50 protein-coding genes (1 of these 50 running past the window's edge) are annotated in these 57671 nt (G+C 70.9%); 35 read left to right on the top strand and 15 right to left on the bottom strand.

Annotated features, from left to right (window positions below):
* The 10 genes from AC5L3Z_RS04375 to AC5L3Z_RS04330 all read left to right on the top strand — a co-directional run.
* Window positions 1–1449, top strand: the 3' portion of a protein-coding gene (locus AC5L3Z_RS04375; RefSeq protein WP_494839697.1) for a CRTAC1 family protein. Its footprint begins 516 nt before the window's first position; only the last 1449 of its 1965 coding nucleotides appear in the window; its start codon lies beyond the left edge, outside the window; it ends in the stop codon at window positions 1447–1449.
* A 5-nt stretch (window positions 1450–1454) separates the two neighbouring features.
* Complete coding sequence (locus tag AC5L3Z_RS04370) at window positions 1455–2453, top strand: enediyne biosynthesis protein (protein ID WP_494839695.1); 999 nt, start codon at window positions 1455–1457, stop codon at window positions 2451–2453.
* Between the two features lie 78 nt (window positions 2454–2531).
* Entirely contained in the window at window positions 2532–3467 is a 936-nt protein-coding gene (locus tag AC5L3Z_RS04365; RefSeq protein ID WP_494839693.1) for a hypothetical protein, read from the top strand.
* 208 nt (window positions 3468–3675) lie between these two features.
* Complete coding sequence (locus AC5L3Z_RS04360) at window positions 3676–5034, top strand: cation:proton antiporter (RefSeq protein WP_494839691.1); 1359 nt, start codon at window positions 3676–3678, stop codon at window positions 5032–5034.
* A gap of 130 nt (window positions 5035–5164) precedes the next feature.
* On the top strand, window positions 5165–5980 hold the full coding sequence (locus AC5L3Z_RS04355) for a TIGR03084 family metal-binding protein (protein ID WP_494839689.1): 816 nt from the start codon (window positions 5165–5167) through the stop codon (window positions 5978–5980).
* 140 nt (window positions 5981–6120) lie between these two features.
* Window positions 6121–6768 carry a MerR family transcriptional regulator gene (locus AC5L3Z_RS04350; protein ID WP_494839688.1) on the top strand — a complete coding sequence of 216 codons (648 nt, stop codon included), beginning with the start codon at window positions 6121–6123 and terminating at the stop codon, window positions 6766–6768.
* Between the two features lie 346 nt (window positions 6769–7114).
* Window positions 7115–7915 carry a helix-turn-helix domain-containing protein gene (locus AC5L3Z_RS04345; RefSeq protein WP_494839686.1) on the top strand — a complete coding sequence of 267 codons (801 nt, stop codon included), beginning with the start codon at window positions 7115–7117 and terminating at the stop codon, window positions 7913–7915.
* Window positions 7916–8017: 102 nt separating this feature from the next.
* Complete coding sequence (locus AC5L3Z_RS04340) at window positions 8018–9385, top strand: aminotransferase family protein (RefSeq protein ID WP_494839684.1); 1368 nt, start codon at window positions 8018–8020, stop codon at window positions 9383–9385.
* Window positions 9382–10986, top strand: coding sequence for a GMC family oxidoreductase (locus AC5L3Z_RS04335; RefSeq protein ID WP_494839682.1), 1605 nt, complete (start codon window positions 9382–9384; stop codon window positions 10984–10986). The genes AC5L3Z_RS04340 and AC5L3Z_RS04335 overlap by 4 nt, the downstream gene beginning before the upstream one ends.
* Window positions 10987–11089: 103 nt before the next feature.
* Window positions 11090–12448, top strand: coding sequence for an FAD-dependent oxidoreductase (locus AC5L3Z_RS04330; RefSeq protein ID WP_494839680.1), 1359 nt, complete (start codon window positions 11090–11092; stop codon window positions 12446–12448).
* A 131-nt stretch (window positions 12449–12579) separates the two neighbouring features.
* Here the strand turns inward: AC5L3Z_RS04330 and AC5L3Z_RS04325 are convergent, their stop codons facing one another.
* Together AC5L3Z_RS04325 and AC5L3Z_RS04320 are read right to left on the bottom strand one after the other, a co-directional pair.
* Entirely contained in the window at window positions 12580–13809 is a 1230-nt protein-coding gene (locus AC5L3Z_RS04325) for a cytochrome P450 family protein (RefSeq protein WP_494839678.1), read from the bottom strand.
* A gap of 41 nt (window positions 13810–13850) precedes the next feature.
* On the bottom strand, window positions 13851–15005 hold the full coding sequence (locus AC5L3Z_RS04320; protein WP_494839676.1) for an epoxide hydrolase family protein: 1155 nt from the start codon (window positions 15003–15005) through the stop codon (window positions 13851–13853).
* Window positions 15006–15275: 270 nt separating this feature from the next.
* Here AC5L3Z_RS04320 and AC5L3Z_RS04315 point away from each other — a divergent pair, with 270 nt between their 5' ends.
* From AC5L3Z_RS04315 to AC5L3Z_RS04270, 10 genes are all read left to right on the top strand, one after another.
* Window positions 15276–15485 carry an MbtH family protein gene (locus tag AC5L3Z_RS04315; protein ID WP_494839674.1) on the top strand — a complete coding sequence of 70 codons (210 nt, stop codon included), beginning with the start codon at window positions 15276–15278 and terminating at the stop codon, window positions 15483–15485.
* 6 nt (window positions 15486–15491) lie between these two features.
* Window positions 15492–16544 carry an LLM class flavin-dependent oxidoreductase gene (locus tag AC5L3Z_RS04310; protein ID WP_494839673.1) on the top strand — a complete coding sequence of 351 codons (1053 nt, stop codon included), beginning with the start codon at window positions 15492–15494 and terminating at the stop codon, window positions 16542–16544.
* A gap of 47 nt (window positions 16545–16591) precedes the next feature.
* Window positions 16592–18025, top strand: a complete 1434-nt coding sequence (locus tag AC5L3Z_RS04305; protein ID WP_494839671.1) for a tryptophan 7-halogenase — start codon at window positions 16592–16594, stop codon at window positions 18023–18025.
* Window positions 18026–18039: 14 nt separating this feature from the next.
* A complete protein-coding gene (locus AC5L3Z_RS04300) occupies window positions 18040–18840 on the top strand; it encodes a hypothetical protein (protein WP_494839670.1) in 801 nt (266 codons plus the stop codon).
* A 66-nt stretch (window positions 18841–18906) separates the two neighbouring features.
* A complete protein-coding gene (locus tag AC5L3Z_RS04295; protein ID WP_494839668.1) occupies window positions 18907–19437 on the top strand; it encodes a phosphopantetheine-binding protein in 531 nt (176 codons plus the stop codon).
* Between the two features lie 2 nt (window positions 19438–19439).
* Entirely contained in the window at window positions 19440–20603 is a 1164-nt protein-coding gene (locus AC5L3Z_RS04290; RefSeq protein ID WP_494839666.1) for a pyridoxal phosphate-dependent aminotransferase, read from the top strand.
* Window positions 20596–21357 carry an SDR family NAD(P)-dependent oxidoreductase gene (locus tag AC5L3Z_RS04285; RefSeq protein ID WP_494839664.1) on the top strand — a complete coding sequence of 254 codons (762 nt, stop codon included), beginning with the start codon at window positions 20596–20598 and terminating at the stop codon, window positions 21355–21357. The genes AC5L3Z_RS04290 and AC5L3Z_RS04285 overlap by 8 nt, the downstream gene beginning before the upstream one ends.
* A gap of 53 nt (window positions 21358–21410) precedes the next feature.
* Window positions 21411–22466: a DUF2855 family protein gene (locus tag AC5L3Z_RS04280; protein WP_494839662.1), complete on the top strand. Its 1056-nt coding sequence runs from the start codon at window positions 21411–21413 to the stop codon at window positions 22464–22466.
* A 222-nt stretch (window positions 22467–22688) separates the two neighbouring features.
* On the top strand, window positions 22689–24668 hold the full coding sequence (locus AC5L3Z_RS04275; protein ID WP_494840601.1) for an MFS transporter: 1980 nt from the start codon (window positions 22689–22691) through the stop codon (window positions 24666–24668).
* A complete protein-coding gene (locus tag AC5L3Z_RS04270) occupies window positions 24658–26043 on the top strand; it encodes a condensation domain-containing protein (protein WP_494839660.1) in 1386 nt (461 codons plus the stop codon). Before AC5L3Z_RS04275 ends, AC5L3Z_RS04270 begins: the two co-directional genes overlap by 11 nt.
* Before the next feature lie 153 nt (window positions 26044–26196).
* On the opposite strand, the gene AC5L3Z_RS04265 is transcribed toward AC5L3Z_RS04270, so the two are convergent.
* Genes AC5L3Z_RS04265 through AC5L3Z_RS04250 form a run of 4 tightly spaced genes read right to left on the bottom strand, consistent with a single transcriptional unit; the run spans window position 26197 to window position 32310 of the window.
* The gene (locus AC5L3Z_RS04265) at window positions 26197–27561 is read right to left on the bottom strand and encodes an ABC transporter substrate-binding protein (RefSeq protein WP_494839658.1); all 1365 of its coding nucleotides are present in this window, start codon (window positions 27559–27561) and stop codon (window positions 26197–26199) included.
* 40 nt (window positions 27562–27601) lie between these two features.
* A complete protein-coding gene (locus AC5L3Z_RS04260; RefSeq protein WP_494839657.1) occupies window positions 27602–28954 on the bottom strand; it encodes a condensation domain-containing protein in 1353 nt (450 codons plus the stop codon).
* 57 nt (window positions 28955–29011) lie between these two features.
* Window positions 29012–30535: a 4-hydroxyphenylacetate 3-hydroxylase family protein gene (locus tag AC5L3Z_RS04255; protein WP_494839655.1), complete on the bottom strand. Its 1524-nt coding sequence runs from the start codon at window positions 30533–30535 to the stop codon at window positions 29012–29014.
* Entirely contained in the window at window positions 30532–32310 is a 1779-nt protein-coding gene (locus AC5L3Z_RS04250) for a non-ribosomal peptide synthetase (RefSeq protein WP_494839653.1), read from the bottom strand. Before AC5L3Z_RS04250 ends, AC5L3Z_RS04255 begins: the two co-directional genes overlap by 4 nt.
* A gap of 245 nt (window positions 32311–32555) precedes the next feature.
* Here AC5L3Z_RS04250 and AC5L3Z_RS04245 point away from each other — a divergent pair, with 245 nt between their 5' ends.
* The 7 genes from AC5L3Z_RS04245 (at window position 32556) to AC5L3Z_RS04215 (ending at window position 38202) form a co-directional block, all read left to right on the top strand.
* Complete coding sequence (locus tag AC5L3Z_RS04245; protein ID WP_494839651.1) at window positions 32556–33734, top strand: acyl-CoA dehydrogenase family protein; 1179 nt, start codon at window positions 32556–32558, stop codon at window positions 33732–33734.
* Between the two features lie 17 nt (window positions 33735–33751).
* A complete protein-coding gene (locus AC5L3Z_RS04240; protein WP_494839649.1) occupies window positions 33752–34171 on the top strand; it encodes an SgcJ/EcaC family oxidoreductase in 420 nt (139 codons plus the stop codon).
* 33 nt (window positions 34172–34204) lie between these two features.
* Window positions 34205–34897: an O-methyltransferase gene (locus AC5L3Z_RS04235; RefSeq protein ID WP_494839647.1), complete on the top strand. Its 693-nt coding sequence runs from the start codon at window positions 34205–34207 to the stop codon at window positions 34895–34897.
* A gap of 73 nt (window positions 34898–34970) precedes the next feature.
* A complete protein-coding gene (locus AC5L3Z_RS04230) occupies window positions 34971–35882 on the top strand; it encodes an acetylating acetaldehyde dehydrogenase (RefSeq protein ID WP_494839646.1) in 912 nt (303 codons plus the stop codon).
* Window positions 35879–36928 (top strand): 4-hydroxy-2-oxovalerate aldolase, encoded by a 1050-nt coding sequence (gene dmpG / locus AC5L3Z_RS04225; RefSeq protein WP_494839644.1) that lies wholly within the window; start codon window positions 35879–35881, stop codon window positions 36926–36928. The genes AC5L3Z_RS04230 and dmpG overlap by 4 nt, the downstream gene beginning before the upstream one ends.
* Entirely contained in the window at window positions 36925–37941 is a 1017-nt protein-coding gene (locus AC5L3Z_RS04220) for a beta-ketoacyl-ACP synthase III (RefSeq protein WP_494839642.1), read from the top strand. Before dmpG ends, AC5L3Z_RS04220 begins: the two co-directional genes overlap by 4 nt.
* A 30-nt stretch (window positions 37942–37971) precedes the next feature.
* Window positions 37972–38202 (top strand): acyl carrier protein, encoded by a 231-nt coding sequence (locus tag AC5L3Z_RS04215; protein WP_494839640.1) that lies wholly within the window; start codon window positions 37972–37974, stop codon window positions 38200–38202.
* A gap of 100 nt (window positions 38203–38302) precedes the next feature.
* Here the strand turns inward: AC5L3Z_RS04215 and hppD are convergent, their stop codons facing one another.
* Together hppD and AC5L3Z_RS04205 are read right to left on the bottom strand one after the other, a co-directional pair.
* Window positions 38303–39448, bottom strand: a complete 1146-nt coding sequence (gene hppD, locus AC5L3Z_RS04210; RefSeq protein WP_494839638.1) for a 4-hydroxyphenylpyruvate dioxygenase — start codon at window positions 39446–39448, stop codon at window positions 38303–38305.
* Window positions 39449–39472: 24 nt separating this feature from the next.
* Window positions 39473–40558 (bottom strand): beta-ketoacyl-ACP synthase 3, encoded by a 1086-nt coding sequence (locus tag AC5L3Z_RS04205; RefSeq protein ID WP_494839636.1) that lies wholly within the window; start codon window positions 40556–40558, stop codon window positions 39473–39475.
* 215 nt (window positions 40559–40773) lie between these two features.
* Between AC5L3Z_RS04205 and AC5L3Z_RS04200 the strand changes: the two genes are divergently transcribed.
* Together AC5L3Z_RS04200 and AC5L3Z_RS04195 are read left to right on the top strand one after the other, a co-directional pair.
* Window positions 40774–41997 carry a pyridoxal phosphate-dependent aminotransferase gene (locus AC5L3Z_RS04200; RefSeq protein ID WP_494839634.1) on the top strand — a complete coding sequence of 408 codons (1224 nt, stop codon included), beginning with the start codon at window positions 40774–40776 and terminating at the stop codon, window positions 41995–41997.
* A 39-nt stretch (window positions 41998–42036) separates the two neighbouring features.
* On the top strand, window positions 42037–42699 hold the full coding sequence (locus tag AC5L3Z_RS04195; RefSeq protein WP_494839632.1) for a glutamate racemase: 663 nt from the start codon (window positions 42037–42039) through the stop codon (window positions 42697–42699).
* 72 nt (window positions 42700–42771) lie between these two features.
* On the opposite strand, the gene AC5L3Z_RS04190 is transcribed toward AC5L3Z_RS04195, so the two are convergent.
* The gene (locus tag AC5L3Z_RS04190; protein WP_494839631.1) at window positions 42772–43662 is read right to left on the bottom strand and encodes an SRPBCC family protein; all 891 of its coding nucleotides are present in this window, start codon (window positions 43660–43662) and stop codon (window positions 42772–42774) included.
* Window positions 43663–44116: 454 nt separating this feature from the next.
* On the opposite strand from AC5L3Z_RS04190, the gene AC5L3Z_RS04185 reads away from it, so the two are divergent.
* Complete coding sequence (locus AC5L3Z_RS04185) at window positions 44117–44683, top strand: dihydrofolate reductase family protein (RefSeq protein WP_494839629.1); 567 nt, start codon at window positions 44117–44119, stop codon at window positions 44681–44683.
* Between the two features lie 75 nt (window positions 44684–44758).
* On the opposite strand, the gene AC5L3Z_RS04180 is transcribed toward AC5L3Z_RS04185, so the two are convergent.
* The gene (locus tag AC5L3Z_RS04180) at window positions 44759–45523 is read right to left on the bottom strand and encodes a thioesterase II family protein (RefSeq protein ID WP_494839628.1); all 765 of its coding nucleotides are present in this window, start codon (window positions 45521–45523) and stop codon (window positions 44759–44761) included.
* A 17-nt stretch (window positions 45524–45540) separates the two neighbouring features.
* Between AC5L3Z_RS04180 and AC5L3Z_RS04175 the strand changes: the two genes are divergently transcribed.
* The 3 genes from AC5L3Z_RS04175 (at window position 45541) to AC5L3Z_RS04165 (ending at window position 48568) form a co-directional block, all read left to right on the top strand.
* On the top strand, window positions 45541–46770 hold the full coding sequence (locus tag AC5L3Z_RS04175) for a ketoacyl-ACP synthase III family protein (protein WP_494839626.1): 1230 nt from the start codon (window positions 45541–45543) through the stop codon (window positions 46768–46770).
* A 43-nt stretch (window positions 46771–46813) separates the two neighbouring features.
* The gene (locus tag AC5L3Z_RS04170; protein WP_494839625.1) at window positions 46814–47854 is read left to right on the top strand and encodes a ketoacyl-ACP synthase III family protein; all 1041 of its coding nucleotides are present in this window, start codon (window positions 46814–46816) and stop codon (window positions 47852–47854) included.
* A 459-nt stretch (window positions 47855–48313) separates the two neighbouring features.
* Window positions 48314–48568 carry a DinB family protein gene (locus AC5L3Z_RS04165; protein ID WP_494839624.1) on the top strand — a complete coding sequence of 85 codons (255 nt, stop codon included), beginning with the start codon at window positions 48314–48316 and terminating at the stop codon, window positions 48566–48568.
* A gap of 82 nt (window positions 48569–48650) precedes the next feature.
* Here the strand turns inward: AC5L3Z_RS04165 and AC5L3Z_RS04160 are convergent, their stop codons facing one another.
* From AC5L3Z_RS04160 to AC5L3Z_RS04145, 4 genes are all read right to left on the bottom strand, one after another.
* Window positions 48651–50573, bottom strand: a complete 1923-nt coding sequence (locus AC5L3Z_RS04160) for a 3-oxoacyl-[acyl-carrier-protein] synthase III C-terminal domain-containing protein (protein ID WP_494839623.1) — start codon at window positions 50571–50573, stop codon at window positions 48651–48653.
* A 45-nt stretch (window positions 50574–50618) separates the two neighbouring features.
* Window positions 50619–51350: a 3-oxoacyl-ACP reductase FabG gene (gene fabG / locus AC5L3Z_RS04155; RefSeq protein ID WP_494839621.1), complete on the bottom strand. Its 732-nt coding sequence runs from the start codon at window positions 51348–51350 to the stop codon at window positions 50619–50621.
* A gap of 24 nt (window positions 51351–51374) precedes the next feature.
* Window positions 51375–52556 (bottom strand): acyl-CoA dehydrogenase family protein, encoded by a 1182-nt coding sequence (locus AC5L3Z_RS04150; RefSeq protein ID WP_494840599.1) that lies wholly within the window; start codon window positions 52554–52556, stop codon window positions 51375–51377.
* Between the two features lie 139 nt (window positions 52557–52695).
* Window positions 52696–53448: a TylF/MycF/NovP-related O-methyltransferase gene (locus AC5L3Z_RS04145; protein ID WP_494839619.1), complete on the bottom strand. Its 753-nt coding sequence runs from the start codon at window positions 53446–53448 to the stop codon at window positions 52696–52698.
* A 179-nt stretch (window positions 53449–53627) separates the two neighbouring features.
* On the opposite strand from AC5L3Z_RS04145, the gene AC5L3Z_RS04140 reads away from it, so the two are divergent.
* Window positions 53628–55448, top strand: a complete 1821-nt coding sequence (locus AC5L3Z_RS04140; protein ID WP_494839617.1) for an HAD-IIIC family phosphatase — start codon at window positions 53628–53630, stop codon at window positions 55446–55448.
* Entirely contained in the window at window positions 55445–55693 is a 249-nt protein-coding gene (locus AC5L3Z_RS04135; RefSeq protein ID WP_494839615.1) for an acyl carrier protein, read from the top strand. Before AC5L3Z_RS04140 ends, AC5L3Z_RS04135 begins: the two co-directional genes overlap by 4 nt.
* A 149-nt stretch (window positions 55694–55842) precedes the next feature.
* Here the strand turns inward: AC5L3Z_RS04135 and AC5L3Z_RS04130 are convergent.
* Window positions 55843–57671, bottom strand: a 1829-nt coding sequence (locus AC5L3Z_RS04130; RefSeq protein ID WP_494839614.1) for a non-ribosomal peptide synthetase, incomplete at its 5' end; no start/stop codon positions are given.

Below are 57671 nucleotides of genomic sequence, written 5' to 3'. Positions count from 1 at the left end.
GCTACCGCGCTGGACATGGCGGCGTTCCACCCGACGGAGCTCGTCGCCCAGTCGGCCACCCGGGCCGGTGGCTACGGCGGGGCGCTGTGGAACACCAACGCCGTGTCGATCGCCGACTTCGACGGCGACGGCCACGTGGACATCGGCGTGTTCAACTACTTCCCCGACACGCAGGTGCTCGACCCGCAGGGCGACCCGAACGTGCAGATGAACCACTCGATGTCGCGGGCCGAGAACGCCGGCGGTGCGCACATGCTGCACTGGGAGGCGGCCACCGGCGGCGCCGAGCCGTCCGTCACGTACGTGGAGCAGAAGGCGCTCCCGCCGTCGGCGGCGACCGGCTGGACGCTCGGCGCGGGCTCCGCCGACCTCGACGGCAACCTGCTGCCTGAGCTGTACCTGGCCAACGACTTCGGGCGGGACCGGTTCTTCCGCAACATTTCCACGCCGGGCCAGATCAAATTCACCCTCGTCGAGGGAGAGCGGGACGCGTTCACGCCGAAGTCGCTGGTCGTCGGGCACGACTCCTTCAAGGGCATGTCGATGGAGTTCAACGACCTGTCCGGTGACGGGCAACTCGACATGTTCATCAGCAACATCACGACCAGTTGGGGTCTGGAGGAGAGCAACCTCTACTACGAGAACACCGCGAAGAGCCCGGAGCGGGCTGCCGCGATGCTCAAGGACGGCCGCGCGCCGTTCGAGAACAAAGCCGCCTCGGCGAACATCGCCTGGGTCGGCTGGGGCTGGGACGCCAAGGCCGCCGACTTTGACAACAGCGGCCGGCTGTCGCTGGTGCAGGCCGCAGGCTTCGTGCGCGGCACCATCAACCGCTGGTCATGGCTGCAGGAGCTGGCGATGACCAACGACCTCATGCTGCGGGAGCCGACGATGTGGCCCAACGCGAAGGTCGGCGACGACATCGCCGGTTCTCAGCCGTTCGCGTTCTGGGTCAAGGAGTCCAACGGCCGTTACGTCAATGTCGCCCCTGAGCTGGGCATGACCTCGGACATCCCGAGCCGCGGCGTCGCGATCGCCGACGTTGACGGTGACGGAGCCGAGGACTTCGCCATCGCCCGGCAGTGGGGCGCCCCGTCGTTCTACCGCAACACCAAGAGCGGCCAGGGCGAGTACCTCACCCTCAACCTGTACCGGCCGACCGTCGCCGGCACCGCCGCCGGCGGCCTGCCCGGCGCGCCTGCCTACGGCGCTCAGGTGCGCGTCACCACCGCGGACGGCCACACCCAGGTGTCGCAGCTCGACGGCGGCGGCGGGCACTCCGGCAAGCGCGGTTTCGAGCAGCATTTCGGGCTCGGCGCCAACGGCGGCAAGCCGGTCTCGGCCGAGGTGTGCTGGCTCGACAACACCGGGGCCATGCACAAGCAGACGCTCCGTCTGAGCCCGGGCCGGCACGACCTTATGTTGACCACGCAAGCCCAGGAGGTGTAGCCGTCGTGACCGACGTGCAGCCCCGCATCACGACGCCGGCCGAGGCACCGGCCGCCGCGGTCGCGACCGCGGCGGCCCCGAAACCGGCCACCGCCACCGGCTTCGCGGCGCCACCGCGCGTCGACCGCCGGGACCCCCGCTACCTCGCCCTGCGCAACTTCGCGATCTCGATGAGCGTCTTCAACATCCTGGGCTACACCGTGCTCGGCTTCGAACAGCCCTGGACGTGGCCAATCTTCTCCCTCGCCATCGGCTACTCGACGGAACTCGTCGTGGAGTGGATCGCCGCGCGGGCCGAGCGGCGGGCGCCCGGCTACTCCGGGCACGGCGGCTGGGGTGTGTACACGTTCCTGCTCCCGGCGCACATCACCGCGCTGGCCGCGAACATGCTGCTGTACGCCAACGACATCTACTGGCCGATCGCCTTCGCGGTCGTTGTCGCCGTCGGGCAGAAGGTTCTGCTGCGGGCCCCGATCAAGGGCCGGCTGCGGCACTTCATGAACCCGTCGAACTTCGGCATCACGGTCACGCTGCTGTTGTTCGGCTGGGTCAACGTGGCGCCGCCCTACCAATTCACCGAGCATGTGCCGGACGTGATCCGGGTCGTGGTACCGACCGTCATCCTTACCGCCGGCACCATTCTCAACTCGCTTCTGACCAAGCGGGTCCCGCTGATCGTGGGCTGGGTCGGTGCCTTCGTCATCCAGGCCCTGATCCGGCACTTCGTGTGGGACGTCGCGCTGTGGGCGGCGCTCGGCCCGATGACCGGTGTCGCGTTCATCCTGTTCACCAACTACATGATCACCGACCCGGGGACCACCCCGACGTCGGGCAAGGCGCAGTTCATGTTCGGCTCCAGCGTCGCGTTCGTCTACGGCGCGCTGCTGCTGGCCAATGTGGTCTACACGCTGTTCTTCGCCGTCACCATCGTCTGCGCCGCGCGCGGGCTGTTCTGGTGGGCGAAGTGGTTGCGCGAGCGCCGGACGGCCGCGCTCGCCACGTGAGGCAGTGCTCGGCCGGCACCGGGACAACGGCGTCCCGGTGCCGGCCGCGGTTCCTTGTCCAACCATCCTGGAGGCGCCATGGCAACCACCCGGATGGGGCGCGGCGTGACGCCGGCCCCGCACCTGCACGGACGAGCCGGCCGCAACGGCCGGGTCGTGCTGTTGAGCGTCCTGGCGGGGATCGCCCTGTCGGTGCTCTGGTCGTTCGAGTTCGTCGACTCGGTCATCGGCGACAGCGTCGCCAACACCCTGCTGGGCCACGACGCGAAAGGCACCGCCATCGCCGGCTCCACCGCCGGGCTGGTGTTCGCCTTCGTGTCCGGTCTCGCGGGGACGTTCACCGCCTGTAACATCGCCATGGCAGCCTCCGTCGGCCCGCTGGCCCAGGCCGGCGCGGGTCATTATGGCGCTCTGCGCCAACTGCTGCGCCCGCTGGTCTGGCTCGCGCTTGGCATGGTCGTGGTGTCCGCGACCTACGGCTTCGTCGGCGTGCTGCTCGGCGAACGGCTGCCCCAGCTGTCCACAGACAAGGTCGGCGACGTGCCGGTCCGGCTCGTGCAGTCCTCCGTCGTCTTCGGCCTCATCGGCCTCGCCCTGGTCTACCTGGGCCTCGCCGCACTCGGCGTACTGCCAGACGTGTTTCGCGACCGGCCGGTCGCCCGGGTCGTCGTCCTCGGCGGCCTCGTCGGCGGCTTCCTGATCGGCCGGCCGTACCCGCTGTTCAACAAGCTCTTCCACTATGCGGCGGAGCAGGAGAATCCCCTGTTCGGCGCGCTCGCGTTCGTGCTGCAGTCCTTGGGCAACATCGTGTTCGTCGCGACGATCTTCGCGATCGTCGTGGTGATCACCCGGGGCAAGTTCCTGGCCTGGCTGACGGCCAGTCCCCGGCGAACGGCGGTGGTGACGGGCAGCCTGCTGCTCGCCCTCGGCGTGTTCAACATCGTCTACTGGGACGTGCGCCTGCCGGCGATGTTCGGCATCGGATGGTTCCCGACCATGTGGTACAACGCCTGACTCGACCCGCCCCGCGTGCCCCGGAGCCGTCGCGGCGCCGGGGCGCGCCGCGTTTCGGACGCCGCGGCGGCGAACCAGCAGCGCACAGCGGGAGATATCACCAAGCGGCCCGCGCCGAACAATTGGTGCAGATCCGCTCGTCGATCGAGGTACCGCCCACCTCCGCCGGCCGGTCCGTCGCTGTCGGCACCACCGGAAGGAGCATGTCATGACGATCCCCGCACCCCTCGCCCCGCAGCACCTGCTGTGGTTCCTCGTCGGCATCGGCCTGCTGCTGCTGACCGCTCGGCTGCTCGGCGCGCTCGCCGAGCGGCTGCGGATGCCGGCCGTGGTCGGTGAGCTCACCGCAGGCGTGCTCATCGGGCCGTCGGTGCTGGGGCACCTCGCGCCGGGGGTCACCGAACGGCTGTTCACCGGTGCTGCGGAGCAGTTGCACCTCGTTGACGCGGTGGGCCAGATCGGCGTCCTGCTGCTGGTCGGCGTCACCGGCACGCACCTGGACCTCGGCCTACTGCGGCGCCAGCGGGCCACGACCCTGACCGTGAGCCTGAGCGGCCTGCTGGTCCCGTTCGCGGCGGGCGTCGCCGTCGGGTTCGTGCTGCCGATGCCCGCCGTGCCGGGCGGCCCGGGCAACCGGGCGGTGTTCGCGCTCTTCCTCGGTGTCGCGATGTGCGTGTCGGCGATACCGGTCATCGCGAAGACGCTGACGGACATGCGCCTGCTGCACCGCAACATCGGGCAGCTCACGCTCGCCGCGGCGGTCGTCGACGACGCCCTCGGCTGGCTGATGCTGTCGGTGGTCGCGGCCGCGGCGACGATCGGGGTGAGTGCGGGCGTCGTGATGGTGTCGGTGCTGTACCTCGTCGGCTTCATCGCCGTCGCGGCCACGCTCGGCCGACTGCTGGTGCGCACGGTGATGCGGGTCGCAGCCGGGCGGCCCGGCGACTCATCCGCGGTCGCGTCGGCCGTCATCCTCATCCTGCTCGGGGCCGCGACCACGCAAGCGCTGGGCATGGAGCCGGTCTTCGGAGCGTTCATGGCCGGCATCCTGATCGCCGGCAGCCGCGCGGCGCAGCCGAAGCTGGCCGGGCTGCGCACGGTGGTCTTCGGGGTGCTCGCCCCGATCTTCATGGCGACGGCCGGGTTGCGCATGGACCTCACGGCGCTGGCCAGCCCGGCGGTGGCGCTGACCGCAGTGGTGGTGCTGGTAGTGGCGGTGGTAGGCAAGTTCTCCGGAGCGTACCTCGGTGCCCGGCTGCGCCGGCTGAGCCGCTGGGAGGCGTTGGCCCTCGGCGCCGGGCTGAACGCCCGCGGGGTCATCGAGGTGATCGTGGCGCTGACCGGCCTGCGCCTGAAGGTGCTCGACGTCGCCGGGTACACGGTGATCGTCCTGGTGGCCATCGCCACCTCAGTGCTCGCGCCGCCGCTGCTGCGCCTGTCCATGCGGCGGATTGCGGCCACCGACGACGAACGGCTGCGGGAGATCGACCACGACACGTGGCGCGGCCTGGCCCGGCCCGGGCTCGGCGCGGCCGCCGCGGACGAGCCTGGCCTGCGGCCGGGATAAATGCCCCGGGCGCGCCGCCGCTGTCGGCCGCGTCGCTCGGCACACGCGGAGACGACACGGGCGGCGAATCGCAGCAAGCTGAAGGCACACAACGGAACCGTTCCTCACCCCATCGACCGGAGGTTGCACCGTGACTGCACAGGACGTGATTGCCGACCTGGTCGCCGATGCAGCGGACATCGACCGGATGATCGCCGGGCTCGACGAGTCGCAGTGGACGCTGCCGACGCCCGCCGAGGGCTGGACCGTCGCCCACCAGGTCGGGCACCTCGCGTTCGTCTTCCGCATCGCCGGATTGGCGGCAGGCAACCCGGAGGCGTTCAAGGGCTTGACCCAGCGCATCGGCACCGGCTTCGGCGCGTTCGACAAGGCCGTCAACGCGGCCCTGGACGAGTACCTCGCCCTGTCACGGGAGGCCCTGGTGGCCCGGTGGCGGGCCGAGCGCGACGCCGGAGTGGCGGCGCTGGCTGCGTTACCCGACGGCACGCTAGTCCCGTGGCTCGTTCGGCCGATCCCGGCTCCCGTGCTGTGCGCGGCCGGCATGACGGAGATGTTCGCGCACGGCCAAGACATCGCCGACGCGCTCGGCGTCGAGCGGATGCACACCGACCGGATCAAGCGGATCGTCGGCTTCGTCGTGCACACGTGGGACTTCGGGTACCAGTCCAACGACCTCACGCCGCCGGCGGAACAGTTCCGTTTCGAGATCACCGCACCGTCCGGCGCGCAGTGGGTGTTCGGCCCGGCCGACGCCACCCAGATGATCACCGGCCCCGCCGTCGACCTCTGCCTGCTCGCTAGCCGCCGCCGCCACCACGCTGACCTCGGCCTCGTCGCCACCGGTCCGGACGCGCAGGCGTGGCTCGAGCTGGCCCAGGCCTATCGCGGCCCGGCCGGCAAGGGCCGAGCCCCCGGCCAGTTCGCGACGTCCCGGCAGCCGGTCTGACGACTCGCTGCCGCCTGGCCGGTCGCCCGGCGGGACGCGCCGGCCAGCATTGGCCGGCGCGTCCGGCGTATTCCGTCTTGTACCGCTCGAACGCGGCGCGCGGCCCGCCCGCCGGCCGCCGCGCAGGATGAGGAGGGCGCATGTCCAGTGCGATGCGCATGTCGGAGCTCAGTTCGCGCAGCGGCGTGCCGGTGCCGACGATCAAGTTCTACCTGCGCGAGCACCTGCTGCCACGGGGCCTGCCGACCGCGCCGAACCAGGCGGTCTACGGACCCTCCCATCTGGTCCGGCTGCGGCTGATTCGTGTGCTGACCGGGATGGGGCATCTCAGCATCGCCGCCGTGCGCGAGGTCCTGCGGGCCCTGGACGACCCCGAGGTCGCCGCGGTGGAGCTGTACGCCGTCCTCGGCCGGGCCCGCGACGCCCGGCCGGCCACGACCAAGCCGGCGGCCCCGCCGGCCGCGCACGCCCACGTCAACGCACTGCTCGAACGCTGTGGCTGGCGCGTCGGACTCCATGGGTCGCAGCGGGACCTGCTCGCGCAGGCTGCCGCAATGCTCGACAGCACCGAACTCGACGCTCTGGCGGGCACCGCCGAGCAGCTCGGCTCCCGGCTGCTGGAGCTGCTACCCGCTGACCCCGCCCCGTGGACCGCCCAGCCGTCCGACCGGATGACCGTGATCACGCGTCTGGTGACCCTCGATGCGGCGTTCGACGCGCTGCGGCGTCTCGCCGTGGAGCATCACCTCACGGTCCGTGCATCACGGCGGACCTCCGCCGCCTCCTGAGCGCCGGTTGGCCGGGCTTTCAGGCACCGCCCGTGCAGGTCGGCGCCGGTGGACGGCCAGCGGCGGCCCGATTACGCTCCGGAATGCATTCACGGTTGCCCCCGCGGCCGGCCGCCGACACGTGTGGCGAGGAGGCGGCCTGATCGCAATTTCTGAGATGCCGGTCAGTGATCGCGTTGACACGATAGCTGCTGTATCCAGTTCAGATCTCTTAACGACCACCACCCCTGGTAGGCCGTGAACAGGGGTTATGACACCGATCTGTTGCACGCGTCCGTCGGTATTGCGGCGGTGGACGCTGCTGCCTGGAAACGACAAAGCGCGACCATTTGTTCTTGGGGGAGCCGTGGAAAATCATTTCGAACAAGCCGTTCGGCGTTCACTCGACATGATGCGGGAGAATATAGGGGAAGAACTGACGGTCGACGACATGGCCCGTGCCGCGATATTCAGCAAGTTTCATTTCACGCGAGTCTTCCAACGGGTCACCGGGGTGTCGCCGGGCCGGTTCCTCTCCGCCATGCGGCTGCAGCGGGCGAAGGATCTCCTGCTCACCACGTCGATGAACGTGGCGGACATCAGCGTCCACGTCGGATACAACAGCGTTGGGACGTTCAGCACCCGCTTCACCCGCAGCGTGGGGCTTGCGCCGACGGAGTACCGCCGGTCCCGGGGCGTGAGCAACCTCGTCGAGCTCAACGCGCTCGGCGAGCGCGCCGCAGCGCCCGACGGCGTCGTCTCCGGAACGCTGTCCGTGCGCCCGTCGGCGGACATCGACGTCGCCTTCATCGGCCTATTCCCCAGCCGGGTGCCCGAGGGCAAACCGGTGCGCTGCACAATCGTGCGGGGCCCTGGCCGCTTCATCATCGACAAGGTCCCGCCCGGCGACTGGTTCCTGCTGTGCCAGGGCATCCCGCGTCGAATCGGCGACATGCACAGCGTCGACGAGTCCGGGGCGCCGGTTCCGCTCGTGGCCAGCGTCGGCCCGCTGCGGATGGACCCGCAGGCAGAGGCCGTCGTGCACGCGCGGCTGCGGCCCGCGCGGGTATTCGACCCGCCGCTGCTGCTCGCCCTGCCGGACCTGCGGACCGCGATGGTCGCCACGCGCAGCCGGCCATACGCCCGACTGCTGCGGTACGCGGCTTGACGCCGCCGCCGGCTCGCACGCCATGAGATGACGCGGCGAGCACGGCGCCGCGATGCTCCTCTGAGCAGACCCTCCCGCGACTTGCGTACTAGGAGCAGCCCTGTGACCATCCTGCCCGAGCTGCAGAAACCGTCGGCGGTTCAGCTGCGTGAGCTCGACCTCCGCCACCTCATCCATCCGCACCAGCAGGCTGCCCGAACCGAGCGCTGTGTCATCGTGCGCGGCCAGGGTTGCACGGTCTGGGACGCCGAGGGCAACAAGTACCTCGATGCGTCCGGCTCGGCGAACTGGCTGGCGCAGGTCGGCCACGGCCGTCGTGAACTGGTCGAGGTGGCCGCCCAGCAGATGAGCGACCTCGCCTACTTCACCGGCTGGGACGTCTTCACCAACGATAAGGCGGTGCTGCTGGCCGCGCGGCTGGCCGAGCTCGCGCCCACCGGCCTCAACCGTGTCTTCTTCACCTCCGGCGGCTCGGAGGGCGTCGAGACGGCGGTGAAGGCCGCGCGCCTATACCACCACCGGCGGGGCCAGCCGGATCGGAACTGGATCATCGGCCGACACTTCGGCTACCACGGCTCCACCTACGGCAGCGGCACCATCACGGGCCTGCCGCCGATGCAGGCCGAGGTCGGCCCGGCGCTGCCGCACATCGAGAAGGTCAGTGCGCCGGCCCTGTACCGGGCGGCCGCGCTCTACGGCGGCCAGGACCCGACCGACTTCCTCATCGACGAGCTGGCGCACACGATCGAGCGGATCGGGCCGCAGCGCGTCGCGGCGATGATCGGCGAGCCGGTGATGGGCGGAGGAGGCGGCATCCTGGTCCCGCCAGCCGACTACTGGCCCCGGGTGCGGGAGTTGCTCAGCCGGCACGGCATCCTGCTGATCGCCGACGAGGTCGTCACCGCCTACGGCCGGACCGGTGCCTGGTTCGACTCGGCCGAGCGCGGCATGGCGCCGGACATCATCGTCACCGCCAAGGGGCTCACCAGCGGGTACGTGCCGCTTGGCGCCGTGCTGCTGTCCGACGCCATCGGCGAGGAGGTGACCAGCCAGTCGTTCTTCCACGGCTTCACCTACTTCGGTCACCCGGTCGCGTGCGCCGTGGCGCACAAGAACCTCGAGATCATCGAGGACGAGGACCTGCTCGCCCGCTCCCGGCTGATCGGCGAGTGGTTCCGCACGGCCCTGGCGCCGGCGGCGCAGCTGCCCGTGGTCGGCGACATCCGGATCGCCGGCGCGACCGTCGGCATCGAGCTGGTGACCGACCAGGACACCAAGGCGCCGCTGATGGCGGGCGGTGCGGCCGCCCACATCCGGCGCGTGCACGGCGTCATCGTGCGCGACTACGGCCCAACGCTCGTGCTGTCCCCGCCCCTCGTGCTGGACAAGCACGAGGCCGACCGGATCGCGGCGGCCATTGTTGAGGTGCTGTCCAGACTGGATGGCGACGGCCGGCTGGCGCCACTGTGAGCGCCGGCATCGATCGGTTGCTGGACGGGGACACGACGTACGACTACGTGGTGGTCGGGGCCGGCTCCGGTGGATGCGTCGTCGCCGGACGGCTGAGCGAGGACCCCGACGTCCGGGTCTGCCTTGTCGAGGCGGGCCCGCCGGACAACGATGCGCGCATGCGCGTACCCAGCCGCGCCGCCATGCTCCAGCAGACGGAGTACGACTGGGACTACGACACCGCCGAGGAGCCGTTCTGCGGCGGCCGCCGGATTTACCTGCCCCGGGGCAAGGTCCTCGGCGGCACGAGCGTGCTGAACGGGATGGTCTACACCCGCGGCAACCCCGCCGACTACGACGGCTGGGGCCTTCCCGGCTGGACCTACCGCGACCTGTTGCCGTACTTTAAGCGCGCCGAGGACAACTCCCGCGGCGAGGACGATCACCACGGTGTCGGCGGCCCGCTGGGCGTCACCGACAGCTGGTACCGCAGCCCCGCCACGTCCGCGTTCGTGGAGGCCGCGACCGCCACGGGCTTCCCGGCCAACCGGGACTTCTGTGGGCCCGTCCAGGAGGGCTTCGGCTTCTACCAGATCACCGGGCGCAACGGCGAACGCTGCAGCGCCGCGACCGCCTACCTGCATCCGGCGCTCGCCCGGCCGAACCTGACCGTCGAGACCGGCGTGCTGGTCGAGCGGGTGTCGTTCGAGGACGGCCGGGCCGCCGGGGTCGTGGCGCGCCGCGGCGGCGAGCGGGTCACGATCCGGGCCGCTCGCGAGGTCGTCCTCGCCGCGGGCGCCTACAACTCCCCGCAGCTGCTGATGCTGTCCGGCGTCGGATCGGCCGACCACCTGCGCGCGATCGGCATCCCGGTGGTGGCGGACCTGCCGATGGTCGGGCAGAACCTGCAGGACCACCCGCAGTGCTGGCTGGTGTTCACGCACGAGCTGCCGGTGAGTCTGGCGATCGGCGCCGAGCCGCGCCACGCTCGCCAGTACGAGCGGGACCGAACCGGTCCGTTGGCGTCCAACGGACCGGAGGCGGGCGGCTTCGTCCGGACCGGCCGCGGCCCGTACCCCGACGTGCAGTTCCACGCGGTCGCCGCCGGCCTGGCCGGCAACCGCCCGGCCGACGTGGGCGGGCACGCCTTCTCCATGGCACCGTGCGTGCTGGCGCCGCGCAGTCGCGGCAGCGTCGGGCTCGTCGGCGCGGACCCGGCCACCAAACCGCACATCAGACACAACTACCTCGCCGACGAGGCGGACCTGGACACGATGGTGGCCGGCCTGCGGATCGGACTGGAGATCGCACGCCAGTCCGCGCTGGCGCCGTTTACCCAGACCCGGTGGCAGGGGCCCGCGTCGGACTCCGACGCCGACCTGCGCGCCTATGCCCGCCGCAACACCCACACGCTGTTCCATCCGGCGGGGACCTGTGCGATGGGCGCGGTCGTCGACGGAGACCTGCGGGTCCGCGGCGTCGAGGGCTTGCGGGTCGTGGACGCGTCGGTCATGCCGGCCATCGTCCGCGGCAACCCGAACGCGCCGATCATCGCCATCGCCGAGCGGGCGGTGGACCTGATCCGCGGGAACGTGCCGGCGCTGGCGGCGGCCGGCGCCTGAGCCCGCGCGGCCGGCGGCGCAAGGGCCGCCGGCCGCGATGAAGTGCGTCAGATGCGACACAGCCAAGGAAACGACCAATCCGGCCCGGATGGAGATGAGTGCGATGAACAGCCAGGTGGGAAAGCGGGCCCTGGTGCTCGGCGGCAGTATGGCGGGGCTGCTCGCGGCCAGGGTGCTGGCCGACGCGTTCGCCGAGGTGGTGATCGTCGACCGCGACCGGCTGACGGGGGTGACCGAGGCCCGGCGCGGCGTGCCGCAGGGGCGGCACACGCACGGCCTGCTCGCGCGGGGACAGCAGATCCTGGACGAGCTGTTCCCCGGCTTCACCGCCGAGGCGATCGCCGCCGGGATCCCGACCGGCGACCTCGGCGAGCTGCGCTGGTTCTTCAACGGGCAGCGGCTGCGGCCGAAGAGCACTGGCCTGGTGTGTGTGTCCGCCGACCGGCCCGTGCTGGAGAGCCACGTGCGGGCGCGCGTGGCGGCCCTGCCCAACGTCACCTTCGTCGAGGAGTGCGACATTGTCGGGCTGCGGGCCGAGCCCGGCGGCCGGCGGGTGACCGGTGCCCGGATCCAGCGGCGCACCGACGGCAGCACCGAGGAGACGGTGGACGCCGACCTCGTCGTCGACGCCACCGGGCGCGGCTCGCGGACGCCGGTGTGGCTCGAGGAGCTCGGCTTCCCGCGGCCCGCCGAGGAGCGCATCAAGATCGACCTGACCTACACGACCCGGCACTACCGGCTGCCCGACGAGTCGATCCTCGACGGCGACCTGTCCATCAACCCCGTCTCCTCGCCGTCGCACCCGCGCGGCGCCTTCTTCTCCCGCGTGCAGGACGGCCGGTCGATCCTGTCGCTCACCGGCGTGCTCGGCGACGCCGCTCCGACCGACCCCGAGGGCTTCCTCGAGTGGGTGCGCTCGCTGCCGGTACCGGACGTGTACGACGTGATCAAGGACGCCGAGCCGCTCGACGACCCGGTGTCCTTCACCTACCCGGCCAGTGTCCGCCGCCGGTACGACCTGCTCGAGGAGTTCCCCGGCGGGCTGCTGGTGCTGGGGGACGCGGCGTGCAGCTTCAATCCCGTGTACGGGCAGGGCATGACGGTCGCCGCCCAGGAGGCGGTCGTGCTCAGCGAGCACCTGCGCAAGGGCCTGCCGGAGCCGCTGGCGTTCCTGCGGGACATCGCCGCCGTCATCGAGGTGCCCTGGCAGGTCTCGGCCGGCGGTGACCTCGGCTTCCCGGAGGTGGAGGGGCCGCGCCCGCCCGAGGTGCAGATGATGAACGCCTACATGGCGCTGCTGCAGTCCGCCGCGACCCGCGACGGCATGGTGACCCGAACCTTCATGCGGGTGGCCGGCCTGGTGGACCCGCCGACGGAGCTCATGAGCCCGGACACCGTCTACCGCGTGCTGAAGCACGGCACGCCGCCCCGGCCGGGCACGCCGGCCGGCGCCGCCGCATAACCGATCGATCATCGGCGAAGGGGCCCCGCGGTAGCGGGGCCCCTTTCCATGTGTGAGCGGGTCGATGACAGCGATCAGGGCCAGTGCCTGAGGCACTGGCCCTGAGTCGCAAGGGTCGGACGTAGGACGCGTCAGGCGGCGGCCGTCAGCCGCACCGGCAGGGTGCGGTGGCCGTTCATGATGAACGTCGGCAGCGGCAGGAGGTCCGCGGCGGGGCCGGCCAGCTGCAGGTCCGGGAACCGCTCGAACAGGCTGGACAGGCCGATGGTCGCGACGAGCCGGGCGATGCCGGCGCCGAGGCAGTAGTGCGGGCCGTGCCCGAACGAGAGGTGCGCCTTGTCCGCCCGGGTGATGTCGAAGCGATCGGCGTCGGCACCGTGCAGGGCCGGGTCACGGCCCACCGCGGCGTAGTTGACGAGGATCGGGTCCCCCTGCGGGATGGTGACCCCGTCCAGCTCGATGTCCGTCACCGCGTACCGCAGCGGCAGGTGCGCCAGCGGCGACTCCACCCGCAGCGTCTCGTCGATCACGTCGTCCCACGAGACCTTGCCGGACGTCACCAGCTCCAGCTGGTCGGGGTGGGTGAGCAGGGCGGTGATCGCATTGTCGAAGAAGTTGATCGTGGTCTCCGACCCCGCGCCGAGGATCGCGAAGATGGTGTCGGTCAGCTCCTGCTCGCTCAGCCGCGACCCGTCCTCGTCCCGCGACGCGATCAGGTCGCTGGTGATGTCCTCACCCGGCTGCCGGCGCTTGGTCGCGATGAGCTCGGCCATCGCGCCCCGCCAGCCGGCCAGCACGGCCTGGGCCTGCTCCGGGGTCACGGTGGTGTCGACCATCATGTCGATGACCTTGGCGGTCTCAGCCCGGGCCTCTTCCGTCATGCCGATGAGGTCGGCGACCAGGCGGGCCGGCAGCGGGTAGGCGAAGCGCTCCCGCAGGTCGACCACCTCACCGGCCGGCACCGTGGCGAGCGCGTCGAGGAGCTGACGGGTCAGCTCCTCGATACGCGGCCGGATCGCCTCCGTCCGCCGCGGCGTGAACGCCTTGCCGACGAGCCGGCGCAACCGGACGTGGTCCTTGCCGTAGGCGGTGACCATGTTGTCCATGGCGACCCAGCTGATCATCTGCCAGTCCGGCGGGATCTGGCCGTTGATGAACGCCGGCCAGTGGTTGCGGGCACTCTTCGTCACCCGCGGATCGGTCAGGACGCTCTTGATGACGTCGTGGCGGTTGAGGGACCAGGCGATGACGCCGCCCGGCAGTTCCACCTGGGTCGCCGGGCCCTGCTCGCGCAGGGTGGCGGCCTCGCCATGAATGTTGCTCCCCGTCGGATCCAGGGCTACAGGGCAGCGCATCTGCATCTGAGATCTTCCAATCGGTCGGGCGAAAGGGACGTTGCGGGCTAGGCGAGCCCGCGGAAGAACGACCGGACGTCGTCGGTGAGCAACGCCGGCTGCTCGAGCGCGGCGAAGTGGCCGCCGAGGTCGAACTCGGTCCAGTGCGACAGCGTCGGGAGGTCTCGGTCGGCGAGCCGGCGTAGCGGGACGAAGATGTCGTGCGGGAACACCGCGACACCGACCGGCCTCGTGATCGGCGGGGGCTGCACCCCGGCCGCGGCCTGGCGCACGCCCTCGGCACCCTCGTAGTAGAAGTGGGCCGACGGGCCGGCGGACTGGGTGAACCAGTAGATCGAGACGATCGTGAGCATCCGGTCGCGGTTCACCGCGTCCTCGGGCACGCCGCCGGAGTCGGTCCACTCGCCGAACTTCTCCACGATCCAGGCGAGCAGCCCGGCGGGGGAGTCGTTGAGCCCGTAGGCGATGGTCTGCGGCCGCGTCGCCATCACCTTCATGTAGCCGGACAGCTCCGCGTCGAACCGGGCCAGCTTGCCCAGCCGGGCCTGGTCGGTCTCGCTCAGGTCGGCGAGCTCGGCCGGGTCGCCCGACGGGAAGGTCATGAGCATGTTGACGTGGGCACCGATGACGTGGTCCGGATCCGTCCGGGCGACCTCGAGCGAGATCACCGAGCCGGCGTCACCGCCCTGCGTGCCGTAGCGCTCGTAGCCGAGCCGGCGCATCAGCTCGGCCCACGCCGCCGCGATCCGCGGCACGTCCCAGCCGGTCTCGGCCAGCGGCTGCGAGAAGCCGTAGCCGGGGATCGACGGGATCACCAGGTGGAACGCGTCGGCCGCCGTGCCGCCGTGCGCGCGGGGATCGCTGAGCGGGCCGATGACGTCAAGGAACTCCGCCACCGAGCCGGGCCAGCCGTGCGTGAGCAGCAGCGGCGTCGCGTCCGGCTCCGGCGACCGCACATGCAGGAAGTGGATGGTCGCGCCGTCGATCTCTGTGGTGTATTGCGGGATCTGGTTGAGCTCCGCCTCGGCCGAGCGCCAGTCGTACTCGTCGCGCCAGTAATCGGCGAGCTCGCGCAGGTAGCCCAGCGGCACGCCCCGCTTCCAGCCGACGCCGGGCAGCTCCTGCGGCCATCGGGTGGCGGTAAGGCGTCGGTGCAGGTCCTCAACATCGGCCTGCGGAATGTCGATCTTGAACGGTTCCATGGCTTACTCCGCCCGGTTCGGGTCCGTCGGCGGATGCGGTCCATGCGCATGCGCCGCCCGGAGCGACAGGCCTCCAGGTTGCGGTACCGCCGGCCCGGGACGCCTCTCTCTTCTTGCCCGAAGCAGCGCATTTCAGGAGGTGCGGCCGGGCGCGGAAGCTGCCTGGTCAGGTGCCGCTCGCACCTGGGCAACTATGGAGATGAACCGGATTCGGAGGCGGGGCACGCTGGTCGGACACCGCCCGGACGGGCCGAGCGAAATGAGGCTTCCGTGACGAATCCGTTCGAGGACACCGACGCCCCGTACCGGGTCCTGGTCAATGACGAAGGACAACACAGTCTGTGGCCCGCCGACATCGCCGTCCCGGACGGCTGGGTCATCGTGCACGACACCGACTCCCACACCGCATGCCTGGACTACGTCGAGCGGCACTGGACCGACATGCGGCCGAACAGCCTTGTTCGGGCCGAGCAGGCGTGACCGGGGATGGACCTGGCCGGCAGCGGGGTGACCCTCTATTCGACGTGCCGATCCAGCTACGCCTACCACGAGGGATCTCGCCTCGAGACGTTGCTGAAGATCGCCCGATGGGCTGATGACGCGGGCTACCGCGGCGCCCTGATCTACACCGACTGCGCCGCGCTCGACGCGTGGATGGCGGCGCAGGCGACGATCCTGAACACCACCTCGTTCGTGCCCCTCGTCGCGGTACAGCCGATCGACGCGACCCCGTTCGCGCTGGCCCGGTCGGTGTCGTCGCTGGCGCACCTGTACGGCCGGCGCGTCGACCTGAATTTCGTCAGCGGCGGGTTCCCCCGCGACCTGGCCGTGCAGGGCGACAGGCTGCCGCACGACGACCGCTACGACCGGCTCGTGGAGTACGCGACGATCGTCAGGATGCTGCTCGAGGGCGGCCTGACCAACTTCGCGGGCAAGTACTACACCATCCGGCGAGCCCGGCTCACGGCCCCGGTGCCCGCCGAGCTGCTGCCGACGGCGTACGTGTCCGGTGCCTCGCCGGCCAGCCTGGCGGCGGGCGAGGCGCTGGGGCTCAGCCAGCTGTCGTGCCCGTTGCCGCCCGCCGAGTACGTGAACCCGAACGTCCGCCGCAACCGGTTTGGCTCGGGCGCCAGCATCGGCATCATCGCCCGGGAGGACTCGGCGGAGGCGTGGCGGATAGCGCGCAAACGGTTCCCGGCCGACCCGGACGGAGCCGCAAGGATGCGGCTGCTGCTCGCCGCGACCGAGTCGAACTGGCAGGCACAGCTCGCCGCCTCGCCCATCGACGACGAGCCCGAGGACGACCCGTACTGGCTGGTGCCGTTCCGGTACCGGCATACGTTCGCGCCGTACCTCGTGGGCAGCTACGACGAGGTGGCCCGGGTGCTACGGACGTATCTCGACGGCGGCACCCGCACCTTCGTCATCGACGTACCACAAGAATCCGACGACTTGCATCATGCGCGGATCGCCGTCGAGCGCGCCGTCGCGGCCATGGACAGCCAGCAGCAGCCCACCCCCGGCCGACCGAGCGCATAGGCGGCCGAGGCCGCAGGCCCCCGCCTGCGCAGAGTGAAGGAAGATTGATGAGTGACAGCATCGAGACGGACGTCGTCGTCGTGGGCGGCGGACCGTGCGGTTCGACCGTGGCGACGCTGGTGGCCAAGCAGGGGCACCGGGTCGTGCAGCTGGAGAAGGAACGGTTCCCCCGCTACCAGATCGGCGAGTCGCTCCTGCCCTCGACCGTGCAGGGCATCTGCCGGTTGCTCGGCGTCTCCGAGGAGCTGGCCGAGGCCGGCTTCCCGATCAAGCGCGGCGGTACCTTCCGCTGGGGCGCGAACCCCGAGCCGTGGACGTTCGCCTTCGGCATCTCGCCCAAGTTCGCCGGAACGGCGTCGACCGCGTTTCAAGTGGAGCGCATGAAGTTCGACCAGATCCTGCTCGACAACGCCAGACGCAACGGCGTGGACGTGCGCGAGGAGCACACCGTCACCGAGGTCCTGGAGGAGGACGGCCGGGTCGTCGGGGTCAGCTGCACCGACGTCGCCGGCCGGCGCAGCGAGATCCGCGCACGGTACGTGGTCGACGCCTCCGGCAACACCAGCCGGATCCACAGCCAGGTCGGCGGCAAGCGGCAGTACTCGGAGTTCTTCCGCAACCTCGCACTGTTCGGCTACTTCACCGGCGGCAAGCGGATGCCCGCACCGACCGAGGGCAACATCCTGGCCGTCGCCTTCAGCTCAGGCTGGTTCTGGTACATCCCCCTCTCCGACGACCTCACCAGCGTCGGCGCGGTGTTGCTGCCGGAGGCGCTGGACCGGGTCAAGGGCGACAAGGAGCGCGCGCTGCGCGAGCTCATCGCCGAGTGCCCGATGATCGCCGACTTCCTGTCCAACGCCGAGCGGGTCACCGACGGCCCGTACGGCGAGATCCGGGTGCGCAAGGACTATTCCTACATCCAGGAACGGTTCTGGCGGCCGGGCATGGTGCTCGCCGGTGACGCGGCGTGTTTCATCGACCCCGTCTTCTCCTCGGGTGTGCATCTGGCCACCTACAGCGCGCTGCTGGCCGCCCGGTCGATCAACACGGCCCTGCGCGAGTCGGCCGACGTGGCCGAGACGGCGCTGTTCGAGGAGTACGAGGCGCGGTACCGGCAGGAGTACTCGCGCTTTCATGACTTCCTCGTCGCCTTCTACGACATGCACTCCGACGAGCAGTCGTACTTCTGGAAGGCCAAAAAGGTCACCGGCAACATGGGCTCGGAGGTGCAGTCCTTCGTGGACCTCGTCGGCGGCGGCTCGTCGGATGAGCGCGCGCTGATCGACGTCGGCACGTACATCGAGCGGCAGAGCCGCGACATCGACGAGCTGGCCTGGTCGGTTGCGCAGGCCGGGGCGAGCATCCAGATGCAGGCGGAGGCCGGCGGCGTCGCCGACGAGCAAGACCCGGTGCGCCCCGGCGGGCTGGTGCCCTCCAGTGACGGCATGCACTGGTCGCGGCCGGCCCCGGCCGCGGCCTGACGGAGGAAACATTCATGCGTCCCGTTGCCGGAACCCGACCGATCTGCCGCCGGCTCAGCTCCGGCGACGCCGCAGCCGTCCTCGTCACCGACTTCCAGGCCCTCAACGGGGACCGCCGGCTGAGCGAGCTGCTGGCCGACGCCGCCGACGGCGAACAGTTCTACCAGGTCGACCCGCGCGGTGCGGTGGCCGGCGACCGGCTTTATGCCGACCTGCCGGCGCTGGCCGACGAGGCCGTCGCGGTGTTCCGCGCCGAGGAGCCCGCCGCGCCTGCCGACCGGCGGGTATTCGTCGTGAGCCACTGCAGCGCTGCTGGGCTGTCGCTGCGGATCGCCGGAAAACTGGCCGGCGACCGCGAGGTGACCGCCATCCTGGTCGAGCCGACCTGGCCCGGCCCGGACGACGTCATCGGGCGCTTCGCGGAGTTCCAGGGCAAGCTCGGCACCGCCCGCCCATGCCCGAGCCTGCATGGCGATCCGTGGTCCTGTGTGTCCGGCATGGAGCGGCTGATGCGCGAGGACCTCACGGCGATGGCGCAGCGGGTCGGCCTCGACACCGTCCCGCCGGCGTTCACCGAGCTGCTGATGGCGTACCGGACGTGGCTGGCCTACCTGCTGGCGTGTGGCAATGACCTACCGGCGAAGCCGCCCTCGGAGGCGGTCGAGATCACCGTGCTGTCCCGTGAGCCCGGCTTCGTCGTCCCCGGCACCGCGCCGGGTCGCAGCCGGGTCGTCGAGCCGCCCCCCGGCGATGAACCCGACGCGGTGACGCCGGATCTGGTGCGGCTTTTGCTGAAGCAGATCCGGGGCCGGTGAACCCGGAGGACGGTACCGCAAGACAGCCGGAAACTCTTGGAGCCTGAAATGGAAGGTGAGCGGCTGATGACCACCGCTACGACCCAGGACGTGCGCGACGTGCTGGCCGCCTACCCTGGACTCGCGGACGTCGTCGTCCGGGAGCACCGGGACGCATCCGCCGGTGAGGTCCTGGTGGCCTACATCGTGCCCGGCGCGCCGGGTCTCAACATGGCCGCACTGCACTCGCACGTCCGGCAGCAGCTGCCGGCCGAGGCGGTGCCCGCGGCCATCATCGTGGTTGACGCCATCCCGGTGGACGGGGCCGGGGCCGCGACGCTGCCGGCCCCGGACCTGCGCGGCGTGGCGCCGTACCGGGCCCCCGTCACGCCCCGCCAGGAGATTCTCTGCACCATCTTCGCCGAGGTGCTCGCGAGGACCCGGTGCGGCGTCGACGACGATTTCTTCACCCTGGGTGGCGAGTCGATCGACGCCATGCTCATCGCGAGCCGGGTCGGCCCGGCGGTCGGCCACGAGATCTCGATGAACGAGCTCTTCGATGCGCCGACCGTCGCGGAGCTCGACCGGCTGCTCGACCAGCTCAGCATCGGAGGCTGACGATGGTGAAGGTCGCCGACCGGATCCAGGGGCGGCAGCAGTCGCCCCTGCGGGCAATGACGATCCGCTGCCAGGAGCTCGGCGCGATCAACCTCGCGCAGGGCCTCAGCCAGGTGCCACCACCCCCCGCCCTGCTCGCCGAGGGCACGCGGGACTTTGAGCACCTCGGCCACTCCTACAGCGCGCCCGAGGGCCTCCCCGGCTTCCGGGAGGCCGTCGCCGACAAGCTCAAGCGGCACAGCGGGCTCAGCGTCGACCCCGCGACGCAGGTGGTGGCCACGGTCGGCGCGACCGGCGCGCTCATGGCGACGCTCACCGCGCTGCTGGACGCGGGCGACGGTGTGCTGCTGTTCGAACCCTTTTACAGCTACCACCTGGCCGCGCTGCGGATGCTGGAGCTGAGCCCAGAACCGGTCCGGTTGACCGGCCCCGGCTTCGAGACCACCGAGGCCGTGCTGCGGGCGGCGATCACCGACAAGACCCGGGCGATGATCCTCTGCACGCCGAACAACCCGACCGGGCGCCGGCTCACCGCCGGGGAGCTCGCGGCCGTCTCCGCCGTCGCAGAGGAGCACGACCTGCTCGTCATCACCGACGAGGTGTACGCGGACATCTACTACGGCGTGGCACCGCACCTGGCCCCGGCAACTGTCGGCGACCTCGGCCGCCGGACGGTGACGATCGCCTCGCTGGGCAAGTCGTTCAGCATCCCCGGATGGCGCGTTGGCTACGCCTGCGGCCCGGAGGAGCTGATGAGCCGGATCCGGCTCGCCGCGGACGCGCTCGTGGTCTGCGCGCCGGTGCCGCTGCAGGAGCTGGGCATCCGGGCGCTGCGGCTGGGCGACGACTACTACCAGGAGCTGCGGCAGATGTACGACCGCAAGCGCCGCATTCTCGCCGACGGTTTCACGGCCGCCGGGCTGACGCCCAATGAGCCCGAGGGTTCGTACTACCTGTACGTCGACTGCTCGCGGATGCCGGTCGCCACCGGGACGGAGGCGGCCGAGCTCTTGCTCGAACGCAGCCTGGTCGGCACCGTCGCCGGCGAGGCGTTCTACCTGGACCAGCCGGACCGGCCGTACGTGCGGGTGTGCTTCTCTCTGCCGGACGAGGTCCTGACCGAGGCGGTCGACCGGATCGGGAAGGCGGGGCTGACCCATGGCTGAGGACGGCAACGGCCGCGCGGTGCTCGTCACCGGCGGCGCCAGCGGCATCGGACGGGCCATCGCGATGCGCTTCGCCGCGGCCGGCGACCGGGTTGCGATCCTCGACAAGGCTCCGGCGAGCGCCGGCGCGCAGGTGCTGGGCAAGCTCGACGGCGCCGGGCACTTCTTCGTCGAGGTCGACCTGGCCGACCCGGAAGCCGTGCTGCGCGCGGTGGACTCGGCCGCCGGGCAGCTCGGCGGCTTGGACGTCCTGATCAACAACGCCGGCGTCTTCCCGCCCCACCACATCGTCGACGCCAGCTACGCCGACTGGCAGCGGCACTGGTGGACCACGCTCGGAGTGAACCTGGTCGGCGCCGCCAACGTGACCTGGTGCGCGGTGCGGCACCTGCGTGAGCGCGGCGGCCGGATCGTCAACGTCTCCTCGCGGGGTGCCTTTCGCGGCGAGCCGGACGCGCCCGCCTACGGGGCCAGCAAGGCCGGCCTGAACTCCTTCAGCCAGTCTCTGGCGATCGCGCTGGCGCCGTACCGGATCTCGGTCTCGGCCGTGGCCCCCGGGTTCGTCGCGACGGACATGACCAAGGAGCACCTCCGGCCGCCGGGCGGCGACGCCATCCGGGCGCAGAGCCCATTCGGCCGGGTCGCCGAGCCGGACGAGATCGCCGCGGCCGTGTTCTTCCTGGCCTCCGCCCAGGCCGAATGGACCAGCGGCGCGATCCTCGACGTCAACGGCGCCTCGTACCTGCGCAGCTGAACAGACCCACACCACACGAAGGGGGCACAGTGTCCACGCGGAAAGCATGGGAAGTGCTGGTCAGGCGCGACAACCTCACCGAGAGCGACATCCGCGTCCCGGTCCTGGGCGAGCTGCGGCCCGGCGAGGTCCGGCTCGCCTTGGAGAAGTTCGGCCTCACCGCCAACAACGTCACCTACGCGAAGTTTGGCGACGGCGTGAACGCGCCCTTCTGGAACGCCTTTCCCGGGCCGCCGGGGTTTGGCCGGGTACCGCTGTGGAGCTTCGTGCGGGTCACGGAGTCGCGCAACTCGGACATCCCGGTCGGTGCCCGGTTCTTCGGCTACGTGCCGATGACGAGCGAGCACATCGTCCACGCGGAGGCGACGCCGCGGGGCTTCCGGGACACTGCACCGCAGCGGGCCTTCTTGCATCCCTGGTACGTGACGTTCCAGCGGGCGGACGATCCGGACGACCTGGACGACTACCGGGCGCTGATGCGGCCCGTGTTCCCCGCGTCGTTCAACCTCGCCGGCCTCGTCGAGCAGCAGATCGCGCTCGGCGCAAAGTCGATGCTCGTCACCAGTGCCTCGTGCAAGACAGCGATAGGCATGGTCGACGAGCTGCGCGAGCGGGGCGCCGGCATCACGGCCGTGGGGGTCACCTCGGCCCGGAACAAGGCCTTCGTCGAGCGCCTCGGCGTCTACGACGAGGTGCTCACCTACGACGCCATCGGATCGGCGCCCGTGACGGCGCCCGCGGTCCTCGTCGACTTCACCGGCGCGGCGCCGATCCTGGGCGCGGTCTACGAGTACTTCGCGCCGTCGCTGCTCAGCGGCGTGCTCATCGGCCTCACCCACCCGGACCCCGCCGACCAGGCGCCGCCCGGGCTGCCGGACCCGCAGCCGGCGTTCTTCTTCACCCCCGCCGTGGAGGACCAGGCCATCGCCGCCGAGGGAGAGGACGCGTACTTCGCCCGCTATCTCGCGGCCGAGACCCGCTTCCTGCGACGCATGGCGTCGTGGCTGACGATCCGGCCCGGGCAGGGCCCCGCGGACCTGGCGGACGCGTTCCTCCGCCAGGTCATCGGCAAGCAGCCACCGAACGAGGGTCGCGTCCTGACCCCGTGACCCGCACCGGCTGCAGGCACGGCCACCGCTCACACAGCGGTGGCCGTCGCCGTTGCGGCGGTACCACGGCGGCGTCCGCCGTGAGCTGGAGCAGTTTCGGATATGCGCGGGCCGGTGCGCCGCTGCTTCACTTGGATGCCTGCCTGGCCGAGGGACGTGTCTCGCCTCGCCGCCAGTGCCGCACGGGCACGTCAATGGGTCTGCGTCGAAAGCGGGTTCGTGATGAAGTTCAATCCAGTGCAGTACGCCAAGTCGCACATTCCCCCGCCGGGGCATCAGCGGACGTACATCGCGGCCTACGCCATCGGCATGATGGCCAACGGTGCCTTCCTGCCGATCTACGTGCTGTACCTCACGCAGATCGTCGGCATCTCGACCTCGAAAACCGCGATGGCCATCGCGATCGCCGGGCTCATCGGCCTGCCGCTGACCCTCGTGGCGGGCGACCTGGCCGACCGGCTCGGCCCCCGCCGGGTCGTGCTGTTCGGCCTCGTGGGGCAGGTCGCCGGCATCGCCAGCTACGTGTTCATCCAGGGCTTCTGGTCGCTGCTGATCATCGTCATGAGCATGAACGTGTTCGCGTACGCGTACATGGCGTCCGAAGGCGCGCTGCTGCGGCGCATCGGTGGCGACGACACCGTCACCTTCCGCAGCCAGGTCCAGGTGCTCGGGAGCATCGCGGTCACCGTCGGGGCGGTCGGCGCCGGCGTCGGCATCGCAATCGGCACGCCTGTGGCCTACCGGGCCATGTTCCTGGCCGTCGCGGGTGTCTACCTGGTGGTCATCGCCATCACCCTGCGCCTGCCGGATTACAAGCCGCTGCCGAAGCCCGAGCCGGCGCCGGCGGCGGATGAGGGGCCGGCCGGCGCGGCGGACGGCGCGGTGCCGGCCCGGCCGCAGCGCTGGATCGTCCTGCGCGACAAGCCGTTCATGTCCTACTCCGTGGTGTCCGGGCTGATGACGGTGTCCGCGTTCGTCGAGCATCAGCTGCTGCCGATCTGGATCGCCGTGTTCACCCCCGCGCCGCGCTGGACCGTCGCCCTCGCCTTCGTGGCCAGCACGGTCATCTCGGTGCTGCTGCAGATGCGCCTGAGTACCGGCGTCAGGACCACCCGCCAGGCCGGCTCGTCCATGCGGCGTGCAGGCATCATGCTGTTGCTGGCCTGCCTGACGCTGGTCGAGATGCCGTATCAGACCCCGGCGGGCGCGACGGTCCTAGTGGTCGCCGGGGTCGGCTTCATCTCGATCGCCCAGATCTACCTGATCTCCGGCCGGTTCGTCTTCGAGTTCAACCTGCCGCCGGCGCACGCCCAGGGGCAGTACGACGGCTTCCTGAACACGGTCATGACGCTGAGCATCACGGGCGCGCCGCTGGTCCTGCTCGGGTTCGTGGCCAACGAGGGCTACATCGGCTGGATCGTCATCGGGGCGGCCTTCCTCGTGCTCGGCCTCACCGGTCCGAGCATCGCGGCCTGGGCGGACCGCACACGCCCGGCGCCGCAGTCGCCGGTCGAGCCGGAGGCGTCCGCGGCGGACGCCGGCGCGGACGCGCTGGTGCCGGACACCGGCGTGGACCCGCTCGCGGCGTCCGCGTCCTTGGTGCAAGGCGGGCAACCTGCGGTCGTCGCGGGCGGCGCGATGGCGGCGCCGAACGGTGGCCAGCAGCCCGTCATGGCGAGCGCCGCGGCCGGCGCGCTCGCGCACAGCGGCGGGTCGACCGGCGCGGACGCGCTGGTGCCGGACACCGGCGTGGACCCGCTGGCGGCGTCCGCGTCCCTGGTGCAAGGCGGGCAACCTGCGGTCGTCGCGGACGGCGCGGTGGCGGCGCCGAACGGTGGCCAGCAGCCCGTCATGGCGAGCGCCGCGGCCGGCGCGCTCGCGCACAGCGGCGGGTCGAACGGCGGCCCGAACGGCAGCCCGAACGGTTCGCCCAACGGCGGGAGGAGCGCAGTCGTGGCGGATGGCGAAATGGACACGCACATGGAGGACAACGGCAATAAGGCGCTCGCCACAAACGGCGGCGCGAACACCCTCGCGGCCGGCGCCGGGGCCTACGCGCTCATGGCCAACGGCGGGATGAACACCATCGTGGCGAACGACGGGGCAATCATCGTGCTTAACGCCGGCGCGACCATCGTGCTCAACGCCGGCGCAACTATCGTGGCGAATCCGCCGGAATGGACGGCAGTCGATGACCACTGAGCAGCGGACCGAGCCGGCCGGCGACGCGGTCGCCCGGCGTGCGCTGTCGCTCAACGAACAGGTCTGGGTCGCCCTGGACCCAGGCGACGAGTTCAGCGTGTTCGGCCCGCGCAAGATCGTGGCGGCCGGCTGGCGCCTGCACGGGCCGCTGGACATCGCGAGCCTGCAGCTGGCGTTGGACGACGTCATCGCCCGGCATGAGGTACTGCGCACCATCATCGTCAGGAACCACGCATACCCGCACGCGCGCATCTACCCGCCGGGTCCCGCGGCCCTGGCGGTCACCGATCTTTCGCCGGCCGCCGAGGCCGACCGCGAGCGGCGGGCGCACGAGTTCCTCAACGAGGTCGACGACGGCAGCCGGTGCGATCCAGGGCAGCTGCCGCTGCTGCGGGCCATGCTCGGGCGGTTCGACGAACACGAAGCCGTGCTCGTACTCATCACTCACCACGCGGTCAGCGACGGCTGGTCCATGCACCTGCTCATGCGAGACATCGCCGTCTGCTACGCCCGGCGCCGGGGGCTGCCCGCGCCCGAGCTGCCGGCCGTGCGCCAGTACGAGGAGTACGCGATCTGGCAGCGCCAGGCGTGCCAGACCGCCGCCGCCACCGTCTCGCGGGAGTACTGGCGTCAGAAGCTGGCCGGCGGGCGCTTCCTCACCATCCCCACCGACCGGGTCCGGCAGCTGGACGCCCCGCCGGCCTATTCGGTGTACCGGTTCCTGTTCGACGAGGAGGTCGTCCGCGCCACTACGGAGCTGGCCAAGTCGATGAACAGCTCGCCGTTCATGGTGCTCTACGCCGCGTTCAACCTGTTCCTGCACCGCCGGACCGGTGCGACCGACATCGTCGCGCCGATCTTCACGTCCGGCCGCACGGAACCGGAGTTCCAGCAGACGGTCGGGCCGTTCTTCAACCTGCTGCCGATCCGGACCGATCTGTCGGGCTGCGTGACCTTCGCAGACCTGGTACGCCGGACCCGGACCACGCTGCTGGAGGCGTACTCGCACGAGCTACCGTTCAGCGAGATCGCGGCGGAGGCCGACCCGGCGCTGATGCAGGAGTCGCTCGAGGACGTCAACGGTGCCGCCACCGGCTTCGAGATCTTCCAGTACCCGCGTGACCTGGAGGCCGAGGTCATCGGTGACATGCGCTTCACCGGACTGCGCCGGCGTCTGATCTCCTCGTCGGACACTTCCGAGATCCTCGACGGCAACCTGTGGGACTTCGACCTCGACCCGGCCGGCGACATGGTCGGCGCCGTGAAGTTCAACCGCCTGCACTTCGACGAGGCCAGTATCGTCGCGATGGTCGACGAGTACCGCGAGCTGCTGCGCGCCTCGCTGCGATCTCCCGACGCCCCGCTGTTGCGCTGAGCAACCGCGCGCGGCACCGCCCCCGACGCTGGACCGGCCTCGGGGGCGGTTTCGCGTGGCCCGACCGGCCGCGGACCGTACCAGGGCACCCAAACGCGAGGGCCGCATCGACCAGGTCGATGCGGCCCTCGCGCGGGGACGGGCGGCGGTGACTCAGTCCGCCCTGAGCTCGGCCGGCGTCCGCGGCGGGTCGGCGAGGGCCGCGGCGTTGTGCCGGTCCAGCGCCGCCTGGGCCTGCTCGGTGGCGGCCCGCAGCCGGGTCGTCGGGTCGGCGCCGTTGAGAATGACGTCTTCGATCGCCTTGGTGAGCGCCAGGTTGATATTGCTGAAGTTGCCGAGCGCCGCGCCGGCGGCCGCGGGCGTGTCGGCGGCGCTCGCGACCTGCTCAGCGGCGGCGCGGAAGCCAGGGAACGGCTCGGCCCAGGTGCCGGCCATCGCGTGCCGGTACGCCGTCTCGGTGATCGGCAGCGAGGTCATCGGGTTCGGGTCGTCGTCCAGGCGAGCGATCGCGTGCTGGGGGTTGAGCTGGTGCTGCAGGTAGGCCAGCGCACCGTCTCGCCGCCGCTCGGGCAGGCCGGCGGCGAGGAAGAAGGAGCCGCCGCCCAGGACGCCGCCGGGAGAGGACCGCGCGTCCTGCCGGGGGAGCCCACCGGCGACGAGCTCGAAGCCGGCACCGCGGGCCATGTCGGGAAGGATCTTCGCGACGGCCGTGGTGGTGACCGCGAACGCCACCTCCTGCCGGAGGAACGCCTGCATCGCGGTGACGTAGTGCATCTCCTCGGTGGGCAGGTAGAAGCCGCTGTCGTGCAGCTGCTTCCACCACCGCACGTAGTTGAGCAGCTCGGGGGAGTCGAGCCGGACCCGGGTCGACCGGCCGGTGCGGCCGTTGCCGTTGTCGCTGAGCAGCCCGCCCTGCCCGGCGAGCTCCATGTGGATGAGCCAGCTGTAGTTCGGCCAGGTGATGGCATGACCGGGCCCGTCCGGGAGCTTGGCGACGGCCGCGCAGGCATCCGTAAGTTCCTGCCAGGTCTGCGGCATCCGCGTGACGCCGGCGGCGTCGAGCATGGCCTTGTTGGCGCACAGGATGTTGCTCGACACGAAGGTCGGCATGGAGACCAGCTCGCCGCCGACGCTGTAGTGCCGGCGCACGGCGGGCAGCAGGTCGTCGGCCACGACCGGCTCACCGAGGATCTTCGCCCGGCCCGCGATGGCCCGCTCGACCGGCACGAAGTAGGGCTCGCCGTCGGCGGCCCGGGTGTCCAGCGCCGTCTGCGTCGACAGCGAGTAGTACTCCGCGATGTCCGGCGGGTTGCCCGCCGCTACAGCGTTGGCGACCTCCTCTGGCAGCAGGTGCGCCTCGACCTTGCGGGTGCGGACCTGATACTGCGGGTAGGCCCGGTTGAACGACTCGGCGGCCTGGGCCAGCGGATCGCCGTGGCCCTGCAGGACGTCGCCGGGGCTGACCGCGAGCCACACCTCGATGGTGACCGGCTCGTCGGTCGCGTTCGGGTCTGCCATGAAATCCTCCGCGGGTGCTGTGACGGGTGTCGGGTCGGTGTTACGCGCGCTTCCACGGCTGGCCGGGGTCGTCGGCCATCGCGAGCAGCCGGTCGATGAAGTCCGTGCCCCATCGTTCGATCGTGCTCGCATCGACCGCGTCGGGCTCGTACTCGATGGCGCACCGCAGCTCGCCCGGCGGCACGACGCGGAAGTTCCACTTGAACGCTCCGCGCAGGAACGTGCCGGGCAGCTCCTCGGGCGGATGCACCTGCTCGAAGCCGACGGCGAACTTTGTCTCGTCCCCGGCGACCGGCACGCTGATGTAGTTGAAGCCGGGCACCAGGGCCCGCGGGTCGCCGACGGCCTTCAGCAGGCTCGGGAACATCTCGAGGATCATCCCGATCGGCAGCTGGTGCTGCAGGGCCTCCGCGCTCGCCTTGCGGGCCAGACGCATGAGGTCCAGATAGGTCGTGCAGTCCGCGAACCGCAGGCGGACCGGAACTAGGTCGGCGAACAGCCCGATGGTGTCGTAGAACGCCCGGGCCGGCCGGCCACTGCTCACCGTCAGCAGGGTGATGTCGGTACGGCCCGACGCCTCCTCCGTGAACGCCATGACGGCGGCCAGGAAGACGTGCCAGGCGCTGCAGCGGTGCTTGGCCGCGCTCGCGGTGACGCGCGCGAAGCGCTCGGGGGCGAGTGAGAAGTTGCTGACCGCGCACTGCGGTGCCTGCGTGTCCGGCCCGTGCAGCCGGTCCGCGGGCACGGTGCACAGCTCGGCGCCGGCCAGGTTGTCCAGCCAGAAGCGGCGGGCGACGGCGGCTTTCTTGCTCTGCAGGAACTCCTGCTGCCAGGTCGCGAACTCCCGGTACGGGGCCGGGGCGGGCAGCGTGTGCGGAATGCCGGTCGCCCGGGCCCGGTAGCACACCGCGAGCTCGCGCTGGAGGATGCCGGCCGACCAGCCGTCGATGTAGAGGTGGTGCACGAGCAGGGTGAGCACCGCGTCGTGGTCGTCGAAACGGTGGAGGGTGGCCACCACCGACGGGGTGAGGGTGTAGGACACCCCCTCGGTGGTCAGGATGTTGGCCAGGTCGACGGCGACGTCGTCGCGGGACTGGCCGGGCTTCACCATGGCGTCCACCACGGTGAGCGGGACCGGCAGCGGCGGCAGGACCTCCTGGTACCCGAGGCTTCCGTCCTCCTCGTCGTAATGGATCCGCGTGCGCAGCGCCTCGTGCCGCGCCACCACGTCCTCCAGCGCGCCCTTGAGACAGTCGACGCGCAACGGACCCTGGACGCGCAGCGTCAGCGCGAGGACGTCCTCCGGGGCGCGCGCCGCGCCGGTAGGGTCCTGTTGCCGGAACGCCAACGGATACGGGCCGTCGGTGCGGGCGAGGTGTTTCGGCTGGCTCACGATGTTGCTCCATCTTCTCGTTGAAGGGCGCTGCGGCGGCACCCCGGTCCGGTGCACCTAGCGCGCGGGAATCTGCAGCGAGGCGAGGTCGGGGGCCTGCCAGCCGTTGAGGTCGTACTCGGCCAGGCAGCGCTCGACGAGCTCGCGGTAGCCGTCGAGCTTGCCGTCGCCCATCTGGCCGCGCAGCAGCTCGATCCGGGTGTTCTCGTGGTTGCCGGAGTAGTTGCGCTCGTAGAGCTCGTGCCGCCCGCCGAACTCGGTACCGACCGCGTCCCAGAGCAGCTTCATCACCTTCACCCGCTCGACCGCGTCCACGCCGTGCGAGCCGCGCAGGTAGGTGTCCAGGTACGGCCTGACCTCGTCGTTGTGGAAGTCCGCGGCGCTGGATGGCAGGTAGATCAGCCCGCTGGCGACGTCCTGGAGCACGATCTCCCGGACCCGGGCGTAGCCGACCTGGGAGAACCAGCGGTACGCCATGCAGTAGTCCGGGTTCGGCAGCACCGCGCCGTCGCGCCACGGCACTGGGTTGCCCGCCGCCGCGTCGGACAGCCCCCAGAACAGGTTCCGCCAGGCGAGGACCTCGCCGAGCCGGGTCTGTACGCCGTGGAAGTCGCCGGCGCCGGTGATGTCCAGGGCCTTGGCCAGCAGCCCGGCCATGAACTCGAGCTTCACCGCGAGCCGCGTGCAGCCGTGGAACATGGCCCGTTCGACGAAGCCCGAGTGCCCGCCGAACATGCCGACCTTGTCGACGTCGCCGTAGATGAAGACGTTCTCCCACGGAATCAGGACCTTGTCGAGAACCAGGATGGAGTCGTTCTCGTCCATGCGCGACGACAGCGGATAGTCGAACGGGCTGCCGGTCCGCTCTGCCGCGGCGGCGTACGACTGGCGGCAGATCAGCTTCAGCCCCGCCGCGTCCATCGGCACCGTCGCCACGATCGCGAACTTGCGATCCTTGATCGGCAGGCCGGTGTGGGCGATGAAGTTGTAGTGCGTCAGCGCCGAGTTGGTGGCGACCACCTTCGCGCCGCTCACGATCACGCCGCTGTCGGTCTCCCGCTCGACGTGCACGAAGACGTCGCCGACCTGGTCCGGGGGCCGGTGCCGATCCACGGGTGGGTGCACGATCGCGTGGTTCCAGTACAGGACCTTCTCCTGCGACTCCCGGTACCACCGCCGCGCGTTGTCGGCGAACGGGTTGTAGAAGGCGGCGTTGGCGCCGAGCGTGCCCAGCAGCGATGCCTTGTAGTCGGGGCTGCGCCCCATCCAGCCGTAGGTCAGCCGGGACCACGCCGCGATAGCCCGCTGGTCGGCGACCAGGTCGGCGGCGGTGTGCGGGGTGGTGAAGAAGCGGTGCGTGTACCCGCCCGGACCGCCGGCGTCGGTGGCGGTGGTCAGCACGTCGTGATGCTCCGGGTCGTGCAGCGCGTCGTAGAGGCGTGCGATCATCCGCGCGGGATTGCGAAACGCCGGATGCGTGGTGACGTCGGCGACCCGTTCGCCATGTAGGTAGATCTCCCGGTCGTCGCGGATACTCTCGAGGTACTCGGCGCCGGTCAGCGGCCGGGTCTGCCCGCTCATCGGGTGGCCACCGGCTCCTGCTTCGGGCCGCGCCGGGCGTCGATGTACGCTGCCAGCTGAGCCACGGTCGGGGAATCGAATAGCGTGTTCATCGAGACCCCCACGCCGACGGCCGCCCCGATTCGGCTGCACAGCCGCATCGCCTGCAACGATTGGCCACCTAGCTCGAAGAAGCTGTCGTCGATGCCGACCTCGGGTACCTCCAACAGCATGCTGAACAGCTCACACAACGTGTGCTCCAGCTGGGTCTGCGGCGCGCGTGAGGCGAGCACCTGCTCGAAGTCCGGCTCCGGCATTGCCGCGCGGTCCAGCTTGCCGTTCGCGGTCAGCGGAAGCGCGTCGAGCCGGACGAATACTGATGGCGTCATGTATCCGGGCAGCTTGGTCTTGGCGTGCGCGCGCAGCGCGGCCAGGTCGAGCCCGCTGGCCTCCGGCACCACGTAGCCGACCAGCTGCTTGTTGCCGTCCTCGCGCTCGTGCGCCAGGACGACGAGCTGGGCCAGGCCCGGGTAGCCGGCCAGCGCCGCCTCCACCTCGGCCAGGTCGACGAGAAAGCCGAGGATCTTCACCTGGCTGTCCTCCCGGCCGGCGAACTCGATCACGCCCCCGGCGGTGCGGCGGGCCATGTCACCCGTGCGGTACATGCGAGACCCGGCCGGCCCGTGCGGGTCGGCCACGAACCGCGAGGCGGTCAGGGCCGGCTGGCCGAGGTAACCGCGGGCGACGCCTTCGCCGGCGAGGTAGATCTCGCCGACGTCACCGGCCGGCGCGGACGCGAGCCGCTCGTCGAGAATGTGGATCGTGATGCCGGTCAGCGCGTTGCCGATCGGCACGACCTTGCCGACCTGCGCGCCGCCGGTCAGCACGTGGTGCGTGGAGAACACCGAACCCTCCGTCGCGCCGTACATCGCGCGGATCACCAGGCCGGGGCAGGCCTCGAGCACCTGACGCACCGCCGTCGGCGCGATCACGTCACCGCCGGTGAGGACCTCGCGCAGGCCGCTCAACGTCTGCGGGGCCTCCTCGGCGAGGACCCGGAACAGTCCGGCCGTCAGGTGCAGGCCGGTGATGCGGTACCGGGTGATCAGCTCGCGCAGCGACGCGGGCTCGATCCGCCCGGGCGGCGCGATGACGACCTGGCCGCCGTGCAGCAGCGGCATCCAGATCTCGTACGAGGACACGTCGAAGGCGTACGGCGCGACCAGCAGCACCCGCTCGTGCCGCTCGAACACCCACTGCGGGTCGTCCAGCAGCCGCACCAGCTCCTGCTGGGTCACCATGACCCCCTTGGGCTGACCGGTGGATCCAGATGTGTGGATGACGTACGCCAGCTGACCCGGGTGGATGCGCACGCCCGGGTCGGTGGCCGGCTCCGCGACGACCTCCGGGTCGGTCACCGAGACGACCGGCACGCCCGCAGGCACACCGCCCGCGCGGGTCGCGTCGTCGACCAGCAGCACCACCGGCCCCGCGTTGTCCACGATCCACTGTCGCCGGTCGGCCGGGTCGGCCTCGTGGAGCGGCAGGTACGACCCTCCGGCCTTGAGGATCGCCAGGAGCGTCACCACCAGATCGGCGGACCGCTCCATCAGTAACCCGACCCGGTCCTCCGGGCCGACCCCGCGCCCGATGAGGTGATGGGCCAGCTGGTTGGCCCGCTGATCGAGCTCCTGATACGTCAGGTCAACCCCGCTCGCGGCATCGGACACCGCCGTGGCCTGCGGCGTCCGCGCGACCTGCTCGGCAAACCGGGCGGGAATCGAACATGCTGTCATGCCATTCTCCATCTGGCTCGGCACTTCCCGAACGTGCGTCGCACTCCTCATGCAATCGGGCGCGCATGCTCTGCAACATGCTGCTCGCGACCCAGGTCGGGCTCACCTTCGTCGTTGCTCGGCCCGGCCCGGCTCGCTCTCGCAACGTCGGAGATGAGGCCCGGCGCGTGTTGCCGCGAGCATGGTTGCCGATCGGGTGCTGCGGCTCCCGGTGACGATTGCTGACTTCGACTGGGAGGACGCCGGTGGTGACTGAGGTTGCGACGCGGGAGCAGTTGGTACGCCGTGCGGTCGAGGCGGGTCCCGTGCTGCGCCGTCATGCGGTGTGGCAGGAGCGGCATCGGCGGTTGCACGACGAGACGGTGGAGGCGCTGGCGGCGGCGGGGGTGTTTCGGCTGCGGGTGCCAAAGCGGTACGGCGGCTTCGAGGCGGACACCCGGACGCTGGTCGAGGTGGCGACGCAGCTGGGGCGGGCGGACGGGTCGTCGTCGTGGGTGGCGTCGGTGTCGTGGATTCCCGGCTGGATGGCGTGCCTGTTCCCGGACGAGGTGCAGGACGAGGTGTTCGCGACATCGGATGTGCGGGTGTGCGGGACGCTGAGCCCGACGGCGTTCGCGAAGCCGGCAAAGGGCGGCGCGGTGCTAAACGGCAAGTGGGGCTTCATCAGCGGTGCCCTGCACAGTCATTGGCAGGTCACCATCTCTGTGCTGGTCCCGGACGACGGTGACCCGTATCCGGTGATGGCGCTGGTGCCGATGTCGGATTTGCACATCGTGGACGACTGGGCGACCGGTGGCCTGTGCGGCTCGGGCAGTGTGAGTACGGTGGCGAAGGACCTGTTCGTCCCTGACGCCCGCATCCTGCCGTTGCCGGCGATCCTGCAGGGCCGGTCAGCGTCGAAGCGCAACGCTGAGGCCGAGATCTACCGGGCGCCGCTGCTGCCGGTCGCGGCGGCGTCGTCGGTCGGTACCGCGCTCGGCATCGCCAGTGGCGCCCGCGACGTGTTCCTCAAGCGCCTCCCCGGCCGGAAGATCACCTACACCGGGTACGACAGCCAGCGTGACGCGCCGCTGACCCACCTGCAGGTCGCCCAGGCGACGCTGAAGGTCGACCAGGCGCAGTTCCACGCGCATCGGCTCGCCGAGCTTGTCGACGCCAAGGGCATCGAGGGCTCGGAGTGGAAGCTCGATGAGCGGGTGCGGGCCCGCGCGGACATGGGCGCGGTGTGCGGGCTGGCGCGCGAGGCGGTCGACATCCTCGCCGGCGCCAGCGGCGGGTCGTCGGTGTACCTCGACGTACCGATGCAGCGCTTCGCCCGCGACATCCAGGCGATCAACCTGCACGCGCTGATGCACCCGAACACGAACCTCGAACTGTACGGCCGCGCCCTGTGCGGGCTCGAACCCAACACCCTGTACATCTAGCCGGAAGCGAGCACGACATGACGTCGACCATCGCCCAGCCCACCCAGGCCGACATGGCCGCCATCGCCGCCCTCACCCAGCGCATGATCGCCGCCTGGGCGCACGGGGACGCCGAGACGATCGCGAACCTCTTCGTCGAGGACGGCACGATGATCCTTGCTGGCACGTACTGCGACAGCCGGGCGAAAATCCTGGACTACTTCACCGAGGCGTTCCAGAACCAGTACCGCGGCACCCAGGTGACCGGCCGGCCCGTCGGCAGCCGCTTCTTCGGCTCGGACGCGGGCGTGCTGCTGACCGCCGGCGGCGTCCTGGAGCCCGGTGAGACCGAGGTGTCGGACAAGCAGGCCATCCGCGCCTCGTGGACGGTCGTGCGGCGCGACGGCGAGTGGCGGCTGGCGGCGTACCAGAACACGCCTCGCGACGCCGTCGCCTAACGCGACCGCATCGCCGACCCGAGAGGAGAACCGGTGCTCGTTCACCTGACGCTGGACGAAGAGATCCAGCAGTACGTGATGGACGTGTCGCTGCGCGAGGATGACATCGCGCGTGAGCTGCGGATGGCCACGGTCTCACGTGTGATCGAGCACCGGATGGCGGTGGCACCGGAACAGGGGCAGCTGCTCGGCTTCCTCGTCGGCCTGACGTCCGCCACCACCGTCCTGGAGCTGGGCGTGTTCACCGGGTACAGCACGCTGGCCATGGCCCGCGCTCTCCCGCCCGGTGGCCGGGTCATCGCCTGCGACTACAACGAGGAGTGGGCCGCCATCGGGCGCCCGTTCTGGGAACGGGCCGGCGTCGCCGACCGCATCCAGCTCGAACTGCGTCCCGCGATTCAGACCCTGGACGCGCTGCTGGCCGACGGCCGGGCTGGCACGGTGGACTTCGCGTTCATCGACGCCGACAAGGAGAACTACCCCCTGTACTTCGAGCGCTGCCTCGAGCTGCTCCGGCCGGGCGGCCTCATGGTCATCGACAACGTGCTCCTGACCGGCAACGTGGCCCGGCCGGGCGAAAGCGATCCGGAGATCGACGCGATGCGCGCGCTGAACTTCGCACTGCGCCACGACAAGCGAGTCGAACTGAGCATGCTGCCCGTTTTCGACGGCCTCACGCTGGCCTACAAGACGGGCACCCGACCGGACGCCCGGGACGCCCGGTGAACGCGACCCCGGTTCCCCGAACCGCTCAACCGCTGCTGCGGTCAAGTACAGCCCGAAGCGTCAGGAGTGACGGATGAACCCCCACGACTCCCGGAAGGCGGCCGGCCGGCTCTCCGTGGCGGTGCTCGGCGCCGGCCTCATCGGCGTCGACCTGGTAACGAAAGTCATGCGCTCGGAGCATCTCGACATGCGGCTGGTCGTGGGCCGGGACGAGGCCACCAAGGGCCTGCGGCAGGTGGCCCGCCACGGCGTACCGGTCGCGGCCAACGGCATCCAGTCCCTGGTCGAGAGCGAGCGGCCGTTCGACGTGGTCTTCGACGCCACGAGCGCGGCGTACCACGCCGAGCACGCGGAGAAGCTGTTGCCCTTCGGCACCCTGCTGGTCGACCTGACGCCCAGCCGCGTCGGGCAGATGGTCTTCCCCACCGTCAACCGGGCGGACATCGGGTCGTACCGGGACCTCAGCATGGTCAGCTGCGGTGGCCAGACGTCGGTGCCAATCCTGCACGCGATCGCAAAGACGCACGACATCGAGTACATCGAGGTCGTGACAACCGCGGCCACCTTGAGCATCGGCCATGGGACTCGGGTCAACCTCGACGAGTATGTGGACACCACGGCGGAGGCGGTCCGGACCTTCACCGGCGTCAGGGACGTCAAGGCGCTGGTCAACATCAGCCCGGCCAAGCCGTCGCCGACCTTCCGGGTCTCGATGGCACTGCTGGGCCGCAACCTCACCACCGAGTCGCTGCGCGAGGCGGTGACGGGTGCCGCCGACGAGGTTCGGGCCTTCGCGGGCGGCTACGAGGTCAAGGCGTGCACCGTAAACGACGGCCAGGGCTTCGTCGCGGTGGAGGTCAGCTCGTCCGGCGACCAGATCCCGCGGTTCGCCGGCAACCTCGACATCATCAACTCCGCCGCGATCCGGGTCGCGGAGCACTACGCGGCGGACCGGCTTTCGATGGCAGGCGTGGAGCATTCATGAGCGAGACATCCGGCCAGGACGTCGTCCAGGGCAAGCCGATCCAGATTCACGACCCGAGCCTGCGCGACGGCCACCACGCCGTGCGGCACAACCTCGACGCTGGGCAACTGCGGGCGTATGCGGAGGCCGCCAACGCCGCGCGCATCCCTGTGGTCGAGGTCGGCCACGGCAACGGGCTGGGCGCCTCCTCGCTGCAAGTCGGCCGGGCCCGGCTGAGCGACGACGAGATGCTGTCAATCACCCGCGAGGCGCTGACCGACAGCCGGCTGGCGGTCTTCGTGCTCCCGGGCTGGGGCACCACCCACGACATCAAGAACGCCATCGTGCACGGGGCCGATCTGGTGCGCATCGGCACCCACTGCACCGAGGGCACCCTCGCCGAACGCCACCTTGGCTTCCTGCGCGACGAGGGCGTCGAGGCGCACGCGGTGCTCCTCATGAGTCACATGGCCAAGCCGGAGCGGCTCGCCGAGGAGTGCGCGATGCTCGTCGGGTTCGGGGCCACCGGTGTGGGCATCATGGACTCCGCCGGGCACTACCTCCCGGCCGACGTCACCGAACGCATCCAGGCCATCCGATCCGCCGTCGACGTGCCGGTGATGTTCCACGGGCACAACAACCTCGGCATGGCCGTCGCGAATTCCATCGCGGCCGCCGACGCGGGGGCCGCCATCATCGACGCGTGCGCCCGGGGCTTCGGCGCCGGCGCCGGCAACACCCAGCTGGAGGTCCTCGTCCCGGTGTTGGAGCGGGTCGGCTACCGGACCGGCGTCGACCTGTACAAGTTGCTGGACGCCGCCGACCTCGCGGAGCGGGTACTGATGCCCAAGCCGCCGGCCGTCGACTCGCTGTCCATCGTCAGCGGCCTGGCCGGGGTGTTCTCCGGGTTCAAGGCGCCTGTGCTGGACATCGCCGCCCGCGAGGGCGTCGACCCTCGCGACGTGTTCTTCGAGCTCGGCCGCCGCCAGGTGGTCGCGGGCCAGGAGGACCTCATCCTGGACGTGGCGATGGCCCTGCGCGAGGCCCAGGACGGGAGTCGGTCGTGACGAGCGCTGAGGCCAGGGCCGCGGTGATCTGCGGCCTCGGGCACTGGCTGCCGGCCCGCGTCGTCACCAACGCGGAGCTGTGCACCCGGCTCGACACGTCCGAGGAGTGGATCGTTCGGCGGACCGGGATCTCCCGCCGCCGCTGGGTCGAGCCGGGCGAGGCGACCTCCGACCTCGCCGTCGAGGCGGGCAAGGCTGCCCTCAAGTCCGCAGGCGGCGGCACCGTCGACGCCGTCGTCCTGGCGACCACGACCCCGGACTACCGCTGCCCGGCCACCGCCCCTGAGGTCGCCGCGCGCCTCGGCCTCGGCGGCGTGGCGGCCCTCGACGTCTCCGCCGTGTGCTCCGGGTTCCTCTACGGCCTGGCGACCGCGGCCGGCTTCATCGCCGCCGGCGTGGCCGAGCGGGTCCTGCTGATCGCCGCGGATGCCTTCTCCACCCTGCTCAACCCGGACGACCGGACGACCCAGCCGCTGTTCGGTGACGGGGCCGGCGCCGTCGTGCTGCGCCGCGGGGCGGCCGGCGAGCCGGGCGCCATCGGCCCGCTGGTGCTCGGTAGCGACGGCGACCGCAGCGAGCTCATCACCGTGAAGGCCGGCGGCTCCCGGCACCCGATGTGGGGGCCACCGGCGGGTGCGTCGCAGTACTTCCAGATGCAGGGCCGCGAGGTGTACCGCGAGTCGACCCGCCGGATGGCCGAGGCGGCGACCGATGCGCTGGCCGCGGCCGGCTGGCGGCTCGGCGACGTTGACCGGATGATCGCTCACCAGGCGAACGCGCGGATCAGCGCCACGCTGGTCGAGCTGCTGGGCCTCCACCGGGACGCGGTGCTGCAGAACGTCGCCGAGGTCGGCAACACCGCCGCCGCCTCGATCCCGGTCCTGCTGGCCCAGGCGGTGCTGGACGGCACCCTGCGGCCGGGCCAGCGGGTGCTGCTCACTGCGTTCGGCGGCGGCCTCACCTGGGGGGCCACCACGCTGACCTGGCCCGAGCTCGACATCCATGACGCATAGGCATCCAGCTACCACCTCCGGAGGGGCGCAATGTACGAGATCCTGAAGACGATCATGGTGGAGAACCTGCTCCTGGACGCCGACGGCGTGCACCTCGACGCGAGCCGGGAGGACGTGGGCATCGACTCGCTGGCCGTCGTTGAGCTCTCCCTGGCCTTGCGCAAGCGGTACGGCATCCACATCACCGACGAGGAGCTGCTCGAGCTTGACACGGTGGCGGACATCGCCGAGCTTATGGGGCAACGGGGCGCCAAGGTCTGACGTCCGGCCGGCGGCGTACCCGGCTGCGGCCGGGTCCGGCGGTCACCGGCACACGAAGGGCGGCCGTCGTTGCGACGGCCGCCCTTCCGGCTGCGGGCTGTCAGTCGGCGAACCGGACGCGCTGCGCTTCGACGCTGTTGTACAGGTGCTTGATGTTCGAGCTGCCGAACGTGGTCGCGCCGGCGCGCTCGATGATCTCCAGAAAGATGGTCTTCCGCGGGTGTACGGACTTGGCGAAGATCTGGTAAAGCTGGCCGTCGTGGTCCTCGTCCACCAGGATGTTCAGGTCCCGCAGCTGCTCGACGGAGTGGCGCTTGGGGTGCACCCGGTTGGCGAGCGCGGTGTAGTAGGCGGCCGGCGTGGACAGCAGCTGGACGCCGCGGTCGCGCAGGCGGTCGACCGTCGCCAGGATGTCGGTGGTGCTGAAGGCCATGTGCTGCACGCCGGCTCCGTCATGGTTCTTGAGGAACTCGTCGATCTGACCGGACCCGAGCTGGGCGTCCGCCTCGACCAGGGTGAGCGTGACGGCGCGCGACGGGCTCTGCACCACCTTGATGAGCATCGCCTGGTTGCCGGTCACGATTCGCTCGGTGAGGGTGACATCGAAGCCCAGCACCCGCTGGTAGTGCTCGGCGGTGCTGTCGAGCCGGCCGGGCTCGACACAGACCGCGAAATGGTCCAGCCGGCGCAGCCCCCCCGCCGCGGCGCCATCCCCGCCGTCGTCCGGCACCGGGGTGAGGCCGCGCACGTCGGCGACGACCGCGTCGTCCGGTCGCTGCACGAACGTGTGTGTCACGTCGCCGAACGCGTCGATCGTCGCGGTGGTCACCGAACCCCTCGTGACCGGGGCTATGAGCGGGCGCGCACCGCGCCGCACGGCCTCGGCGAACGCCGCGACGGCGTCCGGCACGCGGATGCCGATGTCGGCGATGCCGTCGCCGTGGCGCTGCGCGTAGATGCGCGCCGGATGTTCCTCGTCGCTGGACTCGGTGAGCAGCAGTTCGATGCCGCCTTGGCCGACGTTGACCGAGCGTGTCGGTGCACTGGTCGGCGCCGAGGTCGCGCGCACGGTGAAACCGTAACCGTCGACGAGCCAGGTGAGCACGCGTCCGATGTCCTCCACGTACCACTCGACATAGTCAACGGTCATCTCCCTGAAGGCGTCCGTCCCATTCCTCATGGCTTCGGCACTCCTGTTCTTGTGGTCGGCGATGAGCCATTTCGGTTGCTGCTGCAGCAGGCGCACGAGGGCCGCGCGCCGTTTCGCCGCCTATTCGGTGACGATTTCGATCTCCGGCCAGATCATGGTGGTCGCTCCCCAGGTCAGTCCGCCGCCGAAGGCAGACATCAGGACCCGGTGGCCGGCCACCAGGAATCCGCTGGCGGCCGTCTGCGCCAGAAGAATCGGTAACGACGCGGCGGCGGTGTTGCCGACGTCGCGGATGTTCCCGGCCAGCCGGTTGGCGGGGATGCCCAGTTCGTGGCCGAGGGCCGAGGTGATGCGGGCGTTGGCCTGGTGGGCGTAGAAGCGGTCGACGTCCTCGAGGCTCCACCCGGCGGACGCCATCGCGGCGGTCGCCGCTGCGCTCATCCGCTCCACCGCGTGGCGGAAGACCTCTCGCCCGGCCATCTGGAAGTACTGCGTCGCGCCCGAACCCGGGCGGTTCTCGAGTGCGCCGCGCCGGCCGGCGGCGCCAACCCGGATCATGTCGCTGCGCGCGCCGTCGCTGCCGAGCACGATGTCGCCGATCGCGCCGGCCTCGTCGGGCGAGCCCTGCCGCAGCACGACCGCGCCGCCTCCGTCGCCGAAAATGGGCACGGTCGTGCGGTCGTGCGGGTCGAGCAGGACGGAGAAGGACTCGGCGGCGACCACCACGACCCGCTCCGCGAGGCCGGTGGCGAGCAGTCCCGCCCCGGTGGCCAGCGCGTAGAGAAAACCTGAGCAGACCGCCGAGACGTCGAAGGCCGCGATGCTGCCGAGACCGAGCCGGGCCGCGACCTCGGGTGCCGTCGCCGGGCACCGTCGATCGGGCGTCGTCGTGGCGAGGACCAGGGCCTGGACGTCGCCGCCGCCGGCCGACTTGAGCGCCCGCTCCGTCGCGGCCGTCGCCAGGTCCGCCGTGGTGATGTCCGGCGTCACCCTCCGCCGCGTCGAGATGCCCGTACGGCTCGTGATCCACTCCTCGGAGGTGTCGAGCCGGGTGCACAGCTCCGCATTGGTCACGACGAGTGGTGGTAGCCAATATCCTATTCCGCAGATGACGGCGGCGGCGCCGCGCGTCTTCGGCCGCGATTCTCGTGTCATGTGAAGCCTCGCCGCACCTTTCGGTTCAGATCGTGCTTGGCGTGCCGCCACCGGCCGAAATCAAGAATCTCGGTGCGCGCGCTCGGTCCCGATATCGAATTCTCACTCGCCGGATCGGCGGAGTTCGCCTTTCTGCATGCGCACACATCGGGTATGCGCAGAGCGCGGCGGCGACGCCCGGATGGCTCATCGGCTCAGCATGCGCGCCGGTCAGAACGGTGGCGTCTTGAAACGTGCGTTGCGGCGACCGCGCGGCATCGTCGGAGATGACATCGACTCGCGGCAATCGGATCGTGGAGCTCAGCGCGGCCGGCGCCGGTCGTGACCGCATCGACCGGCGCGCGGGCTGCCCGGATCGGAGACTGACCATGGCCAAGGCCACGAGTACACCAGGCCCGAACGCCCGGACCGGCGTCGGTGTCGTCGATCTCCGGCAGGGGCGCGGCCAGGTGCCCCCGCCCGCGGCGGTGCTGGCCGAGGGTGCGCGCCGCTTCGGCGAGCTCGGCCACTCCTACAGCCCCGCCGAGGGCCTGCCGGTCTTCCGCGCGGCCGTCGCCGACAAGCTGCAGCGGCACAGCAACCTCAGCGTCGACCCGGCGACCGGGGTCGTCACCACGGTCGGTGCGACGGGTGCGCTGATCGCGGCGCTCATGGCCATGCTGAACACGGGAGAAGGTGTCCTGCTGCTCGAACCGTTCGACAACCGGCACCGCACCGCGCTCGAGACGCTCGATCTGCGCCCCGAGCCGGTCCGGCTCACCGGGCCGCGCTTCGAGATCACTGCGGAGTCGCTGCGCGCGGCCGTCACCGGCCGGACGCGGGCGATGATCCTGTGCACCCCGGGCAACCCGAGCGGCCGGCGGTACACCGAGGCCGAACTGCGAATTGTGTCCGCTGTCGCCGACGAGCACGACCTCGTGGTCATTACCGACGAGGTGTTTGCCGATATCGCCTTCGGCGCCGCTGCGCACGTCGCCCCGGCGACCGTGGGAGGGCTCGGCAACCGGACGCTGACGATATCGGCGCTGTCGCCGACGTTCAGCCTGCCGGGGTGGCGGCTGGGCTACGTCTGCGGCCCCGAACCGCTGATCGGCCCGGTCAAGGTCGCCGCCGACGCGCTCGTCGGATGCGCGCCCACCCCGCTGCAGGAGATCGGCGCGCAGGCGTTGACGGTGGGCGAGGAGTACTACAGCGCGCTGCGCGGCCGGTACGCCGCCAAGCGGCGCCTGCTGGTCGACGGCTTCCGGGCCGCGGGCCTGGCCCCCAATGAACCGGAGGGCTCCTGGTTTGTGCTGGTCGACTGCTCACGGTTGGGCGCGGCGAGCGGCGTGGAAGCGGCCGAGCTGCTTCTGCGGGGCGGCGGCATCGCCACGGTACCGGGCGAGACCTTTTACCTGAACCCGCCCGATCGTCCGTACGTCCGGGCGAGCTTCGCACTGCCGGACGCGGTGCTGGCCGACGCCGCCGACCGGCTGGCGAGGCTGCCGTAGCCCGGACGGGTCCGCCGACAAGCAAAGGATGTGACTGCAATGGCTGACGAGCGCTGCGAGGTGGCCGTCATCGCCGGCACGCCCTACGACTCCGGGCTCGGCGCCGACCTGTTGCGGGCCGAGGGCGTGGCGGCGCTGCCGTACGCCATGGCCAGTTCGCCCGACGAGCAGGACGGCCTGCAGGACCGCGATCCTCGCGGGCTCGAGGCGTCGTTCCACGACCTGCTCGACCTGCTGCGCGGACAGCGGGTCGGCCTCGCGATGGTCTTCTGCAACTCGCTGTCCTCAGTCGTGGGCCACGACGACACCGCGATCCCGGTGGTCTCGCCGCTGACTGTGTACCGGGAGCTACTGCCCCGGCTGGGCTCGTCGCTGGTTCTGACCGGCAACGCCCACGCGCTACTGGGGGTCGAGCGCACCGCGCGGCGCGTCAACCCGGGCCACCGGATGCTCGGGGTCTCGGACCCGGCGCTGGTCCGGGGCATCGAGAGCGGTGACCCGGAGGCGGCGTTCGCGGCCTCACACCTGCCGGTCACGCTGCGCCAAGCCGAGCGGCTGGGCCTGGAGGCCGTCGTGCTCGCCTGTACGCACTTCACCGCCATCAAGCAGCTCGTCGTCGCCGGCTGCGACCTGCCCGTCATCGACGTCGGGACAGAGTTGCTGGACCGGACCGTGACCGCCGTGCGGGCCGCGGCGCGCTAGCGATCCGCATCCACGGTGCGCCGCAGGGTGCCGGAACCGATCCGGCGCCCTGCGGCGCGGGCCGTGTGACCGTCAGGTGTTCGTGAACAACCCGTCCGGGATGCCCTCGAGGTGCTGCTCGACCCACATGGGGCGCCACTGCTTGAGCTCGTGGAAGCGGCGCAGCTCCACCAGGCCGCCGAGCCAGCCGAGCCAGCCGTCGAACGGCGGCGCGGCCTGGTCGAACCCGCTCTGGACGAACGTCAGCCGGGTGCGTCCGCCCGAGTCAGACAGCTCCCACGACTGGACCATGTCGTGCCAGTCGACCGACATGGAACGTCCCGGCCGGAGCGCGGTGATGCGCGCCGGGTTGGGGTTCGCGTCGAACCCGCCCATCGCCCAGCGGCCGCCCTCGTGCAGCTCCACGTCGACCTTCACGCCGGCCCACTGGGAGAACTGCTCCGGCTCGGTCAGCGACTCGTAGACCGCGAGCCGGTCGGCATCGATCAGCACCTCGCCCCGCAACTCGGCACTGGTGAAGTCGCAGCGCACGACGGGGTCCCGCCCCTCGGTGTAGTCGGCCAGGTTGGCCAGGGCGAGAGCCCAGTAGGTGTGCATCAGGCTGCGGTCGCCCGGCTCCGTCAGCACCTCGGGCCAGCCGGGGATGCCGGTCTGGGTGAGCGTCAGCAGGGTCGCCGCCCCCTCCGGCGCCGGCCCGGTCTCGGCCGTCAGCCGGATATCGACGGTGGTAGTCACGCCGTCGAGGTCCCAGTCGAAGCGCAGCGAGCTGTCATCGACGTGGCGCAGCCGCTGGCGCGGCGCCTCGCCGGACGGGGTAAAGCGACCCCAGAACTGGTAGAGGTCGGGCAGCTTCACCTCGGCGTGCTCGGCGAGCCAGACTTGCAGCGCGGCGCGGTCGGTCAGCGCCTGGTGTACCGCTCGGGGCGGCGCGGTGATGCGGATGCGCTTTCTCAACGTGCTCATTGCCCTACCTGCCGCATGATCTCGTTGCGCTGCGGTGCGAGCAGCGTCTCTGACTGGTCGAGGCGCTCCGGAGACGGAAGGTCTCGGTATTCACAAGGGATCACCCTGAACTAGCGAATTGCTTTTGTCAAATGTCACTGTCCGTCGCCTGGGCGCGGGGTGGACAGTGGTCCAAGCCCAACGAGCGGTGCGCCACAAAGCAACGGGTGACCCGAGGCATTCTCGAGAAATTCATGCCGCCGCGGATGCGCAGCGCCCTGCCCCGCCGGGAGGATCGCTGCGATCCGCGGCGAAGGACTCCCGGCCGGCAATACCGCCGGACACTGGATAACCGTCGCCGTCCTTGGTAGAAAGCCATGGGGAAACTGCGCGAGTACCCACAATGGCACCAGACCGCGCGTCGGGACCGTCCCGGGCGTAGGCGGCAATGGATGGAGGGCACCGTATGCGGCGAGTGGTCCTGCAGTTTTACGTGTCGCTCGACGGCTACAGCTGTGACGCGGAGAACGGACTCCGTGACGTCATGATGAGCATTGACGACCCGGAACAGGAGAAACACTTCGTCAACCGCCTGCGACAGGCCGGCACCCACATCATGGGCCGCAACACCTACGAGGGCATGGCCCAGTTCTGGCCCGGCGCCGAGCACCCATCGGCCGACCCGATGAACGACATCCCTAAGGTCGTGTTCTCCCGGACCCTGACCACCGCCGACGACTGGCCGGAGACGCGCATCGCCGGCGGTGACACTGCGGAGGAGATCGAGAAGCTCAAGGCCGAGTCCGGCGGTGAGATCCTCGCCCACGGCGGCACCGCGTTCGTGCGGTCACTGATCGAGCTGGACCTGGTCGACGAGTACCGGCTGTGGGTACTCCCCGCGGCCGCCGGCACCGGGGCGGCGCTGTTCACCGACCGGGGCCGTCCGCTGAACCTGCGGCTGCTGCAGAGCACGGCGTTCCCCTCCGGCGTGCTGGAGCTGGTGTACGCACCGGCCGGCCGGGCCGACGAGCAGGCCGGCTGATCGCACCCGCCGCGTGACATCGCAACGGCTCGCCGTGACGGACGAACCCACGTCACGGCGGGCCGTTGCGGCGTCTCATCGCGGGCTGGACGCCGCGACGAACGACAGCACGCGCCGCGCGATCGCACCGATGGCGGTCGAGCCCCGCTCCGTCAGGTAGAAGTGGCCGCCGGGGAACACCTGCAGCGTCGAACCGCCGGTGGTCACCTCCGACCAGCGCGTGGCCTCCTCCACCGTCACCACCGGGTCGCGGTCACCGACGAAGACGCCGATCGGGCAGTTCACGGTGGCGGTCGACGCCACGTAGGTCCCGATGGCGGTCATGTCGTTGCGCAGTGGCGGCAGTACCAACTCCAGCAGCTTTTCGTCCTCGAAGACCATGGCCTCCGTGCCGCTGAGCTGTCGCATCTCCTCCAGCAGCTCGTGGTCGTCGGCGGGATCGGTCCGGTTGCGCCGCATGAGGACCGGCGCGCGGGCGGCCGAGGCGATCAGCCCGGCCGGTTCGGCGCCGCGCTCGGCCAGCCGCAGCGCCACCTCGTAGGCGACGACGGCACCCATGCTGTGCCCGAGCAGCACCGTGGGCAGCGGCGACGGCCGCGCCACCAGCACCTCGGCGATCCGGTCGGCCAGCCCGGCGACGGACGGCATCGCCGGCTCCGCGTGCCGGTCCTGCCGGCCCGGGTACTGCACGGCGACGGTGTCGATCGCCGTCGGCAGCCCTCGCGCCAGGCGCACGAACGACGAGGCCGCGCCGCCGGCGTGCGGCAGGCACACCAACGTGACCTGCGCGGCCTCCGTCCGCTCCCACCACCGCCGCAACCAGCGATCCGGCTCGTCCATGGCCCACTCCTCATCCGGTGCTCGGCTCGCGGCCCGCGAGCCGCCCGCCCACCGTAGCCACCACACCGTGCCGGATCTGCTTGCTGCGTGCGCACTTCGGCCGCCGGGTGATGCTGGCCGCCATTGACGGCGAGCAATTGGTGAGATGCGGGGGCAGCGCGCCGGATGTCAGTGTGCTGAGCAAGTGGCGGCGACGACCGGGGAGATCCGCAGTGCTGGTCAACGACATCTACCTGGCCGGAGTGGCCAGCTGGCTCCCGGCGCGGGAGCCGATCGGACAGGGCCGCTACGAGCCCGGGCAGCAGGACGAGTACGCCTGGGAGTCCGCGACCGTGGCCGGCGACGACGAGACCGTGGTCGGGATGGCGGTCCGGGCCGGGCAGCTGGCGCTGAACCGTTCAGGCGTCGACCCGGCCGAAGTGTCCCTGCTGATCCACGCGCACACGTGGTTCCAGGGCTTGGACCTGTGGACGGCCGCATCGTACGTTCACCATGCGCTGCTGGGGGAAAATCGCATCGCGCAGGCGCTCGATCTCAACCAGCAGTGCCCGGGCGGCGTGTCGGCGCTGCAGGTCGCCGCGGACCACCTGATCGCCGATCCGTCCCGCAGCGCGGCGATGGTCACCACGGCCGACCGGTTCGCGCTCCCGGGCCTGGACCGCTGGTACGCCGAGGGTCCGGAGTTCATCCTCGGCGACGGTGCGGCGGCCGTGGTGCTGTCGCGGTCCCGCGGTTTCGCCCGGCTCGTCGCGGTCAGATCGGTCGCGGACACCGCCTTGGAACCGATGTACCGGTCCGACAGCGAGTTCACGCTCTTCAGCCTCGCGCCGCTCGGTCCGTTCGACGCGCACGCGCGCTCGGAGGCCTTCCGTGACGTGATGGAGCTCGACGAGGTGATCTTCCGGCTGAACCGCGGGCACGCGGACGCGGTGCACGGCCTGCTCGAGGAGGCCGGGCTGACGCTCGGCGACGTGCGCCGGTTCATCTTCCCCAACGTCGGGCTGAGCATGCTCGTTGACCTGGTGCAGCCGCTGGGCATCGACGTGTCACAGACCGCGTGGGAGTTCGGCCGTACCACCGGTCACGTCGGCGCCGCAGACCCGATCAACGGCCTGATGTGGCTCATCGAGCAGGGCGAGCTCGCGGTCGGCGACCGTGTGGTGCTCGTCGGCATCGGGTCCGGGTTCAACTGGGCGAGCGCGCTCGTGGAGTGCGTCGAGGTTCCGGACTGGTCCCCGGCCACCTGAGTGTCAATGTCGGATGCAGCAGCGCAGATCACCGGGAGACGCAGTGCGATACAACGACATCTACGTGGCTGGCGTGGCCAGCTGGCTGCCGGAACGGGAGCCCATCGGGCACCACCGCTACGCGCCGGGCGTCCAAGACGAGTACGCCTGGGAGTCCGCGACCGTGGCCGGCGACGACGAGACCGTGGCCGCGATGGCGGTCCGGGCCGGGCGGCTCGCACTGGACCGTTCGGGCGTCGACCCGGGTGACGTCACGCAGCTGCTGCATGCGTACACCTGGTTCCAGGGCCTGGACCTCTGGACGGCTTCCTCGTACCTGCACCGGGAGCTGCTGGGGCAGGAGAACCGCAAGGCCCAGGCGCTCGACCTCAACCAGCAAAGCGCCGGGGCGGTGTCCGCCCTGCAGCTGGCGGCGAACCATCTGACCGCGGATCCGTCCCGCCGCGCCGCGATGGTGACGACCGCCGACCGGTTCGCGCTGCCCGGGCTGGACCGCTGGCACAGCGAGGGCCCGCGCTTCATCTTCGGCGACGGTGCGGCCGCACTGGTTCTGGCGCGGGGTCACGGGTTCGCCCGGCTGGTCGCGGCCAGCTCCGTGGCGGACACCACGCTGGAGCCGATGTACCGGGGCAACAGCGAATTCACGCTGTTCAGCACCGCGGCGCTGGGCGGGGTCGACTTGCACGCGCGGAAAGCGTCTTACCTGCGGCAGAAGGGCGACGTCCGCGAGGTGGCGTCCCGGCTCGGCCGGGGCCACGTCGAGGTGGTGCACGAGCTGCTGGACGAGGCCGGGTTGACGATGGACGACGTGAGCCGGTTCGTGTTCCCCAACTTCGGCCTCAGCATGCTCGTCGACCTGGTGAAGTCGCTCGGCATCGACGTCGCACAGACGGCATGGGACCTGGGCCGCACCACCGGCCACGTGGGCGCCGCCGACCCGTTCAACGGCCTGGCGTGGATGATCGAGCAGCGGCAGCTCTCGGTCGGTGAACGGGTCATGCTGGTCGGCATCGGGTCCGGCTTCTTTTGGTCGGCCGCGCTCGTGGAGTGCGTCGAGGTCCCGGACTGGCGCCCGGTCGGCTGAGTTCCTCCAGGTCCCGGGCCGGGTCCGTGTGCCGGCCCGCGGGCCCGGCCCGCTCCAGTGCGTCGGTGGCGAGCCCGCCGAGCGCTGTGCCAGGGTGACATGCAACTGACCAGGAGAAGTGCCGATGGCGCAGCCCGATCTCACGCCTGCCACCGGCCGGATGGCCGGCCTGCTCGCCGGCATCGGCGACGACTAGCTCACGGCCCCGACGCCCTGCAGTGCGTACCGGCTCGGCGACCTCGTCGACTACGTCGGCGGCATCGGCATCGGGTTCGCGGCCGCGGCGGCCAAGGACATCGGCGACATCACGGCCCAGGCGCCCCGGCCCGACGCGTCCCGGCTCGAGCCGGACTGGCGCACCACGATGCCGGCCCGTCTGGAGGCGCTGGCCACGGCCTGGCGCGACCCGGCGGCGTGGGCCGGCATGACCCAGGTCGGCGGCGTGGACCTGCCGGTGAGGTGACCGGGCTGATCGGCCTGACCGAGCTGACGGTGCAGGGCTGGGACATCGCCGTGTCGTCCGGCCGGCCGTATGCGCCCGCGGACGACGAGCTCGGCGCCGTCTTGCAGTTCCTGACCGCGATGGCCAAGCCGGACCAGGCCGCTGCCCGCTCGGCGATCTTCGGGCCGGTGGTGGCGGTACCAGCCGGCGCCCCGTTCCTGGATCGGGTCATCGGACTGAGCGGGCGCGACCCGTCCTGGCGGGCCGGCTGAGCCGCACGCAGGTCACGACACGACGAAACGACGCACCCGTGGGGTGCGCCGTTTCGCGTTGTACGGTGGCGCGGACGCGCCGTCAGTGCGGCAGGACGTCCAGCACGACCTCGTCGGCGACGATTGCCGGGTCGACGCGCAGGACCGCATAGCCACCGACCGCACCGGCCCCGAACGCCGGCGCGAAGATCCGGGTCGGGCGGGTGATGACGCCTTCGCGGATCGCGTCGTGGATCGCGATCGGGATGCTCGCCGAGGACACGTTGCCCATCGTCTCGATGTTGAAGTACAGGTTGTCGGTAGCCAGCCCGGCCTCGCCGGCCAGCCCGAGGAACATCGCCTTGTTCGCCTGGTGGGGCACGACGAGCCCGACGCCGTCCAGCAGTGAGCGCCCCGGAGCGTTCGGGTCGGGCTCCGCGCGCAGTTCCGCGAGCATCTGCACCAGGTAGCGGCGCACGAGCGACTTGACGTCCGGGCCGTACATGGTGAGGTCGCCGTCGAACTCCGGGTTGGGCCAGATGATCGAGTTGACCTCGTGGTGCGGGCCGCTGGCGTACGTCTGCACGACGTCGACGTCGCCGGCGGCGCCAGCCGCGGCCGGGGCGACGACCATCGCGGCGGCGGCGTCGCCGAAGATCATCCGTGAGGTCCGAACGCTGCCGATCTTGTCGGAGAACTTCTCCACGCACACCAGCAGAACAGGCCGCCGGACCTCCTGCAGTTGCCGTACGGCCTCGGCGAGCCCGTACGGCATCCCGGCGCAGGCGGCGATCGAGTCGACCGACGCATGCGTCTGCAGCAGGCCCAGCTCGCCGGAGAGCCAACACGCCATCGGCGGGACCAGCCGGCTGCTCGAGCTCGTGCTCACGAGGACCGCGCCAATCTCCTCGGGCCGGCGGCCGGACTTCGCCACCGCGGCCAGCGCCGCCTGCAGCGCCAGATCCTCCGGCGACCGGCTGCTGTAGCGGCGCTGCTGGATCCCGGTCTTCGCGGCGATCTCGTCGGCGCTCATCGGCGACCAGGACAGGCTCGCGTTGCGGATGATGTCGGCGTTGCCGATGACGTGCTCGCCGCGCACGACCGCCAGGGACTCCAGGACGGGCTGGACGGGGCAGTCCCGCCGCACCCGGACCGGCTGGTAGGGCGCGACCGGCTCGACCACCCCGGCGGGGGGCCGCGCCGCGACGGGTGCCGGGGCGGCCGCTGCGGGGGTACCGCGACCGCCGATGCCGCCGCGCCGGACCCGGTCGATGAACGCTGTCACGTCCCGGTTGCGCGGGTGCAGGGCGACCACGTAGTCATCGTCGCCGATCTCGTCCGGGCCGCGCAGCTCGACGCCGGCGCGGTCCCACGGGTACTGGTTGTGCAGCACCATCGCCCACCGCATCAGCGACTCCAGCTCCGGCACCTCCTCGTGCGCGTCGAGGATGTCCTCGTCGCGGAACACGGGGAAGTCCGGATCGTAGCCGTGGATGACGAACGTCAGCGCGTCCGGCTGCTTGAGGAACTCGGCGACCGTCGGCTTGATCGCCGGCAGGTCGGCACCGTTGTGCAGCTTGGTGCGGAACACGCCGAACAGCAGCGCGAACAGCCGGTCCTCGGCCTCGGCGTCCGGGCCGGCCGGCAGCCGGTGGTACGCGCGCTCGACCGCGTCGACCTTGCGTTCCCGGCCCGGCCACGGGGTCACCAACGGCAGGAAGACGTCACCGCGCCGTTTAGGCAGGTCCCGCCAGCGGGTCGGGCGCTTGTCGAACATGGTGATCGAGTAGCGGTTCAGCCACAGGAGATGCTGGCCCAGGTCGCGCAGCAGTTCGAACCGCCCTGGATAGGCGTCCGAGGCGATCCGGGCCAGCAGCTCGGTGCCGGTCGGAGCCTTCGCCGCCAGGTCCCGTGCGATCACCGCGGTGTAGCGCTCTAGCGTGTCCAGGAGAGAGAAGTCCAGATCAACGTGGAAGTTGGCCGGGAAGACCAGTCGGCCGTGCCGGTTTATCACGAATGGTTTCATGCGGTTCCCTCGCCTGTCTGCGGTGACGGGTTGACGGCCGGCCCGCTACATGTGCATGCCGCCGTTGACGGCGTAGACCTGGCCGGTGATGTAGGCCGACTCTGGGTCGGCCAGGAACTCCACCACCCGTGCGACCTCGTCGGGTTCGGCGGGCCGGCCGACCGGGATCTTGGCGAGGATCTTCTCCATCGCCAGGGCCGGGACGGCCGCGGTCATGTCGGTCATGATGAGCCCGGGGGTCACCGTGTTGACCGTGATGTTCTTGCGGGCGACCTCCAGGGCGAGGCTCATGGTCAGCCCGAACAGCCCGGACTTGGCGGCGGCGTAGTTGGTTTGGCCGAACGCGCCCGTCTCGCCGATGATCGAGGAGATGTTCACGATCCGTCCGTACCGCCGCTCGAGCATTTGCGGCAGCACGGTGCGGGTCAGGTAGAACGCGCCGGACAGGTTGACCCGGACGACCTGGTCCCACTCGGCCGGGGTCATGTTCCGCATGGTCTTGTCCAGCGTCATGGCGGCGTTGTTGACCAGGATGTCCAGGCGGCCGTGCTGCTCCAGGACCTCGCCGCCGATCCGGGCGCAGTCCTCGGCCGAGCCGATGTCGCCCTGGTGCACCGTGACGTCGTGCTCGGCATGGTCGTCGAGGAACCGCTTGGCTGCCTCGGCGTTTGTCGAGTAGCCCGCCGCGACCGTGATCCCGCGGGCCATCAACCGCTTGCTGATCGCCAGGCCCAGGCCGCGGGTCCCGCCGGTCACCAGCGCGACCTGCCCGCTCATGTCCGCCATGGTGCTCACCTCCGGTCAGATGTAGAGCGTGTTGGGCGGCATGCCGCAGAGGACGCGGCCGTGCAGCTCGGCGTTGGTGGCCGGGTTCATGAGCGCGTGCAGGTTGATGGCGTGCAGGTCGTTGGCGATGCGGCCGATGGGCACATCGGTGTAGACCGACGACCCGCCGCTGGCCAGGCTCAGGATGTCGGCGGCGTTCCTGGACAGTTCGACGGCGCGGCCCATGCGGGCCCGGGCCAGTGCCCGGTCGCCGGGCGTCCACGGGCTGCCGTCGGCGGCCTTGGCGTCCAGGGTGTCGGCGAGCTGGTGCGCGTGCGCGGTGGCCTCGTCGACGAGCATCGCCGCCTCGCTGACCTTGAGGTGGGTGACCGGCGCCTCGTGCTGGTACTCGTACGAGGTGTACGTGATCTTCCGGCCGGGCAGCCGCTCGAAGAACTCATCCCGGGCGGCGCTGGCCAGCCCGATCGCCGTGCCGACCGACAGCGCCGACGCGGTCGGCAGCAGCGGCGTGCGGTAGACCGGCGAGGCCGCGTTGGTCGCTGAGGCGTACTGCTCGGCCAGGACCAGCGGCAACGGCAGGATCCGCTGGGCCGGGACGAAGACCTGGTTGGCGACGGTGCTGACGCTGCCGCTACCGCGCAGGCCGGTGGTGTGCCAGTCGTCGACGATCTGCAGGTCGCGCAGCGGTACGGCGGTCATGACCGGCCAGAATTCGGCGCTGGACCCCGGTGCCGGCGCCACGGCGACGATGATCTGCCACTGGCTGTGGTGGGCGCCGCTGATGAAGCCCCACTTGCCGGTGAGGATGACGCCGCCGTCGACGGGCATGCACATGCCGGTGGGGCTCAGCGTGCCGCAGAGACGGGTGCCGGGCTCGGCGAAGATCTCGTCCTGGACCTCGTCCGGCAGCAGGCTCGCCATCCAGGTGGTGATGGCGTTGACGCCGGTGACCCAGGCGGCGGAGCCGTCGCCTTTCGCGATCTCGGCGATGGTGTCGGTGACCGTGCGGGTGCTGGGCTCGAGACCGCCGTAGCGGGCGGGTAGCCGCAGCCGGAACGCGCCGGCGTCGGCGAGCGCCTCGACGGTCGCTGGGTGCAGGCGGCGGTGCTCGTCGGCCCACGCCGCATGCGACTTCAGCAGTGGCACCAGTTTCGCCACGTCCTGAACCGGGTCGGCGGGCCGCGATACCTCAGTGATCGTCACAGAGATCTCCTCTTGTCGATGGATGCGGAAGCTGATGGCCGTCCTGCCCGGGGTGGGTACGGTGCCATGGGGGATACTTCCATCGCCCGTGAGCTGGGCACATCCTCTGGATTGCCCGCTTGCTGGCCGCGGCTCAGCGCGGGCGCCGCCAGTAGTAGCACTTGGAGTCGACGCGGGTTAGCTCGCCGGTCAGGCCGCGTTCCCGGCGGAAGTCGTCGACCGCCTGGCGGCAGTACGTCCACAGGTCCTCGCCGTAGTCGTCGACCACCACGTAGCCGCCGGGGGACAGCTTGTCGTACAGGCTGGTGAGCGCGTCCATGGTCGACTGGTAGTAGTCGCCGTCGAGGCGGATGACGGCGAGGCGCTCGATGGGAGCGGCGGGCAGCGTGTCCTCGAACCAGCCCTCAAGGAACCGCACCTGCTCGTCGAGCAGCCCGAAGGCCCGGAAGTTCGCCTCCACATCGGCGCGGGAGACCGCAAAGTGCTTGTAGGTGCGGGTCATGGTGTCGCTGGCGTGCGCGACCGCCTCGGCGGGGAACCGCCCGGCGTCCGGTTCCGGCAGGCCCTGGAACGAGTCGGCGACCCACACTCGTCTATCAGTGACGCCGAAGGCCTTGAGTATGCCGCGCATGAAAATGGTGGTACCGCCGCGCCAGACGCCGGTCTCGATGAAGTCGCCCGGGATCCTCTGCTCGAGCACCTCGGCGATGCACGCTTCGACGTTGTCGAGACGCACGCGTGGCACCATCGTGTATGCGTCGCCGGTGATGTAGTGCTGGATGAAGCCAGGCAGGAAGCGCGGATCGTCGATGTCGGGCTCCTCGCTGGCGAGAGTGCCCGTGAGGACCTTCTTCAGCAGATCGAGATACAGGCTGGCGGCTGTCATGGGCGGATGCTATTTCGCCGGGGCCGCCGTACTCCTCTCCCTGCTTGCGACCCAGATCGGGTCGGCGCTGAGCAGGTCACAGCGGACTGTCGGGGTCCGCAGCCTCGGAGGTGTGGGCCGGGATCGTGGCCGGGAGCATGAATCCGACATCCTGTACCTCGAGCCGGAAAGAGCGGGACATGAGCCATGACGGGTCACCGGACGTGTCCGAGCTGGTCGCCGCCCTCCGGTCCACAGTTGAGCCCGCGCTCTGGCAGCGCGCGGCCGTCGAGCTCGCCCGCAACCCCGAGGCCGGTCGGCCGTTCATCCGTCGCACCGTGCGTGTGCGGGTGCTGGCGACGTCGACCAGCGACCTGCTGGCCAGGCTGCTGCCGGCCGCCGGGCTGGCCGTGGGGCTCGGTCTGGAGGTGACGCAGGCGCCGTACGGTCAGATCGAGCAGGAGCTGTTCGACGCCGGCTCCGCGACCCGGTGCGACCCCCCTGACTACGTGCTGCTTGTGCCCAGCACCGATGACCTCGCCCTCGGCGAGCTCGCCCGGCGGGCACCGGACGAGGTGATCGCCGGCGCCGTTCAGCGCTGGACCCGGCTGTGGGACGCGGCCCGGGCCGCCGGGATCGGGGTGTGCCAGCTCCTGTTCACACCGCCGGCCGACGACCCTTACGGCACCGCCGCGCTCCGCTTTCCGCAGAGCCCGTCGTCGGTCGTCGGGCAGGTCAATGCCCGGCTACGGGCCGGTGACGACGTTGTGATCGTGGACACTGATCGGCTCGCGGCCGAGCACGGCCTGCGGCACTGGCGCGACGACCGGTACTGGTACGCCGCCCGGCAGGCCGTGTCGCTCGCCGCCCTGCCCGCCCTGGCCCGCGCCACCGCAGCGGCCCTCGCGGCCGATCAGGGGCTCAGCCGCCGGTGCGTCGTCGTCGACCTGGACAACACGCTCTGGGACGGCATCGTCGGTGAGGAGGGCATTGACGGCGTGGCCCTGAACGCCTCGCCGCGGGGCGAGGCGTTCGCGGCGTTCCAGGAGCACCTGCTGGCACTGCACCGGCGGGGGGTCGCGCTCGCCGTGGCGACCAAGAACGACGCGGACCTCGCGCGCCGGGCCATCGCCGAGGTGCCGGGGATGCGCCTGCGACCCGAGCACCTGGCGGCCGTGGTGGCCGACTGGCGGCCCAAGTCCGAACAGCTGCGCGAGGTGGCCGCCCGCTTGTCGCTAGGCCTGGAGAGTCTGACGTTCGCCGACGACAACCCCGCCGAGCGTCTCGAGGTCCGGCGGGCGCTGCCCCAGATCGACGTGGTCGAACTGCCGGTGAACCCATCCGACTACGTCGCCGCCCTCGCGGGCCGGCCCACCCTCGCACCAGGGCGGCTCACCGCAGCGGACCGGCAGCGCAACGCCTCGTACGCCGGTCTGCGCGCCGCGGCGGAACTGCGAGAGCAGGCGGGGTCGCTCGAGGACTTCCTTGAAGACCTGGGCATGGAGGCCGTCGTGCGGCCCGTCGACGAGACGGTGCTGCCGAGGGTTGCGCAACTGCTGCAGAAGACCAACCAGTTCAACCTCACCACCCGGCGGCGGACGGCGCAGGAGGTCGCGGCGCTGGCCGCCGACCCGCGCTGGGTCTGCCGGTGGCTGTCGCTGCGGGACCGGCTCGCAGACCATGGGATCGTCGGCGTCGGCTTCGCCGAACTGCGCGGTGACCAGGCGGTGGTCGACACGTTGCTGCTGAGCTGCCGCGTGATCGGCCGTACCGCTGAACGGCTGCTCCTGCAAGAACTGGGCCGGGCGGCCGCCGAGGCCGGCTGCACGACGCTCGTCGGCGGGTACCGGGCCACCAACCGCAACGCGCTGGTCGCCGACCTGTACCTGCAACTCGGATTCGCCCCGCAGGGCGTGGTGGACGGCGAGCAGCGCTACAGCCTGCCGCTCACCGCCCTGGACAAGCTCGCGACCCGGCACATCGCCGGCGCGGGATCCGACGAAAGGACGGTACAACGGTGAGTACGGTCATCACAGTGATCACGGAGGCGTTCACCCGGGTCGTCGGGGAGCCGCCGATCTGGGGAGCCGATACGACGCCGGCAGACGTCGAGTCGTGGGGATCCCTGGTGCACGTGCAGCTCGTCTTCGAGATCGAACAGGCGCTTGGGATCCGGCTTCCCGAGGACGTGCTGACTAGCCGCACCACGTTCGGTGCGCTGGTCGACGCGGCCGAGGCGGCGGTGAAGGCCGCGGAAGCGGCGTGACGCCGGCCCGTCGAGGGCCGGGCGCAAACAGGGGTGGTGGGACGCCGTGAACCCGGGCGTACCACCACCCCGTTGTCGTTGGAGGGCGCATGCGGCGCAAGGCCCCGCCTCCCCCTGGTCGGTCAGGGGGAGGCGGGGCCTTCTTCAGGTCAGGACTGCTCGGCCGCCGTGGGCGATGAGTGGCCGGCGACCGCGCTGACGGACGGGTTGGCCATGAACTCCTGCAAGCTGATCTTGATACCGAGCTGGCCCTCCATCCGGGTGACCATCACGGCAGCGAGCAGCGAGTGTCCGCCGAGGTCGAAGAAGTTGTCGTCGACGCCGACCTGGTCGACGCCGAGGACGTCGGCGAACAGTTCGCAGAGTGCGTGTTCGGTCGGGGTGGACGGTTCCCGGGCGGGCGCCGACGCGTACTCGGGTGCGGGGAGGGCCCGGCGGTCGAGCTTGCCGTTGACCGACAGTGGGAGTGCCTCGATGGTGACGATGGCCGCCGGGACCATGTAGTCGGGGAGGGCCTCGGCGGCGGCCGCGCGGAGCTGGGCCGGGTCGGCTGGGTCGCCGGGAGTCGGGATGATGTAGCCGACGAGGCGGCGGTCGCCGGGTCGGTCTTCGCGGACGATGACGACGGCGCGGTCGACGCCTGGTTGTGCGGCGAGCACGGCTTCGATCTCGCCGAGCTCGATGCGGAACCCGCGGATCTTGACCTGGTCGTCGATGCGGCCGAGGTACTCCAGCTCCCCGTTGGGCCGCCAGCGGGCGAGGTCGCCGGTGCGGTACATCCGCTCACCGGACTCGAACGGGCAGGCGACGAACCGCTGCGCGGTCAGGCCGGCCTGGTGCAGGTAGCCGCGGGCGAGGCCGGTGCCGGCCAGGTACAGCTCGCCGACGACCCCGGGCGGCACCACATCCAGCCGGTCGTTTAGGACGTAGACCCTCTCGTTCCAGTTGGGGCCGCCGATCGATGGGGCGCCCGTGCCGGACAGCGGCCCGCTCACGGTCGTGCACACGGTCGCCTCGGTCGGCCCGTACCCGTTGAACATGCGTCGGTTCTTCGCCCATGCTGCGGCGAGCTCCGGCGGGCAGGCCTCGCCGCCGACGATCAGGCACTCGAGTTCCGGCAGCTGCTCTGGCCGTGCGCCGGCGAGGGCGCTGGGTGAGGCGACCGCGTGGGTCACCCGCAGCTCGCGCAGGACGTCGGCGAGGATTTCGCCGGCCAGGGGGCCCGGCTCGGGTAGGACGAGGGTCGCGCCGGCCGTCAACGCCGTCAGAATCTCGCACAGGCACATGTCGAAGCTGAGCGAGATGAGCTGCGCCATGCGCGACTCGGGCCCGACGCCCAGCATGTCCGCCAGGAACGCACCCAGGTTCCCCAGGCCCTCATGAGTGACCACGACGCCCTTGGGTCGTCCGGTGGATCCGGAGGTGTAGATGGTGTAGGCGGGGTGGGCGAGGCGCAGCGGGGCGAGTCGTTCCGCGTCCTGGACCGTGGCGGTGCTGTGCCGCGCGATCGCGGCCGTCACGTGGGGGTCGTCGAGGAGGACTTGGTGGTCGTGGTGGGGGAGGTTGGTGGCGGTGTGGTGGTTGGTGATGGTGGTGACGGGGGTGGCGTCGGTGAGCATGTAGGTGATGCGGTCGCTGGGGTAGGTGGGGTCGATGGGGAGGTACGCGGCGCCGGTTTTCAGGACGGCGAGGACGGCGGTGATCATGTCGATGGAGCGGGGGAGGGCGACGGCGACGAGGCGTTCGGGGGCGGCGCCGAGGGTGATGAGGTGTCGGGCGAGTTGGTTGGATCGGGCGTCGAGTTCGGTGTAGGTGAGGGACTGGTCGGCGTAGGTGACGGCGGTGGCGTGAGGGGTGCGGGCTACCTGGGCGGCGAACAGCCCGGGCAGGGGCAGGGTCAGTACGTCGTGGTCGGTGTCGTTCCACCGGTGCGTGACCAGGTCCCGCTCTGCGGGGGTCAGCAGGTCCAGGTCGCTGA

The organism is Micromonospora sp. LZ37 (genome assembly GCF_059359015.1).
This window is presented reverse-complemented; position numbering and strand designations above follow the sequence as displayed.

Bases quoted from the DNA above. Each gene is read 5' to 3' on its own strand.
- AC5L3Z_RS04365 (WP_494839693.1), top strand. From the start codon at position 2,532: ATGGCAACCACCCGGATGGGGCGCGGCGTGACGCCGGCCCCGCACCTG.
- AC5L3Z_RS04360 (WP_494839691.1), top strand. From the start codon at position 3,676: ATGACGATCCCCGCACCCCTCGCCCCGCAGCACCTGCTGTGGTTCCTC.
- AC5L3Z_RS04350 (WP_494839688.1), top strand. From the start codon at position 6,121: ATGTCCAGTGCGATGCGCATGTCGGAGCTCAGTTCGCGCAGCGGCGTG.
- AC5L3Z_RS04330 (WP_494839680.1), top strand. From the start codon at position 11,090: ATGAACAGCCAGGTGGGAAAGCGGGCCCTGGTGCTCGGCGGCAGTATG.
- AC5L3Z_RS04325 (WP_494839678.1), bottom strand. From the start codon at position 13,809: ATGCAGATGCGCTGCCCTGTAGCCCTGGATCCGACGGGGAGCAACATT.
- AC5L3Z_RS04320 (WP_494839676.1), bottom strand. From the start codon at position 15,005: ATGGAACCGTTCAAGATCGACATTCCGCAGGCCGATGTTGAGGACCTG.
- AC5L3Z_RS04310 (WP_494839673.1), top strand. From the start codon at position 15,492: ATGGACCTGGCCGGCAGCGGGGTGACCCTCTATTCGACGTGCCGATCC.
- AC5L3Z_RS04305 (WP_494839671.1), top strand. From the start codon at position 16,592: ATGAGTGACAGCATCGAGACGGACGTCGTCGTCGTGGGCGGCGGACCG.
- AC5L3Z_RS04300 (WP_494839670.1), top strand. From the start codon at position 18,040: ATGCGTCCCGTTGCCGGAACCCGACCGATCTGCCGCCGGCTCAGCTCC.
- AC5L3Z_RS04295 (WP_494839668.1), top strand. From the start codon at position 18,907: ATGACCACCGCTACGACCCAGGACGTGCGCGACGTGCTGGCCGCCTAC.
- AC5L3Z_RS04290 (WP_494839666.1), top strand. From the start codon at position 19,440: ATGGTGAAGGTCGCCGACCGGATCCAGGGGCGGCAGCAGTCGCCCCTG.
- AC5L3Z_RS04285 (WP_494839664.1), top strand. From the start codon at position 20,596: ATGGCTGAGGACGGCAACGGCCGCGCGGTGCTCGTCACCGGCGGCGCC.
- AC5L3Z_RS04275 (WP_494840601.1), top strand. From the start codon at position 22,689: ATGAAGTTCAATCCAGTGCAGTACGCCAAGTCGCACATTCCCCCGCCG.
- AC5L3Z_RS04270 (WP_494839660.1), top strand. From the start codon at position 24,658: ATGACCACTGAGCAGCGGACCGAGCCGGCCGGCGACGCGGTCGCCCGG.
- AC5L3Z_RS04265 (WP_494839658.1), bottom strand. From the start codon at position 27,561: ATGGCAGACCCGAACGCGACCGACGAGCCGGTCACCATCGAGGTGTGG.
- AC5L3Z_RS04255 (WP_494839655.1), bottom strand. From the start codon at position 30,535: ATGAGCGGGCAGACCCGGCCGCTGACCGGCGCCGAGTACCTCGAGAGT.
- AC5L3Z_RS04250 (WP_494839653.1), bottom strand. From the start codon at position 32,310: ATGACAGCATGTTCGATTCCCGCCCGGTTTGCCGAGCAGGTCGCGCGG.
- AC5L3Z_RS04240 (WP_494839649.1), top strand. From the start codon at position 33,752: ATGACGTCGACCATCGCCCAGCCCACCCAGGCCGACATGGCCGCCATC.
- AC5L3Z_RS04230 (WP_494839646.1), top strand. From the start codon at position 34,971: ATGAACCCCCACGACTCCCGGAAGGCGGCCGGCCGGCTCTCCGTGGCG.
- dmpG (WP_494839644.1), top strand. From the start codon at position 35,879: ATGAGCGAGACATCCGGCCAGGACGTCGTCCAGGGCAAGCCGATCCAG.
- AC5L3Z_RS04215 (WP_494839640.1), top strand. From the start codon at position 37,972: ATGTACGAGATCCTGAAGACGATCATGGTGGAGAACCTGCTCCTGGAC.
- AC5L3Z_RS04200 (WP_494839634.1), top strand. From the start codon at position 40,774: ATGACATCGACTCGCGGCAATCGGATCGTGGAGCTCAGCGCGGCCGGC.
- AC5L3Z_RS04195 (WP_494839632.1), top strand. From the start codon at position 42,037: ATGGCTGACGAGCGCTGCGAGGTGGCCGTCATCGCCGGCACGCCCTAC.
- AC5L3Z_RS04190 (WP_494839631.1), bottom strand. From the start codon at position 43,662: ATGAGCACGTTGAGAAAGCGCATCCGCATCACCGCGCCGCCCCGAGCG.
- AC5L3Z_RS04180 (WP_494839628.1), bottom strand. From the start codon at position 45,523: ATGGACGAGCCGGATCGCTGGTTGCGGCGGTGGTGGGAGCGGACGGAG.
- AC5L3Z_RS04160 (WP_494839623.1), bottom strand. From the start codon at position 50,573: ATGAAACCATTCGTGATAAACCGGCACGGCCGACTGGTCTTCCCGGCC.
- fabG (WP_494839621.1), bottom strand. From the start codon at position 51,350: ATGAGCGGGCAGGTCGCGCTGGTGACCGGCGGGACCCGCGGCCTGGGC.
- AC5L3Z_RS04145 (WP_494839619.1), bottom strand. From the start codon at position 53,448: ATGACAGCCGCCAGCCTGTATCTCGATCTGCTGAAGAAGGTCCTCACG.
- AC5L3Z_RS04140 (WP_494839617.1), top strand. From the start codon at position 53,628: ATGAGCCATGACGGGTCACCGGACGTGTCCGAGCTGGTCGCCGCCCTC.